This window comes from Sphingomonas sp. (genome assembly GCF_017744835.1).
GTDB lineage: Bacteria > Pseudomonadota > Alphaproteobacteria > Sphingomonadales > Sphingomonadaceae > Sphingomonas.
This window is the reverse complement of record NZ_JAGIAM010000001.1, coordinates 788,170-843,563: the sequence shown is the minus strand read 5'-3', so window position 1 is coordinate 843,563 and position 55,394 is coordinate 788,170. Positions and strand designations below refer to the sequence as shown.

The 55,394-nt window shown below is 69.4% G+C and carries 56 protein-coding genes and 1 pseudogene (2 of these 57 only partly in view); 30 read left to right on the top strand and 27 right to left on the bottom strand.

Annotation, left to right across the window (positions count from 1 at the left end; genetic code table 11):
* Together J7500_RS03935 and J7500_RS03930 are read left to right on the top strand one after the other, a co-directional pair.
* Positions 1–319: the 3' portion of an ATP-binding protein gene (locus J7500_RS03935; protein WP_367112968.1), read on the top strand. 1,193 nt of this gene lie to the left of the window's left edge; the window shows 319 of its 1,512 coding nt (coding positions 1,194–1,512); its start codon lies off the left edge, out of view; its stop codon occupies positions 317–319.
* 175 nt (positions 320–494) lie between these two features.
* Positions 495–1,523, top strand: coding sequence for a glycosyltransferase family 2 protein (locus J7500_RS03930; RefSeq protein ID WP_294060139.1), 1,029 nt, complete (start codon positions 495–497; stop codon positions 1,521–1,523).
* A gap of 181 nt (positions 1,524–1,704) precedes the next feature.
* On the opposite strand, the gene J7500_RS03925 is transcribed toward J7500_RS03930, so the two are convergent.
* Positions 1,705–3,003, bottom strand: coding sequence for a NupC/NupG family nucleoside CNT transporter (locus tag J7500_RS03925; protein ID WP_294060138.1), 1,299 nt, complete (start codon positions 3,001–3,003; stop codon positions 1,705–1,707).
* A gap of 155 nt (positions 3,004–3,158) precedes the next feature.
* On the opposite strand from J7500_RS03925, the gene J7500_RS03920 reads away from it, so the two are divergent.
* Genes J7500_RS03920 through J7500_RS03895 form a run of 6 tightly spaced genes read left to right on the top strand, consistent with a single transcriptional unit; the run spans position 3,159 to position 6,987 of the window.
* Complete coding sequence (locus tag J7500_RS03920) at positions 3,159–3,836, top strand: queuosine precursor transporter (protein WP_294060137.1); 678 nt, start codon at positions 3,159–3,161, stop codon at positions 3,834–3,836.
* Between the two features lie 55 nt (positions 3,837–3,891).
* Positions 3,892–4,791, top strand: coding sequence for an acetylglutamate kinase (gene argB, locus J7500_RS03915; RefSeq protein ID WP_294060136.1), 900 nt, complete (start codon positions 3,892–3,894; stop codon positions 4,789–4,791).
* 46 nt (positions 4,792–4,837) lie between these two features.
* On the top strand, positions 4,838–5,140 hold the full coding sequence (locus J7500_RS03910; protein ID WP_294060135.1) for a YggT family protein: 303 nt from the start codon (positions 4,838–4,840) through the stop codon (positions 5,138–5,140).
* 23 nt (positions 5,141–5,163) lie between these two features.
* Positions 5,164–5,451, top strand: a complete 288-nt coding sequence (locus tag J7500_RS03905) for a DUF167 domain-containing protein (protein ID WP_294060134.1) — start codon at positions 5,164–5,166, stop codon at positions 5,449–5,451.
* Positions 5,448–6,323: a bifunctional methylenetetrahydrofolate dehydrogenase/methenyltetrahydrofolate cyclohydrolase FolD gene (folD, locus tag J7500_RS03900; protein WP_294060133.1), complete on the top strand. Its 876-nt coding sequence runs from the start codon at positions 5,448–5,450 to the stop codon at positions 6,321–6,323. The genes J7500_RS03905 and folD overlap by 4 nt, the downstream gene beginning before the upstream one ends.
* A gap of 22 nt (positions 6,324–6,345) precedes the next feature.
* Positions 6,346–6,987 carry a MarC family protein gene (locus J7500_RS03895; protein ID WP_294060131.1) on the top strand — a complete coding sequence of 214 codons (642 nt, stop codon included), beginning with the start codon at positions 6,346–6,348 and terminating at the stop codon, positions 6,985–6,987.
* Here the strand turns inward: J7500_RS03895 and J7500_RS03890 are convergent.
* Entirely contained in the window at positions 6,944–8,743 is a 1,800-nt protein-coding gene (locus J7500_RS03890; RefSeq protein WP_294060681.1) for an AcrB/AcrD/AcrF family protein, read from the bottom strand. The two genes, J7500_RS03895 and J7500_RS03890, sit on opposite strands and share 44 nt — an antisense overlap.
* 172 nt (positions 8,744–8,915) lie before the next feature.
* Between J7500_RS03890 and J7500_RS03885 the strand changes: the two genes are divergently transcribed.
* Together J7500_RS03885 and J7500_RS03880 are read left to right on the top strand one after the other, a co-directional pair.
* Positions 8,916–9,287: a GtrA family protein gene (locus J7500_RS03885; protein WP_294060130.1), complete on the top strand. Its 372-nt coding sequence runs from the start codon at positions 8,916–8,918 to the stop codon at positions 9,285–9,287.
* Between the two features lies 1 nt (position 9,288).
* Positions 9,289–10,020 (top strand): class I SAM-dependent methyltransferase, encoded by a 732-nt coding sequence (locus J7500_RS03880; RefSeq protein WP_294060128.1) that lies wholly within the window; start codon positions 9,289–9,291, stop codon positions 10,018–10,020.
* On the opposite strand, the gene J7500_RS03875 is transcribed toward J7500_RS03880, so the two are convergent.
* Positions 10,021–10,890 (bottom strand): 3-hydroxyacyl-CoA dehydrogenase NAD-binding domain-containing protein, encoded by an 870-nt coding sequence (locus tag J7500_RS03875; protein WP_294060127.1) that lies wholly within the window; start codon positions 10,888–10,890, stop codon positions 10,021–10,023.
* 63 nt (positions 10,891–10,953) lie between these two features.
* Here J7500_RS03875 and J7500_RS03870 point away from each other — a divergent pair, with 63 nt between their 5' ends.
* A complete protein-coding gene (locus J7500_RS03870; protein ID WP_294060126.1) occupies positions 10,954–11,958 on the top strand; it encodes a DUF1176 domain-containing protein in 1,005 nt (334 codons plus the stop codon).
* Between the two features lie 135 nt (positions 11,959–12,093).
* Here J7500_RS03870 and egtD read toward each other — a convergent pair whose 3' ends face one another.
* The 5 genes from egtD to J7500_RS03845 are packed head-to-tail and all read right to left on the bottom strand — an operon-like array spanning position 12,094 to position 16,159.
* A complete protein-coding gene (gene egtD / locus J7500_RS03865) occupies positions 12,094–13,071 on the bottom strand; it encodes an L-histidine N(alpha)-methyltransferase (RefSeq protein WP_294060125.1) in 978 nt (325 codons plus the stop codon).
* Complete coding sequence (gene egtB / locus J7500_RS03860; RefSeq protein WP_294060124.1) at positions 13,071–14,330, bottom strand: ergothioneine biosynthesis protein EgtB; 1,260 nt, start codon at positions 14,328–14,330, stop codon at positions 13,071–13,073. The genes egtD and egtB overlap by 1 nt, the downstream gene beginning before the upstream one ends.
* 49 nt (positions 14,331–14,379) lie before the next feature.
* Positions 14,380–14,928 (bottom strand): cob(I)yrinic acid a,c-diamide adenosyltransferase, encoded by a 549-nt coding sequence (locus J7500_RS03855; protein WP_294060122.1) that lies wholly within the window; start codon positions 14,926–14,928, stop codon positions 14,380–14,382.
* 25 nt (positions 14,929–14,953) lie between these two features.
* A complete protein-coding gene (locus tag J7500_RS03850; RefSeq protein ID WP_294060121.1) occupies positions 14,954–15,184 on the bottom strand; it encodes a twin transmembrane helix small protein in 231 nt (76 codons plus the stop codon).
* 9 nt (positions 15,185–15,193) lie between these two features.
* Complete coding sequence (locus tag J7500_RS03845) at positions 15,194–16,159, bottom strand: glutamyl-Q tRNA(Asp) synthetase (RefSeq protein ID WP_294060120.1); 966 nt, start codon at positions 16,157–16,159, stop codon at positions 15,194–15,196.
* Positions 16,160–16,259: 100 nt separating this feature from the next.
* Here J7500_RS03845 and J7500_RS03840 point away from each other — a divergent pair, with 100 nt between their 5' ends.
* The 4 genes from J7500_RS03840 to J7500_RS03825 all read left to right on the top strand — a co-directional run bounded on the left by J7500_RS03840 (position 16,260) and on the right by J7500_RS03825 (position 21,293).
* On the top strand, positions 16,260–16,826 hold the full coding sequence (locus J7500_RS03840) for an HNH endonuclease (RefSeq protein WP_294060119.1): 567 nt from the start codon (positions 16,260–16,262) through the stop codon (positions 16,824–16,826).
* A gap of 187 nt (positions 16,827–17,013) precedes the next feature.
* Positions 17,014–19,251 carry a transglycosylase domain-containing protein gene (locus tag J7500_RS03835; RefSeq protein ID WP_294060118.1) on the top strand — a complete coding sequence of 746 codons (2,238 nt, stop codon included), beginning with the start codon at positions 17,014–17,016 and terminating at the stop codon, positions 19,249–19,251.
* Positions 19,252–19,335: 84 nt separating this feature from the next.
* The gene (locus J7500_RS03830; protein WP_294060117.1) at positions 19,336–20,337 is read left to right on the top strand and encodes a low specificity L-threonine aldolase; all 1,002 of its coding nucleotides are present in this window, start codon (positions 19,336–19,338) and stop codon (positions 20,335–20,337) included.
* 5 nt (positions 20,338–20,342) lie between these two features.
* On the top strand, positions 20,343–21,293 hold the full coding sequence (locus J7500_RS03825; RefSeq protein WP_294060680.1) for an EamA family transporter: 951 nt from the start codon (positions 20,343–20,345) through the stop codon (positions 21,291–21,293).
* Here the strand turns inward: J7500_RS03825 and J7500_RS03820 are convergent.
* From J7500_RS03820 to J7500_RS03805, 4 genes are read right to left on the bottom strand one after another with little or no spacing between them, the layout of a single operon-like run.
* A complete protein-coding gene (locus J7500_RS03820; protein WP_294060116.1) occupies positions 21,203–22,024 on the bottom strand; it encodes an NAD(P)-dependent oxidoreductase in 822 nt (273 codons plus the stop codon). The genes J7500_RS03825 and J7500_RS03820 overlap by 91 nt on opposite strands.
* Before the next feature lie 6 nt (positions 22,025–22,030).
* Positions 22,031–23,728 carry a M20/M25/M40 family metallo-hydrolase gene (locus J7500_RS03815; RefSeq protein ID WP_294060115.1) on the bottom strand — a complete coding sequence of 566 codons (1,698 nt, stop codon included), beginning with the start codon at positions 23,726–23,728 and terminating at the stop codon, positions 22,031–22,033.
* Positions 23,729–23,775: 47 nt separating this feature from the next.
* Positions 23,776–25,347 (bottom strand): M20/M25/M40 family metallo-hydrolase, encoded by a 1,572-nt coding sequence (locus J7500_RS03810; protein WP_294060114.1) that lies wholly within the window; start codon positions 25,345–25,347, stop codon positions 23,776–23,778.
* Positions 25,347–27,038: a M28 family metallopeptidase gene (locus J7500_RS03805; protein WP_294060113.1), complete on the bottom strand. Its 1,692-nt coding sequence runs from the start codon at positions 27,036–27,038 to the stop codon at positions 25,347–25,349. The genes J7500_RS03810 and J7500_RS03805 overlap by 1 nt, the downstream gene beginning before the upstream one ends.
* A 126-nt stretch (positions 27,039–27,164) precedes the next feature.
* Between J7500_RS03805 and pepN the strand changes: the two genes are divergently transcribed.
* On the top strand, positions 27,165–29,753 hold the full coding sequence (gene pepN / locus J7500_RS03800) for an aminopeptidase N (protein ID WP_294060678.1): 2,589 nt from the start codon (positions 27,165–27,167) through the stop codon (positions 29,751–29,753).
* An 83-nt stretch (positions 29,754–29,836) separates the two neighbouring features.
* Positions 29,837–30,319 carry a methylated-DNA--[protein]-cysteine S-methyltransferase gene (locus tag J7500_RS03795; protein WP_294060112.1) on the top strand — a complete coding sequence of 161 codons (483 nt, stop codon included), beginning with the start codon at positions 29,837–29,839 and terminating at the stop codon, positions 30,317–30,319.
* Between the two features lie 6 nt (positions 30,320–30,325).
* On the opposite strand, the gene J7500_RS03790 is transcribed toward J7500_RS03795, so the two are convergent.
* Positions 30,326–31,945 (bottom strand): alkaline phosphatase D family protein, encoded by a 1,620-nt coding sequence (locus J7500_RS03790; RefSeq protein WP_294060111.1) that lies wholly within the window; start codon positions 31,943–31,945, stop codon positions 30,326–30,328.
* A 136-nt stretch (positions 31,946–32,081) separates the two neighbouring features.
* Between J7500_RS03790 and J7500_RS03785 the strand changes: the two genes are divergently transcribed.
* Positions 32,082–33,620 carry a phospholipid carrier-dependent glycosyltransferase gene (locus J7500_RS03785; RefSeq protein ID WP_294060110.1) on the top strand — a complete coding sequence of 513 codons (1,539 nt, stop codon included), beginning with the start codon at positions 32,082–32,084 and terminating at the stop codon, positions 33,618–33,620.
* Here J7500_RS03785 and J7500_RS03780 read toward each other — a convergent pair.
* The 3 genes from J7500_RS03780 to J7500_RS03770 are packed head-to-tail and all read right to left on the bottom strand — an operon-like array spanning position 33,578 to position 36,220.
* Positions 33,578–34,756 (bottom strand): glycosyltransferase, encoded by a 1,179-nt coding sequence (locus tag J7500_RS03780; protein ID WP_294060109.1) that lies wholly within the window; start codon positions 34,754–34,756, stop codon positions 33,578–33,580. The genes J7500_RS03785 and J7500_RS03780 overlap by 43 nt on opposite strands.
* Positions 34,757–34,766: 10 nt before the next feature.
* On the bottom strand, positions 34,767–35,297 hold the full coding sequence (locus tag J7500_RS03775; RefSeq protein ID WP_294060108.1) for a DUF2141 domain-containing protein: 531 nt from the start codon (positions 35,295–35,297) through the stop codon (positions 34,767–34,769).
* The gene (locus J7500_RS03770; RefSeq protein ID WP_294060107.1) at positions 35,294–36,220 is read right to left on the bottom strand and encodes a hypothetical protein; all 927 of its coding nucleotides are present in this window, start codon (positions 36,218–36,220) and stop codon (positions 35,294–35,296) included. Before J7500_RS03770 ends, J7500_RS03775 begins: the two co-directional genes overlap by 4 nt.
* Before the next feature lie 185 nt (positions 36,221–36,405).
* Here J7500_RS03770 and J7500_RS03765 point away from each other — a divergent pair, with 185 nt between their 5' ends.
* A complete protein-coding gene (locus J7500_RS03765) occupies positions 36,406–37,500 on the top strand; it encodes a glycosyltransferase (protein ID WP_294060106.1) in 1,095 nt (364 codons plus the stop codon).
* Here J7500_RS03765 and J7500_RS03760 read toward each other — a convergent pair.
* Genes J7500_RS03760 through pyrE form a run of 8 tightly spaced genes read right to left on the bottom strand, consistent with a single transcriptional unit; the run spans position 37,485 to position 44,205 of the window.
* Positions 37,485–39,515: a TonB-dependent siderophore receptor gene (locus tag J7500_RS03760; protein WP_294060105.1), complete on the bottom strand. Its 2,031-nt coding sequence runs from the start codon at positions 39,513–39,515 to the stop codon at positions 37,485–37,487. The two genes, J7500_RS03765 and J7500_RS03760, sit on opposite strands and share 16 nt — an antisense overlap.
* A complete protein-coding gene (gene maiA / locus J7500_RS03755) occupies positions 39,512–40,132 on the bottom strand; it encodes a maleylacetoacetate isomerase (RefSeq protein ID WP_294060104.1) in 621 nt (206 codons plus the stop codon). Before maiA ends, J7500_RS03760 begins: the two co-directional genes overlap by 4 nt.
* Before the next feature lie 17 nt (positions 40,133–40,149).
* The gene (locus tag J7500_RS03750) at positions 40,150–41,328 is read right to left on the bottom strand and encodes an AI-2E family transporter (RefSeq protein ID WP_294060102.1); all 1,179 of its coding nucleotides are present in this window, start codon (positions 41,326–41,328) and stop codon (positions 40,150–40,152) included.
* Entirely contained in the window at positions 41,325–42,200 is an 876-nt protein-coding gene (gene lepB, locus J7500_RS03745; protein ID WP_294060101.1) for a signal peptidase I, read from the bottom strand. The genes J7500_RS03750 and lepB overlap by 4 nt, the downstream gene beginning before the upstream one ends.
* Positions 42,200–42,628, bottom strand: a complete 429-nt coding sequence (gene acpS / locus J7500_RS03740; RefSeq protein ID WP_294060100.1) for a holo-ACP synthase — start codon at positions 42,626–42,628, stop codon at positions 42,200–42,202. Before acpS ends, lepB begins: the two co-directional genes overlap by 1 nt.
* Positions 42,625–42,897, bottom strand: a complete 273-nt coding sequence (locus J7500_RS03735; protein ID WP_294060098.1) for a hypothetical protein — start codon at positions 42,895–42,897, stop codon at positions 42,625–42,627. The genes acpS and J7500_RS03735 overlap by 4 nt, the downstream gene beginning before the upstream one ends.
* Positions 42,894–43,622 (bottom strand): pyridoxine 5'-phosphate synthase, encoded by a 729-nt coding sequence (locus tag J7500_RS03730; RefSeq protein WP_294060096.1) that lies wholly within the window; start codon positions 43,620–43,622, stop codon positions 42,894–42,896. Before J7500_RS03730 ends, J7500_RS03735 begins: the two co-directional genes overlap by 4 nt.
* A gap of 1 nt (position 43,623) precedes the next feature.
* Positions 43,624–44,205 carry an orotate phosphoribosyltransferase gene (gene pyrE, locus J7500_RS03725; protein ID WP_294060094.1) on the bottom strand — a complete coding sequence of 194 codons (582 nt, stop codon included), beginning with the start codon at positions 44,203–44,205 and terminating at the stop codon, positions 43,624–43,626.
* Between the two features lie 179 nt (positions 44,206–44,384).
* Between pyrE and coxB the strand changes: the two genes are divergently transcribed.
* The 10 genes from coxB (at position 44,385) to J7500_RS03675 (ending at position 53,719) form a co-directional block, all read left to right on the top strand.
* Positions 44,385–45,512 (top strand): cytochrome c oxidase subunit II, encoded by a 1,128-nt coding sequence (gene coxB / locus J7500_RS03720; RefSeq protein WP_294060677.1) that lies wholly within the window; start codon positions 44,385–44,387, stop codon positions 45,510–45,512.
* A gap of 1 nt (position 45,513) precedes the next feature.
* The gene (ctaD, locus tag J7500_RS03715) at positions 45,514–47,193 is read left to right on the top strand and encodes a cytochrome c oxidase subunit I (RefSeq protein ID WP_294060093.1); all 1,680 of its coding nucleotides are present in this window, start codon (positions 45,514–45,516) and stop codon (positions 47,191–47,193) included.
* A gap of 127 nt (positions 47,194–47,320) precedes the next feature.
* The gene (locus J7500_RS03710; protein WP_294060092.1) at positions 47,321–48,223 is read left to right on the top strand and encodes a heme o synthase; all 903 of its coding nucleotides are present in this window, start codon (positions 47,321–47,323) and stop codon (positions 48,221–48,223) included.
* Positions 48,220–48,414 carry a hypothetical protein gene (locus J7500_RS03705; protein WP_294060706.1) on the top strand — a complete coding sequence of 65 codons (195 nt, stop codon included), beginning with the start codon at positions 48,220–48,222 and terminating at the stop codon, positions 48,412–48,414. The genes J7500_RS03710 and J7500_RS03705 overlap by 4 nt, the downstream gene beginning before the upstream one ends.
* The gene (locus tag J7500_RS03700) at positions 48,411–48,944 is read left to right on the top strand and encodes a cytochrome c oxidase assembly protein (protein ID WP_294060091.1); all 534 of its coding nucleotides are present in this window, start codon (positions 48,411–48,413) and stop codon (positions 48,942–48,944) included. The genes J7500_RS03705 and J7500_RS03700 overlap by 4 nt, the downstream gene beginning before the upstream one ends.
* Positions 48,945–49,021: 77 nt before the next feature.
* Positions 49,022–49,915 (top strand): cytochrome c oxidase subunit 3, encoded by an 894-nt coding sequence (locus J7500_RS03695; RefSeq protein WP_294060090.1) that lies wholly within the window; start codon positions 49,022–49,024, stop codon positions 49,913–49,915.
* A gap of 1 nt (position 49,916) precedes the next feature.
* Positions 49,917–50,321, top strand: coding sequence for a DUF983 domain-containing protein (locus J7500_RS03690; protein WP_294060089.1), 405 nt, complete (start codon positions 49,917–49,919; stop codon positions 50,319–50,321).
* On the top strand, positions 50,321–50,941 hold the full coding sequence (locus tag J7500_RS03685; protein WP_294060088.1) for an SURF1 family cytochrome oxidase biogenesis protein: 621 nt from the start codon (positions 50,321–50,323) through the stop codon (positions 50,939–50,941). Before J7500_RS03690 ends, J7500_RS03685 begins: the two co-directional genes overlap by 1 nt.
* Positions 50,942–50,989: 48 nt before the next feature.
* Entirely contained in the window at positions 50,990–52,381 is a 1,392-nt protein-coding gene (gene thrC / locus J7500_RS03680; RefSeq protein WP_294060086.1) for a threonine synthase, read from the top strand.
* A 468-nt stretch (positions 52,382–52,849) separates the two neighbouring features.
* On the top strand, positions 52,850–53,719 hold the full coding sequence (locus J7500_RS03675; protein WP_294060084.1) for a class I SAM-dependent methyltransferase: 870 nt from the start codon (positions 52,850–52,852) through the stop codon (positions 53,717–53,719).
* Between the two features lie 28 nt (positions 53,720–53,747).
* On the opposite strand, the gene J7500_RS03670 is transcribed toward J7500_RS03675, so the two are convergent.
* The 3 genes from J7500_RS03670 to J7500_RS03660 are packed head-to-tail and all read right to left on the bottom strand — an operon-like array spanning position 53,748 to position 55,359.
* Positions 53,748–54,392, bottom strand: coding sequence for a heme exporter protein CcmB (locus J7500_RS03670; protein ID WP_294060083.1), 645 nt, complete (start codon positions 54,390–54,392; stop codon positions 53,748–53,750).
* A complete protein-coding gene (gene ccmA / locus J7500_RS03665; protein WP_294060082.1) occupies positions 54,389–54,958 on the bottom strand; it encodes a heme ABC exporter ATP-binding protein CcmA in 570 nt (189 codons plus the stop codon). Before ccmA ends, J7500_RS03670 begins: the two co-directional genes overlap by 4 nt.
* Positions 54,955–55,359, bottom strand: coding sequence for a metallopeptidase family protein (locus tag J7500_RS03660; protein ID WP_294060081.1), 405 nt, complete (start codon positions 55,357–55,359; stop codon positions 54,955–54,957). The genes ccmA and J7500_RS03660 overlap by 4 nt, the downstream gene beginning before the upstream one ends.
* Positions 55,360–55,388: 29 nt before the next feature.
* Between J7500_RS03660 and J7500_RS03655 the strand changes: the two are divergent.
* Positions 55,389–55,394: pseudogene (locus J7500_RS03655) on the top strand (4a-hydroxytetrahydrobiopterin dehydratase); its annotated part runs 288 nt beyond the window's last position; the annotation flags it as partial.

Below are 55,394 nucleotides of genomic sequence, written 5' to 3'. Positions count from 1 at the left end.
GCTTTCGGCGGCACGGGCGGGCATCCACGGCGACCCCGATGCGGAATGGGCACAGGCGCTGGAGGCCGCGCGCGCGCTGCCCGATGACATGCTGGGGCCGTTCCTGCTGATCGCCCGCGCCGCGCGCGAAGGCGAGCCCTGCCCGAGCGACGCCGAGATCGCCGCGACCTATGGCACCAGCTCGCTCGGCCGCGTGCGCCGGCTGCTCAGCTATATCGAGAGCCGCGAGCTGTTCGTGACGCGGGTCGACCTGGCCGGCAAGCGCTCGATCACCATCCCGCGGCTGGGGTGGACGACGCAGCCCTCGGACGCGGGCTGACCTCCGCATAACCATATCGTCATCCCCGCGAAGGCGGGGAGCCAGAGCCACAGCGGACATCGCTCGTGATTCCTGGGTCCCCGCCTTCGCGGGGATGACGAAAGAGTGGGAGCCGGAGGAGAGGGAGGCAACCCGCCTCGACGCCGAACACGGACGGCGCTAGACACCCCGCCCTATGAAGCGGCCCAAGCTATCGATCGTCGTCCCCTGCTACAACGAGGAGGGGTGCCTGGAGATGCTCCACGCGCGCGTCTCGGCGGCGGCCAAGGCGGCGGTGGGCGAGGATTATGAGATCGTCCTGATCAACGACGGCTCGCGCGACGCGAGCTGGAGGGTGATGCAGCGCCTGTCCGAGGGCGACCCGCGCCTCGTCGCGATCAACCTCTCGCGCAACCACGGGCACCAGCTCGCGCTGACGGCGGGGCTGGACCTGTGCGCGGGCGAGGAGATCCTGATCATCGACGCGGACCTGCAGGACCCGCCCGAGCTGCTGAGCGACATGCGCGCGGCGATGCGCAGCCAGGGCGCCGACGTGGTCTATGCGGTGCGCCGCAAGCGCGAGGGCGAGACGATCTTCAAGAAGATCACCGCCGTGATCTTCTATCGCATGCTCGACCGGATCACCGACACGCCGATCCCGCTCGACACCGGCGATTTCCGGCTGATGACCCGGCGCGCGCTCGACGCCTTCCTGTCGCTCCCCGAACAGGCGCGCTTCATTCGCGGGATGGTCGCCTGGGTGGGGTTCAAGCAGGTGCCCTTCCCCTATGACCGGCACGAACGCCACGCGGGAGAGACCAAATATCCGCTCGGCAAGATGATCCGCTTCGCGCTCGACGCGATCACGGGCTTCTCGACCGCGCCGCTGCGCTTCGCCAGCCATGTTGGGCTGCTGCTGACCGCCGCCTCGGCGCTGCTCGTGCTTTATATCGTCGGCGGCTGGCTGATCGGCCGCGCGATCCCCGGTTGGACCTCGCTGATGCTGGTGGTGGTGGTGCTGGGCGCGGTGCAGATGTTCGTGCTCGGCATGATCGGCGAATATCTCGGCCGGCTCTATGTCGAGTCCAAGCGCCGCCCGCTCTATCTGGTCGCCGACGTCGCGGGCCCGGTGAAGGGCCACGCCTCGCTCGGCTATCGCTCCGAGGATTCGGGCGAAGTCAGCGTCTCGCCGCAGACCTTCCGGCACGAGGTGGCGGAGGGGTGAGCTTCTCACCTCTATTCCCCTCCCTGCCTGCAGGGAGGGGCTAGGGCGGGTTCAGCGCCGGGCGAGGCTCGATGCCTCGCGGGGCGCTTTCATCGGGTCGCTTCGAGTCTTCCTGAGCGCGCGGACGCGCGCACCCACCCCCGACCCCTCCCTTTCAGGGAGGGGAGTTTTGGTGGCGAGACTACGGCAGCAGCAGCCCCGCCAGCGCCGCGCTCATCAGGTTGGCGAGGCTGCCGGCGATCAGCGCGCGGATGCCGAGCCTGGCGATCATCGGGCGCTGGTTGGGGGCCAGGCTTCCGGTCGCCGCCATCTGGATCGCGATCGAGCTGAAATTGGCGAAGCCGCACAGCGCGAAGGTGACGATCGCGACGGTGCGCGGACCGAGGTCGGTCAGCTTGCCGAGCTCGATGAAGGCGACGAATTCGTTGAGCACCATCTTGGTGCCGAACAGGCCGCCCGCCTCGATCGCTTCGTGCCAGGGAATGCCGAGCAGATACATGACCGGCGCGAAGAGCGTGCCGATGATCTTCTGGAAGCTCAGGTCGGCGAACCAGGCCGCCCAGGCGGCATGGCCGCTGAGGCCGTAGATCCAGTTGCCGACGCCGCCGAGCAGCCCATTGGCGAGCGCGACGAGCGCGACGAAGGCGAGCACCATCGCGCCGACCGCGACCGCGATCTTGACGCCGGTCGAGGCACCGGTGGCCGCGGCCATGATCAGATTGGCGGCGCGCTCTTCCTCCAGATCATGCTCGGCGACCTTGATCGCTTCCTCCTCGGCATCGTCGCCGAGCGGCAGGTCGCCGTTTGCCGGCGCGATCTCGTCGGGCATGATGATCTTGGCCATCAGCAGCCCGCCGGGGGCGGCCATGAACGAGGCGGCGAGGAGATAGGGGAGCGAGGCCGGGCCGAGCAGGCTGGCATAGGCGGCGAGGATCGTGCCCGCGACGCCGGCCATGCCCACGCTCATCACCGCGAAGAGCTGCGAGGGCGTGAGCCGCGCCAGATAGGGGCGGATCACCAGCGGCGATTCGCTCTGGCCGACGAAGATGTTGGCCGCCGCGCACAGCGATTCGACCTTGGTGGTGCCCACCACCTTCTCGATGCCGCCGCCGATCCAGCGGATGACGAACTGCATCACGCCGAGATGGTAGAGGATCGACACCAGCGCGGCGAAGAAGATGATCACCGGCAGCGCCGCGATCGCGAAGCTCTGGCCGCCGAGCTCTGGCGTGGCGAGGGGGCCGAACAGGAAGCTGGTGCCGGCGCCGGCATAGCCGAGCAGCGCCGAGACGCCGTTGGAGAGCGCGTGCAGCGCCGCGCGGCCCCAGTCCGTGCGCAGCACCAGGAACGCGATGCCCGCCTGGAGCGCGAAGGCGGCACCGACGACGCGCAGCCGGATCGCGCGCTTGTTGTTCGACAGAACGAAGGCGATGCCGAGAATCGCCAAAATACCCAGAATGCCGATCGGGAAGTGAGTCATCCGCTTTTCAGTCGCGCCCCAAAGCCGGACTCTCTTCCGGCGAAAGGCGGGACCATACACGCTGCTTGGAATCGCGCCAGCGCAGGATTCGTGCGTAGGCGCGGGCCCCCTGTCTCCCCTTGTCTCTGCGGCGGCTTTGCCGCTAGCGTCCGCCGATGGAAACCCGTCCCCAGATCACGCGATCGCTCTTCTTCCTCTCGATCTTCTACGGCGGCATGGTCTGCATCGCAGGCGTGCTCGGCAACAAGCAGGTGTCGCTCGGCCCGGTGTCGGAGATCGGAAACTGGCTGGGCGTGGGGCCGCTGGCTGTCGAGGCGGGCATCTTTGCCTTCCTGCTGCTGGTCTCGGTGTCGAGCGCCGTCGCCGAGCTCCACGGGCGCGGGATCGCGAGCAAGCTGGTGGTGTTCGGCTTCGTGCCGCTGATCACGTCGGTGCTGCTCTCGTTGCTCGTGCTGGGGCTTCCCTCGTCGCCGAGCATGGACCCCGAGCGGCGCGAGGCCTTTGCGCTGATGATGTCGGGCACGCCGCGAATCTGGCTGGGCGGGATCGTGGCCTATGGCATCTCGCAGCTGCTCAACGTCACCATCTTCAGCGCGCTGCGCCAGGGCGGCGGGCGGCTGCTGTGGCTGCGCGCGGCGGTCGCCAGCGTGCTGAGCCAGGTGGCGGACACGCTGATCTTCGTGACCATCGCCTTCTACGGCGTCTTCCCGATCGGCGAGCTGCTCGTCGGCCAGATGCTCACTAAGGTGGTGCTCTCGATCGTGCTGGTGCCGCCGATGATCTATCTGTTCGTCGCGCTGGGCCGCGCGCTCGACCGGCGGCCGGCGCTCTGAGCGCTCTCGAAGCGCATACTCGCGCTGGCTGCGACTTTGCCCTAAAGGCGCGCGCATGACCGACCACGCACCCGATCCGGCGATGCTCGCCAAGGCCGAAACGCTCGTCGAGGCGCTGCCCTATCTGCAACGCTATGCCGGGGCGACCTTCGTCGTGAAATATGGCGGGCACGCGATGGGCGACCCCGAGCTCGCGCGCGATTTCGCCGAGGACGTGGTGCTGCTCCAGGCAGTCGGCATCAATCCGATCGTCGTCCATGGCGGCGGCCCGCAGATCGGCGCGATGCTCAAGCGGCTGGGCGTCGAATCGCAGTTCGTCGGCGGGCTTCGCGTGACCGACGCCGAGACCGCGCGGATCGCCGAGATGGTCCTGGCCGGCTCGATCAACAAGGAGATCGTCGGCTGGATCGGCCAGGCCGGCGGCAAGGCCGTGGGCATCTCGGGCAAGGATTCGGGGCTGGTCACTGCCGAGAAGGTGCAGGGGCGCGATCCCGACCCGCTGCAGGGGATCGAGCGCCACGTCGACCTGGGCTTCGTCGGCGAGCCGGTGGCGGTCGATCCCGTGTTGCTGCGCTCGCTCGCGGCGCAGGGCTTCATCCCCGTGGTCGCGCCGATCGCGATGGGCGCCGACGGGCATACCTACAACATCAACGCCGATACCATGGCGGGGGCGATCGCGGGGGCGATGGGCGCCAAGCGCTTCTTCCTGCTCACCGACGTCGCCGGCGTGCTCGACAAGTCGGGCGACCTGATGACCGACCTCGACCCTGCGCGGATCGCCGCGCTCAAGGCCGACGGCACCATTTCGGGGGGCATGATCCCCAAGGTCGAGACTTGCGTCTCGGCGGTGCAGGCGGGCGTCGACGCGGCGGTGATCCTCGACGGGCGCGTCCCGCACGCGATGCTGCTCGAGATCTTCACGCGGCGCGGCGCAGGCACGCTGGTCCACGCCTGACACGCACGCTATCTAGGCGAGAACATCCTTCTTCGGAGAACCGGGTTTGATCCTGATCCTCGACATCCTCCAGGTCCTGCTGAACGTCATCTGGTGGATCATCATCGTCCAGGCGATCATGTCCTGGCTGATCGCGTTCAACGTGATCAACACCTACAACGAGTTCGTCGGCTCGGTCTGGCGCGCGCTCAAGGTGATCACCGACCCGCTCTATCGGCCGATCCGGCGCATCCTGCCCGACTTCGGCGGGCTCGACCTGTCGCCGATGGTGGTGCTGGTGATCCTGCTGGTTATCCAGCAGGCAGTGATGCCGGCGCTCTACCGCACGGCGATGGGCCTGCCGGTCTGAGCCGGGCCGGCACCGCCTGGACGGTGCGCGACGACGGGCTGGAGATCGCCGTCCGCGTGACGCCGCGGGCCTCGCGCGACGCGCTGCTCGCCGGAACCGCGGAGCATTTCGCCGCCCGGCTCGCCGCGCCGCCGGTGGAGGGTGCGGCCAATGAAGCACTGGTCGCGCTGGTCGCGAAGAGCTTCGGCGTGGGCAAGCGCGCGGTGGCCTTCGTCTCGGGCGAGACGTCGCGGCTGAAGCGGCTGCGGATCACCGGCGAAACGACGAAGCTGGCAGAGATCGCCGCCAGCCTTTATGGGGACTGGCCATGAGCGCGGCACTGATCGACGGCAAGGCATTTGCGGTGGGACTGAGGGCCCGAGTGGCGGAGGGCGTCGCTGCCTTCCGCGCAGCGGCGGGGCGTGCGCCCGGCCTGGCGGTGGTGCTGGTGGGCGAGGACCCGGCCTCCGCGGTCTATGTCCGCTCGAAGGGCAAGCAGACCCGCGAGGCGGGGATGGAAAGCTTCGAGCACAAGCTTCCCGCCGACACCGACCAGGCGGCCTTGATCGCGCTGGTCGACCGATTGAATGCCGATCCGACGGTCGACGGCATCCTCGTCCAACTCCCGCTGCCCGGGCATCTGGATGCCGAGGAAGTGCTGCTGCGGATCGATCCCGACAAGGACGTCGACGGCTTCCATCCGGTCAACGCGGGCCGGCTGGCGACGGGGCTTCCGGGGTTCGTGCCGTGCACGCCGCTCGGCTGCGTCATGCTGCTCGAGGACCGGCTGGGCGATCTCTCGGGGCTCGATGCGGTGGTGATCGGCCGATCGAACATCGTCGGCAAGCCGATGGCCGCGCTGCTGACCGCGCGGAACTGCACCGTCACGATCGCACATTCGCGCACGCGCAACCTGCCGCACTATCTGCTCCACGCCGATATCGTCGTGGCGGCGGTGGGGCGGCCCGGGTTCGTCAAGGGCGAGTGGCTCAAACCCGGCGCGACCGTGATCGACGTGGGCATCAACCGGACCGAGGCGGGTCTGGTCGGCGACGTGGACTTCGACAGCGCGGCCTCGGTCGCGGGTGCGGTCACCCCGGTCCCGGGCGGCGTCGGGCCGATGACCATCGCCTGCCTGCTGCGCAACACGCTGGTCGCCGCGCACCGCCGCGAGAATATCGCGCTCGACGAGGACGCGCTTTGATGGCGCGGGGCGGCGCGCGCCGATGATCGAGCTCTTCATCTCCGCCTTCGCCACCTTCTTCGTGGTGATCGACCCGCCCGGCTGCGCGCCGATCTTCGCCGGGCTGACCAGCGGCACCAGCGCGACGCATCGCCGCGCGATGGCGGTGCGCGCCGTGACGGTCGCCGCGCTGATCCTGCTCGGCTTCGCGCTATTCGGCGAAGTGCTGCTGCGCGCGCTGGGGATCAGCCTCAACGCCTTTCGCATCGCCGGCGGCATCATGCTGTTCCTGATCGCGCTCGAAATGGTGTTCGAGCGCCGCACCGAGCGGCGCGAGGATCGTGCGGAGAAGCTGAAGTCGGGCGAGCCCGTCGACATCTCGATCTTCCCGATGGCGATGCCGATGATCGCGGGCCCGGGCTCGATCGCGTCGGTGATGCTGCTGATGTCGCAGAGCGACGGCGCGGAACGCTCCCTGGTGGTGCTCGCCGCGATGCTCGCGATCCTGGCGCTGACGCTGGTGGCGCTGCTCGCCGCCGGACCGCTGATGCGGCTGGTCGGCGCCAAGATCGAGGCGGTGGTCTCGCGCCTGCTCGGCGTGCTGCTCGGCGCGCTGGCGGTCCAGTTCGTGATCGACGGCGTCAGGGCTTCGCTGGTCGCGGGGCGGGCGCTGGCCGGGCAGTGACCGACGCGTCGGGCAGGTCGTAGCGGATCCGCCACAGCCGGAACGGCGAATTCCGCGGCAGGGCGACCGGCTCGAGCCAGTTGGGCACCTGGCCGCGGTGCAGCTGCGCATAGAAGCCGTCGGGGCTGCGCGCGCGATAGACGGTGGTCTCGGCCATGTTCGGGCAGATCAGCAGGTGCGTGGCGTGGTGGCGCGCCGCGATCGCTCGGAAGCCGCTCGGCTGGCCGGTGAAGGCATGGTGCACCGCCAGGATCGCGTCGCCGTTGCGGTGATAGGGGCCCGCGACGGCATCGTGGTGCGTGATCGTGATCAGCCGCGGACCCATGTCGACATGGGTGAAGACGATCGTGCGCGGCACGATATTGAGCGGGAGCAGCGTGCTCATCCGCGCGCAGGCGGCGTTGGCTTGGGCGACGCGGTTGGCCCCGCCGCCACCGCCGCTGCCGCGTTTGTCGCCCGGCAGATAGGGGAGCAGCAGCCCGGCGAAGAGCCCTGAGAGGACAAGGAAGGCGGCGACCGACCCGACCACGCGCAGCAGCATCGACGAGCGCGACAGGAACCAGGGCACCACCAGCCAGATCAGCGCGACCGAGCCGGGCACGCTCAGCATCTGTGCGGCGGGGCCTGCGCGGATCTGCCAGAGCAGCATCGCGCCCGCAAAGGCCGTGAACAGCGCGATTGCCGCCCAGGCGCTCGCTGCGGCGCTGCGGCGCGCGCGCCAAGCGGCGACGCATGCGCCGATCAGCCCGATCGCGGGCAGCGCCGCGATCGGAAAACCGGTCTTGAACGGATGGCGATAGATCGGCCGTGCCTCGCGGACATTGTTGAGCCAGGTGCGCGCGAGCTCGTCCGAGACCTGCTCGGGCCGGCCGAGGCATTGTGGGAAGAAGGCGACGAAACCTGCGACGATCACGCCGCCCGCGGCGGCTGCGAGCGCCAGCCGCACCCAGCGCTGCCGAGGACTGGCGAGCGACAGCGCGAACAGCAGCGCGCCGGCGGCGACCATCACCGAGAGCCACACCGGGGTGAGCGCGTCGCAGCGCATCGCCTGGTTGGCTTCGGAGGCGAAGAGCGCGAAGCCGAGCGCCGAGCCGCCGCCGAGAGCCAAGCCGTACGCCTGCATCCGCCGCGCGTCGCCTGCCTCCCACACCCAGCGCAGCGCGATGATCGCACCGGCCATCGCGCAATAAGGCAGCATCTCGAGCCCGATCGTCAGCGAGAGCGCGCTCGAAAGCCCGACGGTGGCGCCGCCGCGGGCGCGGCGGGGATCGGCGAGGCCGGCTACCGTCATCGCAAGGCAGGCGAGCTGCCAGCCGTGATGATCGATCCGCATCGGCACGAACATGCCGAGCGTCGAGGTGCAGCCGAGCAGGCCGAGCACTGCGAGCGGCCAGGCGTGCGGCGCCACCAGCCGGCGGACGGTGAGCACCAGCCCGGTCATCGCGACAGAGAGCGGAAGCAAGGGCGCGATGCCACACGCCCATTTTTCCGCCTCGGCCTGGCCGAGGAACGGCTTGAGCAGCAGGATCAGCCCGGCGATCGGCAAGTCGACGAAGCGCGACCAATGGATGTCGAAGCCGCCCATCGCGGGATCGAGCCGGTACTGACGCAGATCGTACCAGCCCTGGCCGGCGAGCAGCGCGCGGACCTGCATCAGCCGCATATTGTCGTCGGTGTCGCCGAGGACGAGCCAATAGATGTTGCCGTGGCGCTGGACGAGGAACCAGGCGACGATCGCCGCCCAGCAGACGAGCATCCACGTCAGCCAGTGCCTGTCGAGCTCGCGGTCCGGCCGCCAATTGCGGATCGTCTGAAGATTCAAAATCGCTTCCCTCGCTTCGATCCCGGCATTAGGGCGGCGGCTTGCGCGAGGGCAAGGGATCGTGGCGGCGTTACTTAATCGTGTCGAAGGCCTGAAGGAAAGCGGCGTGCTGGGTCAGCTCGTCCGCTTCGCCATCGTCGGCGGGCTTTCCACTCTGGTCTATGCCGCGGTCTATTGGCCGCTCGCGACCTATGCGATCCCGCCGGTACTCGCCTCGGTCGCCGGCTTCCTGGTCGCCGTCGTGTTCGGCTATGTCTTCCACAGTCGCTGGAGCTTTCGCGGGCACGAGGCCGAAGGCGGGGTGGGCACCCAGTCCAAGTTCGTCGCGGTCCAGTCGGTGGGCATGGCGATGAACGCCGGCTTCACCTGGATCTGCACCGGCCCGCTCCACCAGCCGACCTGGGTGCCGCTGATCCCCGTGGTGCTGGTGACGCCGCTCGTGACCTTCGCTCTCAACCGTTATCTGGTATTCAAATAAGATGGACCGCATCGTCTACGAGCGCATGGCGGCGCACGACACCACGCACTGGTGGTACCGCGCGCGGCGCGAGATCCTCTCGGACTATCTGATGCGCTTCGGCGCGCTGCCGGCGCATGCGCGCATCCTCGAGATCGGCTGCGGCACGGGACACAACCTCCCGATGCTCGCGCAGTTCGGGCAGGTCGACGCGATCGAGATCGACGAGACCGCCGGGGCCAAGGCCAGCGAGCGGCTGGGCAAGCCGGTGGGCACGTCGCCGCTGCCCGAGCTGACCGGAGTCGAGCCCGGGAGCTATGACCTGGTCGCTGTGCTCGACGTGGTCGAGCATGTCGAGGACGATGTCGCGGCGCTCCAGGCGATCGCCCGTGCCCTCAAGCCCGGCGGCAAGATCCTGATCACCGTGCCCGCGCACCAATGGATGTGGAGCGCGCACGACGTGGTGAACCACCACAAGCGCCGCTATTCCAAGGCAACGCTCACTGCAGCGCTGCGCAAGGCCGGGCTGGGGTGGAAAAAGCTCGGCTATTTCAATTCGCTGCTCTTTCCGGTGGCGGTGGCGGCGCGCTTCGCCGGCAAGCTGATGGGCAAGGACGACAGCGACGATTCGCCCCCCGCCAAGCCGCTCAACGCCGCGTTCGAGGCGATCTTCGGGATCGAGCGGCACCTGGTCGGCCGCATGCCGATGCCGCCGGGGCTCTCGCTGATCGTGCTCGCCGAGCCCAAGGGCTGATCAGCGCGTGGGGACCGGCTCGGCGCCCGAATAATCGTAGAAGCCGCGCCGGGTCTTGCGGCCGTACCAGCCGGCCTCGACGTACTTCACCAGCAGCGGCGCCGGGCGGAACTTGGGGTCGCCGGTGCCTTCGAACAGCACGCGGGTGATCTCGAGGCAGGTGTCGAGCCCGATGAAGTCGGCCAGCGTGAACGGCCCCATCGGATGGTTGAGCCCGAGCTGGCACGCGGCGTCGATGTCGGGGATGGTGGCCACGCCTTCGCCGAGCGCGAAGCATGCTTCGTTGAGCATCGGCATCAGCACGCGATTGACGATGAAGCCCGGCGCGTCGTTGGCATGGACGATGCGTTTGCCCAACGACTGGCCGAAGGCCTCGACCGCGGCGACGGTCGCGTCCGAGGTGGCGAGGCCGCGGATCAGCTCGATCAGCCCCATCACCGGGACCGGGTTGAAGAAATGCACGCCCATGAAACGCGCGGGATCGGGCGAGGACTGGGCGAGGCGCGTGATCGGGATCGACGAAGTGTTGCTCGCCAGGATCGCTTGCGCGCCAAGCACCTTGCCGACGGCCTCGAAGATGCTGCGCTTGATTGCCTCGCGCTCGGTCGCGGCCTCGATCACCAGCTCGCACGCGCCCATCGCCGAGACGTCGGCGACCGGCTCGATATTGGCGAGCGCGGACTCGGCGTCGGCGGCGGCGATCTTCTCCTTTTCGACCAGCCGGGCGAGTTGCTTCGCGATTCCGGCCTTGCCTGCTTCGGCGCGTGCCTGGTCGACGTCGGCGAGCAGAACGCGATAGCCCGCCTGCGCCGAGACCTGCGCGATTCCCGCACCCATCTGCCCCGCACCGATCACGCCAACCGTCTTCATTCCGTCTCTCCCGATGTCGGAGCTGTCCTATCGTTTCGTCCGGCGATCGGATAGCCTCGCGTCATGCTGATGCTCGCACTCCTTGCCGCGGCCCAGGCCGCCGCCACCCCTTCCGAGGTCAAGACGTTCGGCGACTGGGCCGTCGCCTGCGACAATCTGCGCTTCTGCGAAGCGGCGTCGCTCTCGGCGAGCGACGAGATCGAGAACCCGCCGCAGATCGCGATCACGCGCGAGGCGGGACCCGGCGGCGCGCTGGAGATCGAAGTGACGCCGGACGCCGAATATCGCGGCAGCTATCGGCTGGAGATCGACGGCAAGTCGGTGTCGTCGGGCACGCTGGGCGGCCCCAGCGTCATCGTGCGCGACGCCGCGGCATTGCAACTGGCGGAGGCGATGCTCAAGGGGCAGGCGATGACGATGCGCGCCGGCGACGGCAAGCCGCTCAGCCAGGCCTCGCTCAAGGGCATCTCCGCGACGCTGCGCTATTTCGACGCCGAGCAGGGGCGTGCGGGCACGGTCACCGCGCTCGTCGCCAAGGGGCCGAGGCCGGCGGTCTCCGTCCCCGCCGCGCCGCCGGCGCCGAGGATCGCCGCGATCCGGCCTTCGGGCACGGCTGCATCGGTCAGCAAGGCGATGCGCGCGGCGATGGAAAAGGCGTCGGACTGCGACGGGCTGTACGAAGGCACCGGCGTGCCCGCACCCGATGTCGAGACCTATGCGCTCGGCGGCGGCAAGACGCTGGCGCTGATCCCGTGCGGGGCGGGCGCGTATAATTATTCGACCGTGCCGTTCATCCTCTCGGGCGGGCGCTTTGCGCTGGCGAAGTTCGACATGCGGCCGGGGATGAGCCCCGACGGGCCGCCGATGCTCGTCAATGTCGACTGGGATCCTAAGCTCGGGCTGCTCGCGAGCTTCGCCAAGGGGCGCGGCATCGGCGATTGCGGATCGTCCGAGCAATATGTGTGGGACGGAACGATGTTCCGGCTGGTCGAGGCGCGCGCGATGGGCGAGTGCCGCGGATCGATCAACTGGCTGCGCGTGTGGCGGGCGGAGGCGGACTCCCGATAGCCTTGAGTCTGTTTCAGCGAAGCTGAAACGATTGCGGCACCGGCTCCCCCAACCCGGCCACCCATATGATACTGCCGTTGGGTGGCCGGGTGGGGGAGCGGGCCGGCGCCGATTCAGCGAAGCTGAAAAACAACCCTAGGGCGCCGAGCGGATCGGCTGGGCCTCGCACAGCACCAGCGCGAACCACCCCTGCGGGTCGGTCCATTCGGCGGTCGGCGTCCAGCCGCCCGCGCGCAGCAGCATGCGGCCGCCGTTGGGGCCGTATTTGTGGCTGTTCTCGGTGTGGATCGTCTCGCCTGTGGCGATGGCGAAGGGACGGCCTTCGACTTCGAACTGCACGTCGCGGGTCGCCTCGAGGTGCATCTCGATCCGCGCGGCATCGGCGTTCCAGATCGCGCGGTGGCGAAAGGCGTCGAGCGGGATGGTGCCGCGGAGCTCGCGGTTGATGCGCGCGAGCAGGTTGAGGTTGAAGGCGGCAGTGACGCCCTGGGCGTCGTCATAGGCGGGGATCAGCACCTCCGGCCCCTTCACCCGGTCCATCCCGATCAGCAGCCGCGCGCCTTCGCCGAGCCAGGCGCGCATCGCGCGAAGCAGGTCGACGGCGTGCCAGGCGTTCATGTTGCCGATCGTCGAGCCCGGGAAGAAGCCGAGCTTGGGCATTTCGGAGACCTCGGCGAGAAGCGGCACGGGGCGGAGGAAGTCGCCCTCGACCGGCAGGATCGGCAAGTCCGGAAAGCGCTCGCCGAGCGCGCGGGCCGAAGCGCGGAGGAAATCGCCAGAAATGTCGATCGGCACATAGGCGGCCGGAGCGATGCTGCGCAGCAGGAGCGGGGTCTTGGTCGAGGAGCCCGATCCGAATTCGATCACCGCGGCGCCGGGGGGCACCGAAGCGGCCAGCTCGCGCGCGATCTGGAGAAGCAGCGCCGTCTCGGTGCGCGTGGGATAATATTCGGGGAGCTGCGTGATCCCCTCGAACAGCTCGGAGCCGCGGCGGTCGTAGAACCAGCGCGCGGGGATGGCGCGCGGGCGCGCGGCGAGCCCGCCCAGCACATCGGCGCGGAAATGGGGGTCGGCAAGGCCGGACTGGCCGTCCTCGGCTTCCTGCTTGAGCATCACAGATCCTTCGCCAGGCGTACGCCGGTGAACTGCCAGCGCTGGTGGGGATAGAAGAAGTTGCGGTAGGTGGCGCGGGCATGGCCGCGCGGAGTGGCGCAGCTGCCGCCGCGCAGCACGAACTGGCCGCTCATGAACTTGCCGTTGTACTCGCCGACCGCGCCCTCGGCGGTGCGGAAGCCCGGATAGGGGCGATAGGCGCTGCCGGTCCATTCCCAGACGTCGCCGAAAAAGGCAGGACCGCCCGAGGAGGGGCGCGGCTCGACCGGGCCGGCGCGATCGAGCTGGTTGCCCGCGAGCGGATCGTGTCCTGCGGCCGCCGATTCCCATTCGAATTCGGTAGGCAGCCGCGCGCCGGCCCAGCTCGCATAGGCGTCGGCCTCGTAGAAGCTGACATGCGTTACCGGCGCGGCGGGATCGATCGCGCGACGGCCGTCGAGCCCGAAGCGCGTCCAGACGCCGCCCTGCTGCTCCCAATAGAGCGGCGCCTCGATCCGGTTCGCCTGCACCCAGGCCCAGCCGTCCGCCAGCCACAGGCGCGGGTCGCGATAGCCGCCGTCGGCGATGAACGCCGCCCATTCGCCATTGGTCACGGTGCGGTCGGCGAGCGCATGCGGATGGAGCAGCACCGCGTGGCGCGGCCCCTCGCAGTCGAAGGCGAAGCCTGCGTCGCCATGCCCGATCTCGATGCTGCCCGTGGCGCCCTCGATCCAGCCGATCGGGCCGGGCATCGCCACCGGCACCTTGGGCGCGGCGGGCCAGAGCGCGGGCTCGAGCGGATTGGCCGAGAAATGGTGGAGGATGTCGGTGAGGAGCAGCTCCTGATGCTGCTGCTCGTGGTTGCAGCCGAGCTCGACCAGGGCGAGCGCCGCCCCGGGGAGGACGGGCAGGGCGTCGATCAGCGCTTCGGTCACGTGCGCGCGGTACGCCAGCACTTCGGCGAGGCTTGGGCGCGAGAGCATGCCGCGGCGCGTGCGGGCGTGGCGCTGCCCCTCGGCCTCGTAATAGCTGTTGAACAGATAGGGCCAGCGATCGTCATGGAGCCGGTAGCCGGGAAGATGGTCGCGCAGCACGAAGGTCTCGAAGAACCAGCTCGTGTGCGCGAGGTGCCATTTGGCGGGCGAGGCGTCGTCCATCGACTGGATCGTCGCATCGGCGTCGGAGAGCGGCGCGGCGAGCGCCTCGCTCAGCGCGCGGACGGCGGCGAACCGTGCCGCGAGCGCGCTGCAAGACGAAGGGATGCCCGTTTCCGTTCGCATTTTGTTCTCCTAGCCGCGCATCCCCTGCGCGTCAAGCGGAGCAATCAGGTCAGCGCGATGCCCCTGGCACCCACAGCACTTCGCCGGAGCCGTTCTGGTTTACCACGCGCGCGGCGACAAAGAGAAGGTCGGACAAGCGGTTGAGATAGGCAAGCGGCTGCGCGCCGGCCCGTGCCGCCACCGCGGCGCGCTCGGCACGGCGCACGACAGCGCGCGCGAGGTGGAGTGCGGCGGCGGCTGCGCTGCCTGCCGGCAGGATGAAGCTGGTGAGCGGCGCGAGCCCGGCGTTGAGCGCGTCGATCTGGACCTCGAGCCACTCGACCTGCGCGGGGACGATGCGCAGCGCGCCCTCGATCGTCGCGGGCGTGGCGAGGTCGGCGCCGAGATCGAACAGGTCGTTCTGGATGCGCGACAGGATCGGCTCGAGCGCGCTGTCGGGCCCCAGCGCCGCGCGTGCCGCGCCGATCGCGCTGTTGGCCTCGTCGACATCGCCGACGGCGGCCATCAGCACATCGGCCTTGGATACGCGCGAGCCATCGACCAGCCCGGTGGTGCCGGCGTCACCGGTGCGCGTGTAGATCTTGTTGAGCTTCACCATGGCGGGCGCGCCGACGGGATCGCCCTCAGCTGCCGGCCGAGGCGAAGAGCAGGATCACCGCGATCAGCCCGATCGCGACGGCCTGGAGCAGGATGCGCTGCTGCATCAGCTTGTTCGAGCGGATCGCCCGGTCGCTGGGGCCTTCGCCCTCCAGGTCGGCCTGGGTGGTCTGGGCCATGTTGACCAGTCCCTTGATGAGGACGACGACCACCGCGAGGATGACGGCGACGAGCAGCAGGACGAGAAAGAGGTTCATGGGCGGCGTTTACGCCTTTGCCGAGGCGAAGCCAACCGGGAGCTGGCCGGCGCGCAGGCGATCGGCGAGCGCGCGGCCGTCCTCGCCGGCGAGCCGCAGCGCCTCGAGCGTCGGCGCGCCGTGGCGCTTGGCGAGCCGCTGGTCGTCCGGGCCCATGAGCAGCGCGTGGTGGCGGTAGCAGGGGGTCGACAGGCCGAGCAGCGCCTGGAGCAGGCGGTGGACGTGCGTCGCGGCGAACAGGTCCATGCCGCGCACGACATGGGTGATGCCCTGCGCCGCGTCGTCGACGGTCACGGCGAGGTGATAGGACGCGGGGGCGTCCTTGCGGGCGAGGATCACGTCACCGTGCGACAGCGGGTCGGCGCGGACCCAGCCGGCGAAGTCGTCGTGCCAGAACAATCCCTCTCCCCGCCGGGGAGAGGGAGGGAGCCGCGAAGCGGCGGAAGGGAGAGGGGCACTTGGCTCGGCACTGCCCCTCTCCCTTCCCACGCCTTCGGCGCGGGCCCCTGCCCTCTCCCCGGCGGGGAGAGGGAGTGAAGCTAGCGCTTTCGCCACGTCGAGCCGCCAGCTGTGCGGGCGCGAAAGATCGGGGGCTTCGAGCCCGCGGCACGTCCCCGGATAGAGCGCGCCCGCGGGCCCGTGCGGGGCGCTGAGGCTCGCGGCGATGTCCGCGCGGGTGCAGAAACAGGGGTAGATCAGCCCCATGTCGCGCAGCCGGTCGAGCGCGGCCTCGTAGAGGCCCAGCCGCTGCGACTGGAACACGACCTCGCCGTCCCAGCGGAGCCCCAGCCATTCGAGGTCGCGCAGGATCGCCTCGACATGCTCGGCCCGGCTGCGCGTGCCGTCGATATCCTCGATGCGGAGCAGGAAGCGCCCGCCGCGCGTTCGGGCATAGTCGTGCGCCTGGATCGCGGACCAGGCATGGCCGAGGTGAAGCCGGCCGGTGGGGCTGGGCGCGAATCGGGTGCTCACCATCGCAAAACCGGCCCTTGACCACGAGTCGCGGCCTGTGCTGTCATGCCCGTGTCACGCTGATCGGCGAGAGGCGGGGCAACACAAAAGGGCGAGGGAGCGTATGTATCATCCCGATCTGATCCGACATCCGGACAGTTGCCCAGCGCTTGTCCTGAACGCCGATTATACTCCACTCAGCTATTATCCCTTGAGCGTGTGGCCGTGGCAGACGGCGATCAAGGCGCTCTTCCTCGATCGTGTCGACGTGGTCTCCTATTACGAGCGCGAAGTGCGAAGTCCCACCGCGAGGCTGAAGCTTCCTTCGGTCATCGCGCTCAAGCAATATGTAAGACCCTCCGCCTTTCCTGCCTTCACGCGCTTCAACCTGTTCCTCCGCGACAAATTCTCCTGCCAATATTGCGGGACCCAGCGCGACCTCACCTTCGACCATGTCATTCCCCGCGCCCAGGGCGGGCGCACCACCTGGGAAAATGTCGCCACTGCCTGTGCGCCGTGCAACCTGAGAAAGGGCGGGCGCACGCCCCGGGAAGCGGGAATGCCGCTCCACATCCAGCCGATCCGGCCGACGAGCTGGCAGCTCCAGGAGCACGGCCGCAGCTTCCCCCCGCACTATCTCCACGAGACCTGGCGCGACTGGCTCTATTGGGACATCGAGCTCGAAGCTTGAGCCGTGTTATTGCGCTAACACAGCAGCTAGGGTAAAGCCCGGAGCCGTGGGAGCCTTTCGATCGAGGGCAAGGCTTCCTATCTGCCGGGGCCGAGCGCTGCTGCCCCGGGGACAGGGGGCGGCCATTGTTCCGGTGCCCGGGGGCGCGCTTCCCCTCGGCACCTCAACGAGTTAGAGATTGCCGCCAATGTCCCGCGAACCCAGCGACGTTCGCTTTCCCCTCCGGCGACAGGCCGGCTTCGAGCCCGAACCGGCAACGGCTTCGGCCGCCGAGGCGCGCGTGACGCCGCTTTGGCGCAGCGGCGAGGCCCCGCTCGAGCTGACCGGCGGCGTGGCGCCCGAGCGCGAGAAGGGCGGCTGGTTCCGCAAGCGCCAGGCTGCGCCTCCGCCGCCGCCTCCCGAGGAGCCGGGCCTGGGCGTGGCGGGCGAGGGCGAGCCTGCCGACCTGCCCCAGTCTCCGCGCCGGAACTATTGGCGCTGGGTGACGCGCGCGATCGGCGCGCTGATCGTGCTGTTCGTGCTCGCGGTCGGCTGGCTGGCGTTCACGGCGCCGCTCTCCAAGTCGCTCCAGCCGCCGGCGCCGCCGTCGATCACGCTGCTGGCATCGGACGGCACGCCGATCGCCCGGCGCGGCGCGGTGATCGCGGGGCCGGTCGACGCCGCCAAGCTGCCCAAGCACGTGCGCAACGCCTTCATCGCGATCGAGGACCGGCGCTTCTACGACCATTTCGGCGTCGATCCGCGCGGCATCCTGCGCGCAGTGATCCACAACGTCACGTCGAGCGGGGGCTCGCAGGGCGGGAGCACGATCACCCAGCAGCTCGCCAAGAACGCCTTCCTGACGCAGGACCGCACGATCACGCGCAAGATGCGCGAAGTGCTGATCGCCTTCTGGCTCGAGGCGTGGCTGTCCAAGGAGGACATCCTCTCGCGCTATCTGTCGAACGTCTATTTCGGCGACAATGTCTATGGCCTGCGCGCCGCCGCGCGGCACTATTTCAGCACCGATCCCGAGGATCTGAGCGTGAGCCAGGCGACCCTGCTCGCCGGGCTGGTCCAGGCGCCGAGCCGGCTCGCGCCGACGGGCAACCTCAAGGGCGCGCGCGAGCGGCAGAAGCTCGTCGTCGGCGCGATGGAGGACGCCGGGCTGCTCACCCACGCCGAGGCGCGGCGCGTGCGGCCTGCGGTGCTGCGAGTCAGCAAGACCAAGGAACTGCCCAACGGCACCTATTTCGCCGACTGGGTGCTGCCCCAGGCGCGCGACCGCGCCGGCGGCGTCTCGACCGAACAGACGGTGCGCACCACGCTGGAGACCAAGATCCAGCGCGCTGCCGATCGCGCGGTCGCGGCGGCCGGGCTGCGCCAGTCGCAGGTCGCGCTGGTCGCGATGCGGCCCGACGGGCGCGTCGTGGCGATGGTGGGGGGCAAGAGCTATCGCGACAGCCCGTTCAACCGCGCCACCCAGGCGCGTCGCCAGCCGGGATCGACCTTCAAGCTGTTCGTCTATCTGGCGGCGCTGCGATCGGGGATGACGCCCGACACGATCGTCGACGATTCGCCGGTGACGATCGGCGACTGGACGCCGCAGAACAGCGACGGCCGCTATGCGGGCAAGATCACGCTGCGCCAGGCCTTCGCCAAGTCGAGCAACGTGGTGGCGGCGCGGCTGACCGCGCAGATCGGCGTCGGCCGGGTGATCCGCGCGGCGCGCGACCTGGGCATCTCGACTCCGATCAGCAACGAGGCGTCGATCGGCCTGGGCACGTCGGGCGTGTCGCTGCTTGAGCTGACGGCCGCCTATGCCTCGGTCGCCAACGGCAGCTATCCGGTGCGCCCGCGCGGGCTCAACGAGGAAGAGGCCGCCGACGACTGGCTGGCGCTGCGGCTGGGCGGCGCGACGCGCTATGGCGCGGGCGAGCTCGACGATCTGCGCTCGATGCTCTCGACGGTGATCGAGGCGGGCACCGGACACGGCGCGCGGCTGCCGATCCCCGCCTTCGGCAAGACCGGTACCACGCAGGACAGCCGCGACGCGCTGTTCATCGGCTATGCCGGCGACCTGGTCGCGGGCGTGTGGCTGGGCAATGACGACAATTCGCCCAACCCGGGGCTGGCCGGGAGCGGCCTGCCGGCGCGGATCTGGCGCGACTTCATGGTCCGCGCGCTCGACATCAGCCTGCCGCCGCCCCCTCCCGTCGCCGAGCCCGACGACAATGCGATGACGCTCGACGAAGTGCTCAACGGCGTCGAGGATTTCGTCGGCGGCAGCGGGATCGACACCGAAGTGATCCGCCCGCGCGAAGTGATCCCCGAGGACGAGCAGGGCCCCCCGGCCGATGACGAGGACGACGAGCAGGCGCTGCCGCCTCCCGGCCGCGGCTATGACGCGCCGCGCAGGGGCGGCGGACCGGGGGCCTGGCGATAAGGCGACCATCCTCCCCGCCGAGGGGAGGATGCGAGGCGCGCGGCTCGGTTGACCTCGGCGCGCGCGGGACGCAATGCGTCGGGCATGCGCTTCTTCTCGGACAATGCCGCTCCTGTCTGCCCCGAAGTGATCCAGGCGATGCTCGAGGCCAACCGGCTCGACACCGCCTATGACGGCGACCAATGGTCGAAGCGGCTCGACGGCGCCTTTTCGGACCTGTTCGGGACCGCGGTCCGCGCGATCTGGGTGCCTTCGGGGACTTCGGCCAATGCGCTGGCGCTGGCAGCGCTGTGCCCGCCCTGGGGCGGCGTGGTGTGCCACCGCGACGCGCACATCCAGAACGACGAGTGCGGCGCGCCCGAATTCTACACGCACGGCGCCAAGCTGATGATCGCCGAGGGCGAAGGGGCGAAGATGACCCCCGAGAGCGTCGCCCAGGTGCTCGACCTGATCGCCAACGACGTCCACCGCGTCCAGCCGCACGCGATCTCGATCACCAACGCGACCGAATATGGGCTGGTCTATGCGCCCGGCGAAGTGGCGGCGATCGGGGAGATCGCGCGTGCCCGCGGGCTGGGCTTCCACATGGACGGGGCGCGTTTCGCCAATGCCGTGGCGCATCTCGGCTGCGCGCCCGCGGAGGTGACATGGCGCGCGGGCGTCGACGTGCTGAGCTTCGGCTTCGTCAAGAACGGCGGGATGAGCGCCGAGGCGCTGGTGTTCTTCAAACCCGAGCTGGCCGAGGACACGCTGCGGCGGCGCAAGCGCGCGGGGCTGCTGCTGTCCAAGGGCCGCTATCTCGCCGCGCAGATTCTCGCGATGCTCGAAGGCGATCTGTGGCTCGCCAATGCGCGCGCGGCCAACGCCGGGGCGCTGCTGCTCGGCCAGGCGGCGGGCGAGCGGCTGGTGCATCCGGTCGAGGCGAACGAAGTCTTCCTGCGCGTGATGCCGGAGGAAGCCGCAGGGCTGCGCGCGCTGGGCTTCGACTTCTACGACTGGGCGCCGGGCGAAGTGCGGCTGGTGACGTCATGGGACCAGACCGAGGACGCGATCCGGCCGCTGGCGGAGGCGATCGCGCGGCTGTGAGGCGGATCACCACCATAGCCCCGCCGAAGGACCCCGCGCCGATCGAGCGGACGCCGCCGCGCTCGGCCCGGCTGGAAGTGCTGGTCCCATTCCTGCTGGTCACCTTGATCTGGGGCTCGACCTGGCTTGTCATCAAGGACCAGCTCGCGGTGGTGCCGCCGAGCTGGTCGGTGACTTATCGCTTCACGCTCGCGGGGCTGGTGATGCTCGGCTGGGCGGTGGTGCGACGCGATTCGCTGCGGCTCGACCTGCGCGGCTGGCTGTTCGCCGCCGGGCTGGGGATCGCGCAATTCACCTTCAACTTCAATTTCGTCTATCGCGCCGAGCAGCACATCACCTCGGGCGTGGTGGCGATCGTCTATGCGCTGCTGCTCGTGCCCAACGCCGTGCTCGCGCGCGTCTTCCTCGGCCAGCGGATGGGGCGCCAGCTGCTGATCGGTTCGGCGGTGGCGATGGCGGGGGTGGCGCTGCTCTTCGTCCATGAGGCGCGGCTGAGCCCGGTGGGCCCCGAGCAGGCGCTGGTGGGCATCGGCATCGCGCTGGCAGGCGTGCTCTCGGCCTCGATCGCCAACGTGATGCAGGCGACCGACACCGCCAGGGCCTATCCGATGGCGAGCGCGCTCGGCTGGGCGATGCTGATCGGCGCGGCGGCCGACGCGACCTTTGCCTCGGCTACCGTGGGGCCGCCGGTGTTCGAGATGCGCTGGGGCTATCTGGCCGGGGTGCTGTACCTGGGGGTGCTCGGCTCTGCGCTGACCTTCACCATCTATTTCCGGCTGATCCGCGCGATCGGGCCGGCCAAGGCGGCCTATACCAGCGTGCTGATCCCGGTGATCGCGATGCTGCTCTCGACCCTGTTCGAGGGCTATCGCTGGTCGGCGCTGGCGGCGGGCGGCGCGGTGCTGGTGCTGGTGGGGCTGGTGATTGCGCTCAAGGCGCGCAGGCCCAACCGGTAGTCGGCGTAGCGCGGGCGCCAGCCGAGCACCCGTTTCGCTTTGCCGTTCGCGACGCGGCGGTTCTCCGAATAAAAGGCGCGCGCCTGCGGACTGAGCCCGGCGGCGTCGAGCGGCACCAGCGGCGGCACCGGCAGGCCAAGCAGCGTGCAGGCATAGGCGACCACGTCGCTCTGCGGGGCGGGACAGTCGTCGGCGAGGTTGTACGCACCCGGCGGCGCGTCGAGCCCGGCGACCACGCCCCCGACGATGTCGTCGACATGGATGCGGCTGAACACCTGGCCGGGCACGTCGATTCGCTGCGCCTGGCCGGCGCGCACGCGATCGAGCGGCGAGCGGGCGGGGCCGTAGATGCCCGGCAGGCGGAAGACGCGGGCGCCCATCTCCAGCCAGGCGGCGTCGGCCTCGGCGCGCGCGCTGCGGCGGCCGGTGCCGGTGGGCGCGCTTTCGTCGACCCAGGCGCCGCCGGTGTCGCCATAGACGCCGGTGGAGGAGAGATAGGCGAGCGCGGCGCCGCTGGCGGCGATCGCCTCGCCATAGGTCGCCAGCACGGGGTCGTCCTCGCCGGGAGGCACGGACGACAGGATGTGCGTGGCGTGCGCGACTTCGAAGGCCACGCGGTCATGGTCGAGGAAGCTGTCGCGCGTCGTCCCGACTATGCGCCAGCCCTGGGCGGATAGCCGCTCTGCGATGCGCGACGCGGTGTAGCCCAGGCCGAAGACGAAGAGGCGCATATGCCGCTACTCCGCGCCATAGCCCTTGAACTGGACCCCGAAGAAATCGCCCTTGTTCCAGCGCGGGCGCTCGGGCGCGTCGGCGATCGAGCGCGCGCCGGCAGTGATCACGCGCAGATAGCGTGCGGCCGAATCCCAGTGGAAGGGTAGTGAGATGTCGTCCGAGGGCTTGTGGTAATGGTTGTCGAGGAACAGCCGCTGCGCGGCCAGCCCTTCGCCGCCGGGGCCGGTGTCGACCGACACCGCCGGGATGCCCGACTGGACGAAGCTGTAATGATCCGATCGGACGAAGAACATCTCCTCGGGCTCGGGGTCGGGGACGGTCTTCAGTCCCTCGGTCGCCGCTGCGGCGGTGAGCGCGGGCCCCAGGCTCGACCGCTCGCCGCCCAGGATCACCAGATCCTCGAGCTTGTAGGTGAGGATCGGCATGTCGAGGTTGATGTTCGCGGCCAGCGAGCCCTGCGGCACGGTCGGATGATGCGCGAAATAGTCCGAGCCGATCAGGCCCTTTTCCTCGGCGGTGAGTGCGACGAACAGGATCGAGCGGCGCGGGCGCTTGCCCGATGCCTGGAGCGCGCGCGCCGCCTCGAGCACCATCGCGACGCCCACGGCATTGTCCATCGCGCCATTGTAGATCGAATCGCCATGCACCGACTGGCCGACGCCGACATGGTCGAGGTGTGCCGAGAGCACGACATACTGGCTCGCGAGCGCGGGATCGGAGCCGGGGAGCAGCCCGACGACATTGCGCGACTGGCGCACGCTGACGTTGGTCCGGCTCGACACCGCGAGCGTGCCCGGCAGCGCGCCATGCGGCATCGGCGTGCCGTGGCGCTCGGCGGCGAGCACGTCGCGCCAGCGGATCGCGGAGCCTGCGAAGAGCTTCTCCGCGCCCGTCTGGCCCAGATAGCCGACCACGGGCGCGCCCGGCGCGATCATGTTCGGGCGCCCGTCGGGTCCGGCCCAGCCCCAGCGCGGATAGTTCCAGAAGGGCACGATCGATTCGAACGGCATTTCGGCCCGCCGCTCGGCCGATTCGAGCACGATCACGGCCTTGGCGCCGCGCGCCTCGGCGAAGCGTGCCTTCTGGTCGTCGTCGGCGAGATGCGCAGCGACGTCGCCGGTGATGTCGGCCGGCAGCCCGCCGAGGATCGCGACGATCTTGCCCTTCACGTCGAGCCCGCGATAATCGTCGATCTGCTCGGCGGGATAGACCAGCCCATAGCCGGCGAAGACGATCCCGCCCTGCGCCGCGAACGCAGGCGTGGCGGGGATTGCGCCGTTGATGAAGTCGATGCCGAACTGGAGCGGGATCGCACTGCCGCCGCGCGTCAGCGTCCAGCGCGGCTTGTCCGCAGGCTGGTAGCGCGTGAGCCGCACCGGCTGGAACCAGCTGCCGTTTTCGCCTGCGGGACGAAGCCCGGCGGCGAGCATCTTCGCGGCGACATATTCGGCGGCGCGGTCATGGTCCGGCGTCCCCGCCTCGCGCCCGCGCAGCGCGTCGGAGGCGAGGAACTGGACATGCGCCTTGATCGCCGCCTGGTCGGCCGGGAGCGCCGTCTGTGCCTGTGCCGGAAGGGCGCAGGCGAGCAGCGCCAGAACTAGAATTCCCTTCCCTGAAAGGATGGGTCCAGTGTCGATCGGGGCTCGATGCCCCGTCCGGCACTTCAACGGCGAACGAACGAGCGCGGCTGCACCGCGCACCCACCCCCAACCCCTCCCTTTCAGGGAGGGGAGAAGAGCGGAGAGCCTCACTTGGCCATCGGTCCCTTGTAGAGCGTGCCGAAGAAGTCGCCCTTGTTCCACACCGGGCGCTGGTCGGCGTCGGCGATGGCGCGGGCGATCGCATAGTTGAGGCTGACGAAGCGCAGCCCCTGCTTCCAGTCGATCAGCCCGACTTCGTCCGAAGGCTGGTGGTAATGCTTCTCGACGAACTCCTTCGAGGCCGCGGCGCCGGGGCCGCCCGGGCCGAGGTCGAGCGACACGGCGGGGATGCCCGCCTTGACGAAGCTGTAGTGATCCGAGCGGACGAAATAGGCCTGCTCGGGATCGGGATCGGGGACCAGCTTGACCCCTTCGGCCGCCGCGGCCTGCTCGACGAGCTTGCCCACCGAGCTGCGGTCCGCGCCATAGGCGACGAGATCGACGAAGTCGTAGGTCAGGATCGGCATGTCGAGGTTGACGTCGGCGACGATCGACCCCTTGGGCACGGTGGGATTGGCCGCGAAATATTCGGAGCCGACCAGCCCCTGCTCCTCTGCCGTCACGGCGACGAACAGCATCGAGCGGTGCGGGCGCTTGCCCGACGCCTGGAAGCGGCGCGCGACCTCGAGCATCGCCGCGGTGCCGACGGCATTGTCCATCGCGCCGTTGTAGATCGTGTCGCCGGTCGCATCGGCCTTGCCGACGCCGACATGGTCGAGGTGCGCCGAGAGGACGACATATTCGTCCTTCTTGTCGGTACCTTCGAGCACGCCCGCGACATTGTTCGCAGTGAGCGTGCGCACCGCAGTGGTCGTGGCGCCCGTCGCGGTGACGCCGAGGGCACCACGCGGCAGCGGCTTGCTCGCCTTGTCCGCGGCGAGCACCGCGTCCCATCCGATCTTCGAGCCGGCGAACAGCTTCGCCGCGCCGTCAAAGCCCAGGTAAGCGAAGGGCGGCGCAGCGCCGGTGCCGGGCGCGCCCTGCCAGGTCATCGCCTCGTCCTCGGCATAGGCGACGCTCTCGGCGAAGGGGAAGATCGCGTGACGGGCATTGCCTTCGAGCAGCAGCACGCCGGCCGCGCCATGCGCGGCGGCGGTGCGCGCCTGCTCCTCGGGCTGGCCGAGATGCGCACGCACGTCGCTGGGGAGCGAATGCGGCGAATCGCGCAGCACCGCGACGATCGCGCCGCGGACGTCGAGACCCTTGTACTCGGCCTCGCTGCCATAGCCGGCGAAGACGACCGGGCCCGAGACCGCGACCTTGGGCGCCGCCGGAGTCGCGCGGGCGAGATAGTCCTTGCCCCATTCGAGCGGGAGGCGGGTGGCGCCGCGGGTGAGCACTAGGCTGCCGTGATCGGCGGCCTTGTAGGCGACGAGCGGCACCGGCTGGAGCCAGCCGCCGTTCGCACCCGCGGGCTTGAGGCCCGCGGCGAGCATCTGCGCGGCGACATATTGTTCTGCCACCGCCAGCTCGGGCGAGCCGGTGTCGCGGCCCTTCATCGCGTCGGACGCGAGGAACTGGACATGCGCCTTGAGCGCGGCGGCGTCGGGGGCGAGCTCCTGGGCGGCGGCGGGGGCCGCGGCGAGGAGCGGGAGCGCGAGGAGGAGGAGGTGGCGCATCACTTTTCCATCGGTCCGCCGAAGGTGGTGCCGAAGAAGTCGCCCTTCTTCCACATCGGCTTCTGGTCGGCGTCGGCGATCTGGCGCGCGATGCGATAGTTCACGTCGACGAAGCGCACGCCCGATTCCCAGTCGATCGGTGGCGTCTGGACCACCTGGTCCGAGGGCTTGTGGTAATTGCCCGAGAGGAAGGCGTCGGTCGCCGCCTTGCCCGGACCCTTCTCGCCCGGCCACAGGAAGACCGAGGGGATGCCCTGCTGGACGAAGCGATAATGGTCCGAACGGACGAAGAAGGCTTCGTCGGGGCGCGGATCAGCCCCCACGCCGACGCCGATCTCGGCCGCGGCCTTCTGCACCATCTCGCCCAGCGTCGAGTGCGCCGCGCCGAACGGCGTCACGTCTTCGAACTTGTAGGTGATGATCGGCATGTCGAGGTTCACGTCGGCGACCATGTTGCCCTTGGGCACCGTGGGGTTGTGCGCGAAATAGTCCGAGCCGACGAGGCCCTTCTCCTCGGCGGTGACCGCGAGGAACAGTATCGAGCGGCGCGGCGCCTTGCCGGACGCCTTGAAGCGGCGCGCTTCCTCGATCAGCGAGGCGATGCCCACGGCATTGTCCATCGCGCCGTTGTAGATGGTGTCGCCCTTCGCATCGGGCTTGCCGACGCCGACGTGGTCTAGGTGCGCCGAGAGGACCACGACTTCCTGGCCGGCCCTGGGATCGCTGCCCGGCAGGATGCCGGCGACGTTGTAGCTGGTGATCGGCGTGGTCTCGGTCTTGAGCGCGACGCTGAGCGTCGCCGGAAGCTGGACGGGCTTGAACACCGCCGCATCGTCCTGCGCGAGCTTGGCGACGTCGGCCCAGGGGGTCTTGGCGCCGGCGAACAGCTTGGCGGCGCCGGCCTGGCTCAGCATGCCGAGCCCGGGAGCGGTGGGCGTCGGGATATAGCCGGTGCCATCGGCATGCGCCCAGGTGACGCGCGGGCGGTCATAGCTGCCCGCGATCATCGCGAAGGGATAGCTGCCGCGGCCGGCGCGGGGCGATTCGAGCGTGATATAGCCGACCGCGCCCTTCTTCATCGCGATCTCGGCCTTGGTCGCCGGGCTCGAGAAGTGCGCGCGCTCCTCGCTGGGGAAGGCGCTCGGCGCGCCGCCGAAGAAGGCGACGATCTTGCCCTTCACATCGGCGCCCTTGTAGTCGTCGCGGCCCAGCCCGACGATGCCATAGCCGACGAAGACCACCGGCGCGCTGACGCTGTAGTCGGTCTTGGCCGGGTTGGCGGCGGGGACGAAATCCTGGCCGAAGACCAGCGCCTCGGGCGCGCCCCCCTTGCGACTGAGCGCGAAGCTGCCCTTGTCCGCGGGCTTGTAGCTGAGCAGCGGCACCTTCTGCAGATACGAGCCTTCGTCGCCGGCGGGGCGCAGCCCGGCCTCGTAGAACTGCGACGCGACATATTGCGCGGCGATGTCATACTCGGGGCTGCCCGCGTCGCGCCCGCGCATCTGGTCCGAGGCGAGGAACATCACATGGCTCTTGAACGCCGCCTGGTCGGCGGGAAGCTCGGCGTTGATCGCGGCATTGGCCTGGGCGGCGCTGAGGGCGGGAGCGGGGGCCGGCGCAGGCGCTTCCTGGGCGATCGCGGCTGTGGTGGAGAGCAGGGCCAGGACGAACGGCGCAGTCGATCGAAACATCAAGAGAAACCCTCTGAATCCGGGGAAATGCCGCATCGGTAGCATTTTGCGACTGGCAGGCAATGCCGTAATCCCACGCGAGAAACTGATGGCGAGGCGCGGCCGCTGTCCTATATCGCTGTCATGATGGCAGACGCTCAGATCGCAAACCAGCTTCCCCACGTCACGCGCCGCGAGGACTATCGCGCTCCCGACTGGCGCGTTCCCGAGATCGCGCTCGACTTCCACCTCGATCCCGCCGCGACGCGCGTGCGCGCCACGCTCAAGGTCGAGCGGAACGGAGAGAACCAGGCGCCGCTGCGGCTGCTGGGCGACGGGCTGACCGCGGTGGCGGTGCGCGTCGACGGCCAGGATGCGGCCGGCTGGTCGATGGACGGATCCGATCTGGTGATCCCGCTGGGTGGCGACGCCCATCTGGTCGAGACCGAAGTGGTGATCGCGCCCGAGCGCAACACCCAGCTGATGGGCCTCTATGCCTCGGGCGGCATCCTGTGCACCCAGTGCGAGGCCGAGGGCTTCCGCCGCATCACCTTCTTCCCCGACCGGCCCGACGTGCTCAGCACCTATCGCGTGCGGATGACCGCCGACAAGGCGCGCTTCCCGGTGCTGCTCGCCAATGGCGATCCCGTCGCGCAGGGCGAGCTCGAGGGCGGCAAGCACTGGGCCGAATGGCACGATCCTTTCCCCAAGCCGAGCTACCTCTTCGCGCTGGTCGCCGGCGACCTGGTCGCCAACCGCGGGACCTTCACCACCCAGTCGGGCCGCGAAGTGCAGCTCGGCATCTGGGTGCGTTCGCCCGACCTGCCCAAGACCGACCATGCGCTCCACGCGCTCAAGCTGGCGATGGCGTGGGACGAGAAGGTCTATGGCCGCGAATATGACCTCGACGTCTTCAACATCGTCGCGGTCGACGATTTCAATTTCGGCGCGATGGAGAACAAGGGGCTGAACATCTTCAACAGCCGCTACATCCTCGCCGACCCGGATACCGCGACCGATTACGACTATGACGCGATCGCCGCGGTGGTCGCGCACGAATATTTCCACAACTGGTCGGGCAACCGCGTCACCTGCCGCGACTGGTTCCAGCTGAGCCTCAAGGAAGGCTTCACGGTCTTTCGCGACCAGAGCTTCTCGGCCGATCAGGGCTCGGCCGCGGTCAAGCGGATCGAGGACGTGCGCGGGCTTCGCGCCAGTCAGTTCCCCGAGGACGCCGGCCCGCTCGCCCACCCGGTGCGCCCCGACGAATATATCGAGATCAGCAACTTCTACACGGCGACCATCTACAACAAGGGCGCCGAGCTGATCCGGATGATGCACACCATCCTGGGCCCGGAGAAGTTCCGCGCCGCGACCGATCTCTATTTCGCGCGCTTCGACGGCACGGCCGCCACCTGCGAGGATTTCGTGCGCTGCATGGAGGAAGCGGGCGGAGTGGACCTCAGCCAGTTCCGCCGCTGGTACGGCCAGGCGGGCACGCCGCGCGTCTCGGCCACGCTCACGCGTGACGGCGGCAAGGCGCGGCTCAAGCTCGAGCAGGCGGTGCCGCCGACGCCGGGCCAGCCCGACAAGGCGCCGATGGTGCTGCCGCTGCGGGTCAAGCTGTTCGGCAATTTCACCGGCCGTTCGATGTGTGACGAGCAGCTGGTGCTGCTCAAGGATCCGTCGACCGAGATCGTCTTCGAGAACCTCACCGAGCAGCCGGTGCTCTCGATCAACCGCGGCTTCTCCGCCCCGGTGATCGTCGAGACCAACCGCACGCCGGCCGACCTCGCCTTCCTCTCGGCGCACGACGACGATCCGTTCGCGCGCTACGAGGCGATGCAGCAGCTGATGCTCGACACGCTCGTCGGTGCGGTACGCAACGGCAGCGCCGACCATGGCCCGGTGATCGAGGCGGTGCGCAATACGCTGAGCGACACCAGCCTCGACCGCGCCTTCGTCGCCGAGGCAGTGCTGCTGCCTTCGGACAGCTTCATCGGCGACCAGATGGCGGTGGTCGATCCCGAGGCGATCTTCCGCGCCCGCGAGGCGCTCAGGGCCGAGCTCGGCACCGCGCTCGAGCGCGAGTGGCGTGCTGCCTATGAGACGGCGCGGGCCAACCGCTTCGAATATTCGCCCGCGGCCAAGGGCGCGCGGCGGCTCAAGAACGTCGCGCTCGGCTATATCGCGGCGACCGGCGCGGCGGATGCGGCCGAGCTGGCGTTCGGCCAGTTCGAAGGCGCCGACAACATGACCGACCGCCAGGGCGCGCTCACCACGCTCGCCAATGGCGCCTCGACGCTGCGCGAGCGCGCGCTGAAGGGCTTCTACGATCGCTATGCCGGCAACGCGCTGGTGCTCGACAAATGGTTCCAGACCCAGGCGCTGTCGACGCGCGACGACACCGCCGAGAGCGTCGAGCGGCTGGCGGCGCATCCCGACTTCACGCTCGCCAACCCGAATCGGGCGCGTGCGCTGATCGGCGCGTTCAGCGTCAACCAGCGCGCGTTCCACTCGGGCGAGGGGCGTGGCTATCGCTTCGTCGCGGACCAGCTGATCGCACTCGACAAGCTCAACCCGCAGACCGCGGCGAAGCTGATCCCGCCGCTCGGCCGCTGGAAGCGCTTCGACGAAGGCCGCGCCGCCAGGATGCGCGCCGAGCTCGAGCGCATCGTCGCGACGCCGGGGCTGAGCAAGGACATGTTCGAGCAGGCCAGCAAGTCGCTCGACTGATCGCGCTTTGAACGGAAGCACCGGGAAGCGGCCGCGGACGTGGCGGGCCATAGCGTCATGGACACCTTGAAGAGGAGCGGACCATGACGCTTTCGACCACGACCGTCGCTTCCCCCGTCGGTGAACTCAAGCTGGTGGCGAGCGACGCCGGGCTTGTCGCGATCCTGTGGGAGAACGACGATCCCGCGCGCGTTCGGCTCGGCGCCGCGACCGAGAATGCGGCGCATCCGGTCCTCGCCAGCGCCGCGGCGCAGCTGGCGGAATATTTCGCGGGCAAGCGTACGCGGTTCGACGTGCCGCTCGATTTCCGCGGCACCGATTTCCAGAAGCGCGTCTGGGCCGAGCTGCTCGCGATCCCCTTCGGTGAGACGCGCTCCTACGGCGCGATCGCCACGAAGCTCGGGCGCCCCGGTGCTTCGCGTGCGGTGGGCGCGGCGAACGGGCGCAACCCGATCTCGATCATCGCGCCGTGCCACCGGGTGGTGGGATCGACCGGCAAGCTCACCGGCTTCGCGGGCGGGCTCGAGGCCAAGGCCTATCTGCTGGGGCTGGAAGCCGCCGCCTAGCGACGCTCAGGCCATCAGGTTCCGTCCGCGCGCAACCGTTGCGCTGTGTCCGACGGTGGCGCGAGTTGAGCGTTCGACGATCGTGTCGAGGAACACCCAGTCGTTGGTCGCGCGGTCGGGCGTGAGGGTCAGCGCCATATAGCCGCGGCGGCTGGTGTCGCACCATTTGAGCTCGCGGCTGGCGCCGACCATCGCCGCGGCGACACGTTTGGGATCGATCGCGAGCGAATTCTCATAGCCGGGCGAAGTCACGCTGTGCCCGGCGAATTCGACGCCCGCCGGCTTGCCATCCTGCGCCAGGTCGAATGCCCAGGCATTGTGGCTGTCGCCGGCGATCACGAGCAGATTGGCGCCCGCTGCCTGTGCCGATTTGAGGAAACGCGCGCGCGCCGCCGGATAGCCGCCCCAATTGTCCATTTCGTTGGGGAGCCCCGCCTTGGCCGCCGCCACTGCCGCGGCGACATAGGCGCGGGTCTTGGCCGAAGCGTCGGGCGCCAGCCAGCCGAGCGCGTCGGCGGGGGTGCGCATCTCGCCCATGATCGTGCCGAAGCCGACCAGCTGCCAGCGCTGCCCGGCGCGCACCGAGCGCGCGAGCCCCTGCGCCAGCCAGGCCTCCTGCGCGCTGCCCAGCATCGTCGCCGCCGGATCCTGCCACGGCCCGTCGCGGAAGGCCTTGAGCGCGGCGGCCGGGTCGGCTTGCTGGAACAGCGGGGCGATGTCGGGCGCCTGGGTGCGGCCCAGCAGCCGGCTCTCGGTGCGGAAGAAAGTGGCGAGCGTGCCCAGCTCATAGCTCGCCCAGGGATCGTCGGAGACGGGCATCCATTCGCGGAACACCTGGATCGCCGCAGCGCGCCGCGCATTCCAGTCGCCTTCGTCCGGCTGGTGGTTCTCGGCGCCGCCTTCCCAGCTGTTGTTGGCCGATTCATGATCGTCCCACTGGATGAGCATCGGCTTGGCCGCATGGAGCGCCTGGAGGTCGGGGTCGCTGCGATAGCTGGCGTAGCGCAGGCGATAGTCGGCGAGCTGGATCATCTCGCCTTCGGGCTCGGGCCAGCGGCCGCCGACCGCGCCGGCCGCCGGGGCATAGCCGCCCTTCTTATATTCGTAGAGATAGTCGCCGAGGTGGATCCACAGGTCGATGTCGTCGCGCTGCGCCGCATGGGCATAGGCGTTGAAATAGCCGAAGGGCAGGTTGGAGCAGGAGAAGATCGCGATGCCGACGCGGCGCGCGTCGTCCCGCGGCAGCGTCCGGGTGCGACCCACCGGGGAGAAGGTGCCGTCCGGGCCGACGAATCGATAGAAGTAGCGCGTGCCGGGCTCGAGGCCGGTGACGGTGATCTTGGCGGTATGGTCGCGCCACGGGCCGGTGATCGTCTCGCCGCCGGTCACCACGCGGGCGAAGTCCTGCGTCTCCGAAAGCTCGACGCGCAGCCGTGCCGCGCCGCCGTCGGCGGGCACGTAGCGCGTCCAGAGCAGCATCGATTGCTGCTGGGGCTCGCCGCTCGCGACCGAATGGGTGAAGCCGCGCGCCAGGCCCTGCGCGAGCGCGAAGCCGGGAATCGCGAGCGCGCCCAGCCCCAGCGTGCCGGTGAGCAGCAGCGAGCGGCGGTCGGTCGTAAGCGTCATTGGGGGCCCCTTTTATGATCTGGTGCGCGCTTCCTGCCGCCGCTGCATGGAATTACTGTGACAGTCGCCCCGGATCGGGCATAGGAACGGCGACGACTGGACTGGGACCGCCAATCGCCTTGACCTTGCCTACGCCATGACAGCCACGACTCCGCCCCGCGCCGCTGCGCTCGGCCATGGCGCGGCCTTTGCCGCGCTCTTCCTGCTGCTCGCGCTGCTCGCGATGACTCGGCCGATCGACCATGACGAGAGCCAATATGTCGCCGCTGCGGTGCTCACCGGCCAGGGGCTGCTGCCCTATCGCGACTATGCCTATCTCCAGACGCCGCTCCAGCCTCTGGCGTTCGGCTGGATGGCCAAGGCGCTGGGGCTCTATGCCTATCCCGGGCTGCGGCTGGTCAATGCGATGCTCGGCGCGCTGGCGGTGTTCTTCGTCTACCGCGCCGCCCGCGCCGGCGGCGTGTCGCTGCGCGCCGCGCTGATCGCTGCCGGGCTGTTCGCGACGACCGATATCCTGCTGTTCGGCACCGGCATCGCGCGCAACGATGCGCTGCCGGTGGCGATGCTCGCGGGTGCGCTGTGGCTGATCGTCGCCGGAGAAGGGCGCCCACGCACCCCGGCCGCAGCCTTTGCCGCAGGGCTGCTGCTCGCCGCGGCGGCGGCGACCAAGGCGAGCTATGCGCTTCCCGCCGCGGCCTATGGCGCCTGGACCTTGCTCGACCGCCAGCACCGCCCGCTCTGGGTCGCGGCCGGCGCGGCCGTGCCCTGCGCGCTGGTGCTGTGGCTCGCGAGCCTCGCGCCCGAGGCCTTCTGGTTCGGTGCCTTCACGTTCCCGGCCGATGCGCCGCAGCAATATTATTCCACCGGCGGGCGCGCCTATAAGCTCACGCTTGCCTTTCGCCTGCTGGACCTTGCCAAGTTCCTCGCGCTCGGCGCGGCGTTGCCGGCGCTGGTGCTGGTCGCGACGCGCGTCTTCCGCCAGCATGGCGAGCGCGAGCGGATCGACTGGATGCTCGACCTGCTGATCGCGGCGGGGCTGCTCTCGGCAGTGCTTCCCGAGCCGACCTGGCGCCAATATCTGCTGCCGATGCTGCCGCCGCTGTTCGTGCGGCTGGCGCGCGCCTGCCGCGGCCAGGTGCTCCCGCAATGGCAGCGCACGGTCTTCGCCGTGTTCGCGCTCGCCGGGCTGGCGCCGACGATGATCGCCTTCGGCCGCGCGGCGATCGAGGGCAATCCGATGGTGCGCGTCGTCGACGAAGGCCAGGCGATCGACCGCGCGCTCGACGCGGCAGGCGTGCAGGGTCCGGTCGCCTCGATCGCGCCGCAGCTCCTGCCCGCCGCCGGACGCCTCCCCGACAAGCGCTTCGCCGCCGGCCCCTTCTATTTCCGCAGCCGCGCGCTGATCTCTCCGGCCGAGGAACAGCGCTTCCATCTCATGTCCGCCGATCGCCTGCGCGCGGGCGACTTGCCCCAGGCAGTGCTGATCGGCGGCGAGGCGGCATGGTCCGGGGGCGAGGCGAAGCTCGACCAAGCGATCGAGCGGATCGCGGCGCTGCGCAAGGCGCGGCGCGTCATGGTCGATGGCGGGCGGCTGCGGTTGCTGCTGCTCGGGCCGGGCCCGACCGCCGGGCTTCAGGCGGCGGTGCGGCCGCGGTTGGCGAGCAGGTCCGAATAATAGGCCATCAGCTCGGCGGCGTGGTCCTCGTCGCTGCGAACCTGGCTCGCGGCATGGCGCGCGGCGGCGCGCAGGATCGCCGGCTCGCGCGCGAACATGCGGCGGATCGCCTCGGCCGCCGACAGCGCGTCGCGGGCGCGATAGGTCTCGGCGAAGAGCGGGTCGGCGATCTCGGCGAAGCCACCCTCGTCGGGGCCGATCAGCGGCAGGCCCGACGCGAGTGCCTCGGACGCGACCAGCCCGAACGGCTCGGCGTCCGATCCGTGGATCAGCGCGTCGCAGCTCGCCATGATCCGCGACAGCCGGACGCGGTCATAGACCGGGCGGAAGATGCGGATGTGCGGACTGCCGGCGATGCGATCCTCGAGGTGGCGCCGCTCGGGGCCGTCGCCGATCAGGATCAGCCCCACCGGAATGTCGGTCGCGGCGGCCTCGACGGCGTCGATCACCAGCGGCCAGCGCTTCTCCTTGTGGTGGCGCCCCAGCCCGAGCACCAGATGCGCCTCGGGCGGCAGGCCGCATTGCTCGAGCAGCGCGACGCGCAGCTTCTCGTCGCGCAGATCGGGTGAGAACCAGCGCCGCTCGATCCCCAGCGGCATCGATGCATGCACCGTCATGCCGCGGCGGCGGAATCGCTTCGCCAGTGCCGGGCCGTTGGTGACGAACGCGTCATAGTGCTGGAGGAAGCGGTTCATGTAGCGCGTGTACCAGTCGAACGCCCGCTCGACCTGGATCGGGGTCGCCACGCTGTCGAGCCAGCGCTGGGGATAGGCGCCGATATTGTCGCCGTGCGCGAAGAAGACCTTGAGCGCGTCGCCCTTCCACGCCGCCACCGTCCAGCACGGGCGCCAAGGCGAGCTGGTCTCGACGACATCGGGTTTCAGCCGATCTAGCAGCTCCCAGATCGGCTCGTCCTTGACGAAGATTCCGTAGTTCCGGTCGAGGATCAGCGGCGGCGCCTTCATCCAGTAGATGCGTCCGCCGCCGGGCCGGTCCTCGACCGAATCCTCGAGCGCGGGCGCGACGACGATCAGCTCATGGCCCATGTCGGCCATGATGCCCATCTTGCGGTCGAGATAGGTGCGCACGCCCCCGCCGGTCGGCGAGTAGAATTCGTTGACGTCGACCACGCGCATGGGCGTTTCCTCAGTCGATCGGGCCGAAGCCGCCGAGCCCGCGAAGATATTGGGCGCGCACCGTGATGCCCCCGCCCGCGGGCGAGACGTTGAGCAGCGCCTGGTGCAGCTTGGGCCGGCTGCGGCCGAGCCGCTGGTTGCTGGGGAAGCCGGCGCCGTCCTGCCAGAAGTTGAACTTGTTCTTGCCGTCGCGGTCGTGCGTGAAGAGCAGCGCCCATTGGCCGGCGCTCGGCGCACGGATGCAGACGGTCACCGGGCCCGAGGCTGGCATCGATGCCCAGACGCGGCGGAAAGGCTTGCCTTCGCGGCGGAGATCGCGGTCGTCCTTGAGGAAATCCTCCTCGGTCGCCGGATAGAGCTCGACCTTGAGCCGGCCGGTGCGGTCCTTCAGCCCTTCGACATGGACGAGGATGCGCGGGCCGCCGGGGAGCGCGCACGAGCCGTCGGTCGGGTCAGCCGCCGCCGCGGGCGGGGCAGCGACGAACGCCAGCGTTCCCGCGGCGAGGGCCAGCGTGGCCGAAGCGGCGAGCGTGCGGATCATTGCGTCTTCCTCGTGAGCAGCGAATGGATGCTGAAGGCGGCGATCAGCGCAACATGGACGACCAGGCTGAGCGCGGCAATCAACGCCATCAGGTTCGAAAGCGACTCGCCCTGGCCGATCAGCATGATCGCGAAGGTGGCGAAGACCAGCTCCTTGTTGGGGACGAGCGGCAGGCGCCAGGCGAGCAGCCGCGCGGCGGCGAGGAACAGCCAGACGACCAGCGCGACCTGCGGCATGGCGGCGTGCCAGGCGAGCGCGATGAAGAACGAACCCGAAAGGAGGCGCAGGCAATGGATGCCGAAGATCCACCAGAGCGTCGGGCGCGGGAGCGAGAACACGCGGCGCGAGAAGATCAGGAAGGGCAGCGACGTGGCGATGATCAGCCCCAGCGAGCCGAGTACCAGCTTCTGCTGGACCGCGGTCAGCAGGTTGATGCCGAAGGGCAGCGCGAGCGTGATGCCGAGGAAGGTGATTCCGTTGCCGGCGATCGCCGACAGGATCATCACGTCCTTCACTGCGCCGAAGGGCGCCGCGACCATCTGGGTGCGCTGGCGCGCCCAGGCGTAGAAATAGGCCTCGCCCGAATAGCCGAGCAGCACTTCGTTCGAGATGCGCTTCTTGTGGAGCGCGGCCATGCCGGAGAGCGGGATGCGCCACAGCCGCCGGAAGATGACGTAATCGAAGGTCGGCGGACCGAGATAATAGAGTGCGAAGGCAAGATAGAAGAGCGGGTTGGTCGGCACCGAGCGCGACAGCGCGCCCAGCCCGGAGCCGAACAGCTCGCGCGCCAGCGCACCGATCATCAGCAGCGTCAGCGCGCCGCCGAGCAGCGTCGGCCAGCGCCGCTTGATCTTCTCGACGGGCTCGAGCCCGGCGAGGTCGGGGGCGCTGGGCAAGGGGGCTTCGACAGCGCTTGCGTTCACCGAAGCCTCCACAGCTGGTTCGTTCACTTGCTTCTTTCCGCTGCCGACTGGGCGCAATTCTTTACGTTTCCGCTCTTGCCCCCCTCCCCCAAGGCGTCGGCACGCGCGGCAAGGGGCCGATGACAGCAGAATGCGGTTTATTGCGGGGGCGATTTGGGCTTTAGCGTGGCAATCCGCAAGGTTTCATGTTGCAACACAGCATTTCCTCCTCTGCACAGCACATCCTTACCTATGCGCAGACGCTGCGTGGCGGGGGTGTCGAGCGCGCACTGCTGCGCATGGCCGGCGGCTGGCTGCGCGCTGGCCGGCGCGTGACGTTGGTGCTGGGCTCGGCCGAGGGCCCGCTCGCCGCCGAGCTGCCGCAGGGGATCGAGCGAATCGACCTGCACGACTCCGGCTATCGCGCGCTGACGGCGCTGCCCGGCCATGTTCGCGCGCTTGCACCCGATCTGATCTTCTGTCCGGGCAACCATTACAGCGGGATCGCCGCATGGACGCGGCTGCGGCTGGGGCGCGATTGCCCGCCACTGGTCGCCAAGGTCTCCAATGCGTTGGTCCGCGCCGAGCTGGGACCGGTCGCCGCCTGGGGCTATCGCCGCTGGCTGCGCATGCACCCGGCCTTCGTCGACGCGCTGGTGGCGATGACTCCGGCGATGGCGGCCGAAGCAGTGGCGGAGACGGGGATGCCCGCCGAGCGCGTGCACGTGATCGCCAATCCGCCGGCCGAACCGCGCCCCGATGCCGCGGCGGTGCCGCTGCCCGCGGGGCGCTACATCATCGGCGTCGGCCGGCTCGAGCCGCAGAAGCGCTGGGATCGCGCGATCGCCGCGCTGCCGCGGCTCGCCGATCGCGGGATCAAGCTGCTCATCCTCGGCGAAGGCAGCCAGCGTGCTGCGCTGGAGGCGCAGGTTCGCGCGCTCGGGCTCGAAGGGCGCGTGCTGATGCCCGGCCACGCCGGCGATCCGCTGCCGGCGATCGCAGGCGCTGCGGTGGCGCTGCTCACTTCGGACTATGAGGGCGTGCCCGGTGTCCTGCGCGAGGCGCTGTCGGTGGGAACGCCGGTGGTCTCGACCGAATCGAGCGTCGCGGTGCGCGAGATCGTCGCCGCGCCGGAGCATGGCAGCGTGGTCGCGCGCGACGATGCCGCCGGGCTGGTCGCGGGGCTCGACTATTGGCTGGCGCCGGGGCGCGCGCGGCCCGAGCCGGTGCTGTCAGCGGGCGATCCGATCGCCGACTATCTCGCGCTGTTCGACGGTCTCGTGGCTCAGCGCAGCCGGTAGCGCATTCCCAGCCACAGCGTGCGCGGGCTGGCGCGCTCGACCACGCCGGGTCCGCTGATCCCCGCCTCGACGCGCGCATCGGCGAGGTTCTCCGCGCGTGCCTCGACCGTCAGGCTGCGAGCCAGCGGTAGCGCCGCGGCGGCGTCGAGCGTGAAGGCCTCGGCCAGGCTGCGGCTGTTCTGGTCGTCCTCAAATTGCGGCCCGGTGTAGCGCCCCGTGAGCGAGAGTCCCGCCTCGCCGCGGCGCCACGCGGCGGTGGCCGATGCCTGGTGGCGCGCGGTCTGCGCGGGACGGAGCGTGTCGAGCGCGGCGGCGGCGTCCGCGGCGCGGACGCGCGCGTCAGTATAGGCATAGGAAGCCGCGAGGCTCAGCGGCCCGTGCTTCCAGCTGAGGTCGAGCTCGGCGCCCTTGGCGGCGATCCGATCGATATTCTGGCGCTGGCGGCTGACGCTGGTCGGCGTGCTGCTCAGCGTCACATTGGCGATCGCGTCGTCGAGCCGGTTCCAGAACAACGTCGCGCGCGCACTGAGCGCGGGGGAGGGCTGGAGGTCGAGCCCCAGCTCGGCGCCGGTCAGCCGCTCCGGCGAAAGGCCGGCGTTGGCGGCGGTCGAGTCGTTGCCGACGCGGAAGGGCCGGTAGAGTTCGTTGAGCGTCGGCAGCCGCCAGCCGCGATAGGCTGCAGCGCGCAAGGTCACGCCCTCGGCAGCGCGCAGCGCGGCGCCGGCGCGGCCCGTCGCCTCCCAGCCTTGGCGGTCGGGATAGGCCTGGCTGCCGGCGAGCGGCGCGCCGGTGCTGATCGCGCGCTGGTCGAGGAAGCCCTGCGCGATGCTCCAATGATCGAGCCGCCCGCCGAGGCTCAGCGTCAACCCGCCCGTCTCGTAGCTCGCATCGGCGAAGCCCCCGAGCGTGAGGTTGCGCCCGCCCGCGCGACGCAGATTGGCGGGCGTGCCGTTCGAAAAGCCGTAGCGCTCCTGCGTGCGCCCCTCGACGTGGCGCGCGTCGGCGCCCAGCCGCAGCGTCACGCCTCCGCCGACCGGCGGCTGGACTTCGACGCGCGCGCCGAGGCCGGTTGCCGGCACGTTGAACTGGTCGAGCGTCGGCGTCGCTCGGGTGCGCGCATCGTCGACGCTCGCGAAGCCGCTGGCGAAGGCGCGCGTCTGGACATAGCCGAGCGCCGACCAGCGCCATGCGCCGCGACCGACAAGACGCAGGCTCGCATCGGCGCCGTCGCTGCGGATCGAGGTGAAGTCGATGCCCCGGTCGCGGCGGTCGCGGAAACCGGAAAGGTTCGCCTGCAGCTCGGTGCCGCCGCCCAGCTCGATTACGCTGCGCAGCGCGAGGCTCGCCTGGTCATAGGGCGCCGGGCGGTCGGCGGCGCCGCGGTCCTCGGCGGCGACAGGCACGAAGCCGTCGCCGCGGGCATATTGGCCGGCGAAGGTGAAAACGCCGCTGCCGAGGCGCGCGCCGCCGACCGCCGAGGCGTCGAGCGAATCGCGGCTGCCATAGGCCGCGCGCAGCCCGAGCGTGCCCAACGCCTCGGGCGTCCCGCTCTCCAGCTCGATCGTTCCGGCGAGCGCCCCCGGTCCGGCATAGCCGCTTCCGCCGCCCCGCGTGATCCGTGCCGCAGCGAGCCGGTCGGGGAGATAGGCGGGGAAGGCCACCCAGCCCCCGAACGGATCGGCCTGGGGCACGCCGTCGAGCAGCAGCAGCGCGCGGCTCGACGCATTGCCGCCGAGGCCGCGCAGCGTGATTCCCTGCGAGGTCGGATGCGCCGAGCGCGAGTCGGAGCGGCGGAACTGCGCGAGCCCCGCGGCGTCGCGCAGCGAATCCTCCAGACGGCCGCTGGCCGTTTCTGCGAGCCGCGCGCGGTCGATCGTGACCACATCATAGGCGGCATCGCCCGGCGGCGCGTCGAGCCCGCGGCCGGTGACGACGATCACTTCTTCCTGGGACTGTGCCAGCGCCGTCGTCGGGGCAGCGAGCAACAGGCCCGCAGCAAGCGCGGTACGGTTCACTTGGGCGCCACGCGGTCCGGATGCGCCGCCGCGAATGGCTCCAGCGCCTGCGCGGCGGCATCGGCGCTGACCAGCTTGGGGAAGGCGTCGAGCGGCATGGCGAAGCGGCGCGCGTTGAACATCTGCGGCACCAGGAACACGTCGGCGATATTGGGCGCCGCACCGCCGAGGAAGGGGCCGTCGCCTGCCATCGTCTCGAGCGCCGTGAAGCCTTCCGAAATCCAGTGGCGCGTCCATTCGTCGCGCGCGGCATCGTCGATTCCCATCGCCTTGAGCCGGCGCATCACGCGCAGATTGTTGAGTGGGTGGATGTCCGCGCCGACCACCATCGCCTGGGCTAGCGCGGCGGCGCGCGTGTCGGGATCGGCGGGGATCAGCCGTGGTTCGGGGTAGCGCGCGTCGAGCCAGTCGATGATCGCCAGGCTCTGCGTCAGCACCTTGCCCTCGACTTCGAGCGCGGGGACGAGGCCCTGCGGGTTGAGCGCCAGATGCTCGGGCGCGCGCTGCTGGTTTTCGAGCAGCATCACCTGCCGGCGCTCGTACGCCAGCCCCTTGAGGTTGAGCGCGATCCGCACCCGATAGCCGGCGGACGAGCGGAAATAATCGTGGAGCAGCATCGAGACCCCTCGGTGGATTAAAGCTGCGTCGGTGCCGGCGGTTCCATTGGCGTGGGGGCAGGGGGCGGCGCGTGCGCATGGCTGTGCCCGAATCGCCAGCCGAAGCGGCGATGCCTGTCGGTACCAGCTCCGGCGCGCGCGGCGCGCTCGGCCTCGCTTTCGAGCGCGACCTTGATCATCGCCACCATCGGATCGGCGAGCGCGAGCCCCATCACGCCGAACAGCGTGCTCGACAGGATCTGCGCCGAGAGCGTGAGCGCCGGCGGCAGGTCCACCGTATGCTTGGCGACGAGCGGGATCAGCACATAGCCGTCGAAGGTCTGCACGCCGAAATAGACGATGATCGCCCAGAAGCCTTCGTTCACGCCGGCGCTGAAGCCGACCGACACCATCAGCACGCCGCTCAGGAAGGCGCCGATGTTGGGCACGAAGGCCAGGATGCCGGTGATAATGCCGAGCAGCAGCGCCATCGGCACGCCGACGATCGAGAGCAGGATCCAGGTGAGCACGCCCTCGAACGCCATGCCGAGCAGGCGGCCGGCGAGCAGCACGCGCAGCGTGCGCGCCATGCGGCCGATCGTGACCGAGAACTGGTCGCGCGTCTCGACCGGCACCATCCACTGCAGCCCGCGCTCGTAGATCCGCGGCTCGATCGCCACGAACAGGCCGATCGACACGATCATCAACAGGCTCGCGCCCGCGCCGAGCACCGATCCCACTGCCGAGGTGAGCCGCCCGATCGATCCCAGCGCCTGCTGCGCCATTCCGGTCAGGTCGGCTCGGCCGGGCATCAGCCCCAGGCTCGAGATCCAGTTCACCACCCGGTTGCCCTGCACTTCCAGCGTGGTGCGAAGCTGCTCGGCCTGCTGGGCGATCTGCATGCCGGTGAGATAGAAGACGCTGCCCACGAAGGTGACGACGAACACCACCACGAGCAGCAGCCGAAGCCCGCGCGGGATCGGCAGCACGCGGCCGAGCAGGCGCACGCCGCCGTCCAGCATCGACGCGAAGACGAGCCCGCCGAAGATGATCAGCAGCGGCTGGATCAGCAGCACGACCAGCGCCACGAAGATCGCGAGCCCGAACCACACCGCCGCGCGCTTGAGCTCGGCGCGGACCATCGGATCGCGGAGTTCGTTGGGGCCCGGCTGGCGGACGACCTTGATGCCTTCTGCCTCCGGCGAATCGGCGCTCATCGGGCGTCCTGCCGCGGATGGAGCGTGGTGCCGGCGCGGCCCGGGCGGAACGAGCGCGCCCAGGTCAGCGGGTTCCAGGTCGCGCTGCCGTCGAGCGAGAAGGTGATGAACTCGGCGCGGCCGCCCAGATTCTCCCAGGGCACCGGCCCGCCCAGGCCGTTGCTCCCGGCCACCGGGTAACGGCTGTCGGCGCTGTTGTCGCGATTGTCGCCCATCAGGAACACCCGCCCTTCAGGGATGCGGATCTCCGGATAATCGTCACCGGGGCTCCATCCGATGTCGATCGTGTCGTAGGAGCGGCCATCGGGCAGCGTCTCGCGGAAGATCGGCAGGCGGCAATAGCGACGGCCGTCGGGGGCCTGATAGAGCCGCCCGGGATATTGCATCGGGTCGCAACGGGTATTGGCGTCGACCGGGATCAGCCGCTCGCCGGCGGCGCGCCGCGGCACTGCGGTGCCGTTCAGATATACGATGCCGTCGCGTACCGCGATCCGATCGCCCGGCAGCGCGATCACGCGCTTGATGTAATCGGTGCGCGATCCCGGCGGCGTGACGATCACCACGTCGCCGCGTCGCGGCATGCGTCCGAACAGCCGGCCCGGGATGAAGGGCAGGACATGGAAGGTCGGCGTGACGAACGAAAAGCCATAGGGATATTTGGTCACGACCAGCCGATCGCCGACCAGCAGCCCCGGCAACATCGATTCGGACGGGATGTAGAAGGGCTTGGCGACGAAGCTGTGGAAACCGAGCACCGCGAGCACGAGCCACAATATCCCGCGAAGCTCCGCCCACCAGTCGGTACGCTCCGCGCTCGTCTGCTCGTCCGCCAAATTCCCGTGCCTCAACGCCAGATCGTCCGCGGTCGCCATCAATCTTCCTTCCCGACCGCCCCAGCTTCGATTCTCACTGCCTCGATCATCACCATGGCGAAGGCCCAGGGATGATCGTCGGTCAGCGTCAGGTGCACCCTGGCGACGTGACCGGCCGGAGTGATGGCGTCAAGCCGCGCCTTGGCGCCGCCGGTCAGCGCCAGCGTGGGCGCGCCCGAGGGTGCGTTGACGACACCGATGTCCTTCAGGAACACGCCCTGCTTGAACCCGGTTCCGACCGCCTTGGAAAAAGCCTCCTTGGCGGCGAAGCGCTTGGCGAGCGTCGCGGCGTAATTGTGCGGCCGGCGCCTGGCCTTGGCGATCTCGATCTCGGTGAAGGCGCGCGCCTCGAAACGGGCGCCGAAGCGGTCGATCGAATTCTGGATCCGCTCGATGTTGCATAGGTCGGAGCCGAGGCCGAGGATCATGACGCGAAGCCCAGCGCATATACAAGCAGCGCAGTCAACGCGATCGGCGGGATCGCGACTAGGACCAGCGCGAGAATCGGCATGCTGTCCCGGATCGCTTTCGCACTGCTCAACCAGAGCGCAAGCAGCAAGGGGCTTGCGATTGCGGACCATCGCCAGGGATTCGGCTCCGGGGCGGCGAGACCGAACAAGCCGGTAAAGGTCAAAATCACGCAGAATAGCGCTACCGGAAAATTGAATGCGAGCAGAACCGTGCGCGCGGCGCTCACCGCGCCTCGTCCATCAGCGCGCGCATGCGGCGGACCACCGGCGCGAGGCCGTCGAAGATCGCCTCGCCGATCAGGAAATGGCCGATGTTGAGTTCCATGATCTGCGGGATCGCGGCGATGGGCACGACATTGTCGAAGGTCAGCCCGTGCCCGGCATGCGGCTCGAGCCCCGCCTTGGCCGCAAGCGCGGCGGCGTCGGCGATGCGCTTCAATTCCTCGGCCCGCGCCGCTTCCTCGAGCTCGCAATAGCGGCCGGTATGGAGTTCGATCACCGGCGCCTTCAGCCGCAGCGCGGCGTCGATCTGGCGCTCGTCGGGCTCGATGAACAGCGACACGCGGCAGCCCGCCTCGCTGAGCTTCGCGACCATCGGCGCGAGGTGGTTGTGCTGACCCGCCGCGTCGAGCCCGCCCTCGGTGGTGCGCTCCTCGCGCTTCTCGGGGACGATGCACACGGCGTGCGGGCGGTGGCGCAGCGCGATCGCCAGCATCTCCTCGGTCGCCGCCATCTCGAGGTTGAGCGGCACGGGCAACTCGGCCGAGAGGCGCGCGATGTCGTCGTCGGTGATGTGGCGCCGGTCCTCGCGCAGGTGCGCGGTGATGCCGTCGGCGCCGGCCTCGGCCGCGAGCAGCGCGGCGCGCACCGGATCGGGATAGCCGGACCCACGCGCATTCCGCACGGTCGCGACATGGTCGATGTTGACCCCCAGGCGCAGCTTGCCGGTCACCTCACGCAATCGCCCGGCTGCCCGGCTTGACTGCCGGAATCGCGGCCAGCTCGGGCGGGAGCTGGTCGGCGGGATAGGCGGGCACGTCGAGCTTGAGCAGCGAGATCAGCGGCACCCCGACGTCGGCCTTGCCGTTCGAGCGGTCGACGATGCACGCCGCGCCGACCAGCTCGCCCGGGTGCTGGCGGATTGCGGCGATGCACTCGCGCGACGAAAGCCCGGTGGTGACGATGTCCTCGACCATCACCACGCGTGCGCCGGCAGGGATTTCGAAGCCGCGGCGGAGCTGGAACTCGCCGTCCTCGCGCTCGACGAACACGGCCTTGCAGCCGAGCGCGCGCGCCGTCTCGTAACCCGGGATGATTCCGCCGATCGCGGGCGAGACGACCATGTCGACGGGGCCGAACGTCTCGCGGATCAGCGCGCCCAGCGCGCCGCACACGCGCCCGGTGCGCGCGGGGTCCTCGAAGATCCGCATCTTCTGGAGGAACACCGGCGAGCGCAGCCCCGACGACAGGATGAAATGGCCCTCCAGCAGCGCACCCGCATCGCGGAACTCGTCCAGAATCTCGTCGCCGGTCAACGCTGCACTCCCTGTGATATAAGGCGAGGCGCACTCTTAGGCGCGGGGCCTATCCGCCGCAACCGCGCTCAAAAATGGGTTGAGAATGGCCTTGAGCTGCGTATAGGCCCTCGATTGGGTACTTCCTTATCTCACGCCTACGGCGCCTTTCGCGAACAGGGTGATTACACACGATGCGCATGCTTGGGTTGACTTCGATTGTCCTGGCAGCGGGGCTGGCGCTGGCGGCGCCGGGCCACGCCCAGAATGCGGCGGAGCCCGCAGCCGCTCCGGCCGCTGCCGCGCCTGCCGCCGCGGCTCCGGCCCCGGCTGCCACGCCGGCCGCAGCCACGCCGGCCATCGCCGACCCGACGCTCGACGCATCGGGCAAGCCGTTCAGCAAGGCGGTGCCGGGCATGGGCGAGCCGATCCCGGGCGCGTTCACGCTCCAGGACCAGGTGACCTCCACCGGCCGCGAGGCGCACTGGTTCCACAACACCGTGCTGCTGCCGCTGATCACGATCATCTCGTTGTTCGTGCTCCTGCTGCTGATCTGGGTGATCATCCGCTATCGCCGCTCGGCCAATCCGGAGCCGTCGCGCACCAGCCACAACACCTTCATCGAGATCGTCTGGACGCTCGTGCCGGTGCTGATCCTGATCGCGATCGCAGTCCCCTCGATCCGCCTGCTCGCCGCCCAGTTCAAGCCCGCGCCCAAGGGTGCCGTCACGCTCAAGGCGATCGGCAACCAGTGGTTTTGGACCTATGAATATCCCGATCACGGCGTGAACCTGACCTCGAACCTGCTCAAGGAGCAGAGCGAAGTCCCCGCCGGCCAGCGCTACCGCACCGATGCCGACGGTCCGCGCCTGCTCGCGGTCGATCAGCGCGTCGTGCTCCCGGTCGGCGTTCCGATCCGCCTCCAGACCACGGCGCAGGACGTGATCCACAGCTGGGCGATCCCCGCCTTCTGGATCAAGCTCGACGCCGTGCCCGGCAAGATCAACGAGACCAGCTTCACGATCGAGAAGCCGGGCCTCTATTTCGGCCAGTGCTCCGAGCTCTGCGGTGCTCGCCACGGCTTCATGCCGATCGCGGTCGAGGCCGTGAGCCCCGAGGTCTTCGCGCGCTGGGTCGCGTCGAAGGGCGGCAAGATGCCGGGCACTCCGGCCGAGCCGGCCACTTCCTCGGCCAACGACAGTGCCGACGACACCGCCAATGCGGCGTCGGACGCCGGAGCGCCGACCGTCAATGCAACCGCCGCGCCTGCGGTGACCAACAAGCCTGCCACGCAGAACCCCGCGGGCCTCGGACAAGCGGACCAATAAGATGACCGACACCGCCGTTCCCTACGCCGCGCATGACGCCCATGCGCACGATCATCACGACGCCGATCACAAGCCGGGCTTCTTCGCCCGCTGGTTCATGTCGACGAACCACAAGGACATCGGCACGCTCTATCTGATCTTCGCGATCGTGGCCGGCATCATCGGCGGCGCGATCTCGGGTCTGATGCGCTGGGAGCTCGCCGAACCGGGCATCCAGCACCTCCAGTGGATGGCATCGCTGTTTCACGGCGGCGAGCAGACCTTCGACGAAGCGCTGCACTTCTGGAACGTGCTGATCACCGCGCACGGCCTGATCATGGTGTTCTTCATGGTCATGCCGGCGATGATCGGCGGCTTCGGCAACTGGTTCGTGCCGATCATGATCGGGGCGCCGGACATGGCGTTCCCGCGCATGAACAACATCTCGTTCTGGCTGCTGATCCCGGCCTTCACGCTGCTGCTCGCCTCGCCCTTCGTCGGCGTCGGCGCGGGCACGGGCTGGACCGTCTACGCGCCGCTCTCGACCTATGGCGAGCCGGGGCCGTCGGTGGACATGGCGATCCTGTCGCTCCACCTCGCGGGCGCCAGCTCGATCCTGGGCGCGATCAACTTCATCACCACCATCTTCAACATGCGCGCGCCGGGCATGACCCTGCACAAGATGCCGCTGTTCGTCTGGTCGGTGCTGATCACTGCCTTCCTGCTGTTGCTCGCGCTTCCGGTGCTGGCGGCTGCGATCACCATGCTGCTCACCGACCGCAACTTCGGCACCGCCTTCTATGACGCGGCCGGCGGCGGCGACCCGGTGCTCTACCAGCACCTCTTCTGGTTCTTCGGTCACCCCGAAGTGTACATCATGATCCTGCCGGGCTTCGGCATCGTCAGCCAGATCGTCGCCACCTTCAGCCGCAAGCCGGTGTTCGGCTATCTCGGCATGGCCTATGCCATGGTCGCGATCGGCTTCGTCGGCTTCGTGGTCTGGGCGCACCACATGTTCACCACCGGCCTGTCGGTGACCGTGAAGATGTACTTCACCGCGGCGACGATGGTGATCGCGGTGCCCACCGGCGTGAAGATCTTCTCGTGGATCGCCACCATGTGGGGCGGCTCGATCAGCTTCCGCACGCCGATGGTGTGGGCACTGGGCTTCATCTTCATGTTCACGGTCGGCGGCGTCACCGGCGTCGTGCTCGCCAACGGCGGCGTCGACGACTATATGCACGACACCTATTACGTCGTGGCGCACTTCCACTACGTGCTCTCGCTGGGTGCCGTGTTCGGCCTGTTCGCCGGCTTCTACTACTGGTTCCCGAAGATGTCGGGCCGGATGTACAGCGAGCTGCTCGGCCAGCTGCACTTCTGGGTGTTCTTCATCGGCGTGAACGTGCTGTTCTTCCCGATGCACTTCCTGGGCCTGCAGGGCATGCCGCGTCGCTATCCGGACTATCCGGACGCCTATGCCCATTGGAACCATATCGCGAGCCTCGGCTATGTGATCATGGCGGTCGGCATGCTGTTCTTCTTCGTGAACATCATCTGGTCGCTCGTCGCGGGGCGCAAGGCGGAAGCCAACCCGTGGGGCGAAGGCGCGACGACGCTCGAGTGGACGCTGTCGAGCCCGCCGCCGTTCCACCAGTTCGAGACGCTGCCCGTCATCGACGGCGGCGACCACCACCACTAAGACCCGGCCGAAAGGCTGGAAACCAGGCGCCCCGGGGGAAACTCCGGGGCGTCTTGCTTGGGAGCGGCCTCCGGCAGGATGCGGGCTTTTCCCAAGCCGCACAGAGGCCTATAGCGCAGCCCGAGTCATGACCAGCCTAGCCGCCACCCCCACCCTTCCCGCCGACTGGCGCGATTTCGTCGCGCTCACCAAGCCGCGCGTGATGACGCTCGTCGTCTTCACGGCGCTGTGCGGGATGCTCGCGGCGCCGGTGCCGATCCATCCCGTGCTCGGCTTCACCGCGATCCTGTGCACCACGCTCGGCGCGGGCGCGGCGGGGGCGCTCAACCAATGGTACGAGGCCGATCTCGACGCCAAGATGAAGCGGACGCAGCGCCGGCCGCTGCCAGCGGGGCGGATGGACCGCCAGTCGGCGCTGCACTTCGGCGTCGGCCTCGCGGGCTTCAGCCTCGGCCTCATGTATTTCGCGATCAACCTGGCCGCGACGCTGATCCTCGCCGCCTCGATCCTTTTCTACGTCTTCGTCTACACGGTCTGGCTCAAGCGCCGCACGCCGCAGAACATCGTGATCGGCGGCGCCGCCGGGGCCTTCCCGCCGATGATCGGCTGGGCGGCGGCCACCGGCGACTTGTCGACGCTGCCGGTGCTGCTGTTCCTGCTGATCTTCCTGTGGACGCCGCCGCACTTCTGGGCGCTCGCGCTGTTCGTGAAGACCGATTACGCCAATGCCGGCGTGCCGATGCTGCCCGTGGTGGCGGGCGAGCGGGTGACGCGGCATCAGATCGGGCTCTACACCATCCCGATGGCGGCCGCGGCGATCGCGCCCTGGCCGCTGGGGCTGACGGGGCCGATCTACGGTCTCTCGGCGATCGTGCTCAACGCGTTCTTCGTGCTGCTCGCCGCCAAGGTGGCGTTCCGCCGCTCGGTCGAGGGCGACCGGATGACGCCCGAGAAGCAGCTGTTCAAATATTCGATCTTCTATCTATTCCTGATCTTCGGCGCGCTGGTCGCCGACCGGTGGTTTGCATGAACAAGCGTGACGACGATCTGATGCGCGGCCGCAACGACGCGATGCCTGCCCCGAGCGCGGCCGACACGACCGAGGTCGTCCGCCGCCGCCAGCGCGAGCGCGCCAGGCTGATGGCGATCCTGCTGGGCGTGTTCGTCGTGCTCGTCTTCGCGATCTCGATCGTGAAGATGCAGATCGGGCACGCCGGATGACTCGCAACCTGCGCACCGCGCTGCTCGCCGCGCTCGGCGTCTGCACGATGACGGGCGTGGGCTTCGCGAGCGTGCCGCTCTACCGCATCTTCTGCGAGGCGACCGGCCTCGACGGCACCACCCAGCGCGGGGTGCGCGCGCCGGGTAGCACCGGGCACAAGATCACCATCGCGTTCGACAGCAACGTCAGCCCAAAGCTGGCGTGGAAGTTCGCGCCCGAGCGGCGCGCCGACGTGGTCGACATCGGCGGGCGCGACATGGCGTTCTTCACGGCGACCAATCTTTCGAAGGAGCCGCTCACCGGCACCGCGAGCTTCAACGTCACGCCCTCGGTGGCGGGCAAATATTTCACCAAGATCCAGTGCTTCTGCTTCACCCAGCAGACGCTGAAGCCGGGCGAGACGGTGCGCATGCCGGTGCTCTTCTACGTCGATCCGGCGATCCTGAACGATCCGGATGCCAAGGACGTGGAGGAGATCACGCTTTCCTACACCTTCTATCCGGCAGAGGGCGGGAACCCCACCAGCTAGCCAGCTTCAATCCCCCCGTTGCGGGATGCGGATTCGAGCCCTAAAGCAGCGCCAAACCAAGGAACAGGGACGAGCCGATGGCCGGAGCCAAGAACCACCCCTATCATATTCTCCCGCCGAGCATCTGGCCGTTTTTCGGCTCGATGGCGGCGCTGGTGCTCGCATCGGGCGGCATCATGTGGCTGCACCCGGACGTTTTCGGTTCGGTCGGCAAGCTGGTGTTCTTCGCCGGCCTGGCGGGCGTGATCGCCACCTTCTTCGGTTGGTGGTCGAACGTGATCGCCGAGGCGCACGCCGGCGACCACACCCCCGTCGTGCAGCTCCACCTGCGCTACGGCATGATCCTGTTCATCGCCTCCGAAGTGATGTTCTTCGTCGGCTGGTTCTGGGCCTGGTTCGATTTCGCGCTCTTCCCCTCGACCGTCGAGGCGGTCGGCGGCCAGTGGCCGCCCAAGGGCATGGAAGTGATCAACGCCTGGGAGTTCCCGCTCCTCAACACGCTGATCCTGCTCTGCTCGGGCTGCACGGTCACCTGGGCGCACCATGGCCTGCTCCACAACGAGCGCGGCGGTGAGCTGAAGGGCCTGTGGGGCCTGCTCGGCGTCGGCCAGAACGACAGCGTCAAGAAGGGCCTGTGGCTGACGATCATCCTCGGCCTGCTCTTCACCACGATCCAGGCCTATGAGTACATGCACGCGCCGTTCCCGTTCAAGGCGGCGAGCGAGGGCGGTTCGAGCTATGGCGGCGCCTTCTTCATGGCGACCGGCTTCCACGGCTTCCACGTCATCGTCGGCACGATCTTCCTGATCGTGAACCTGGTGCGCGTCTACAAGGGCCATTTCACGCCGCGCCAGCACTTCGGTTTCGAAGCAGCCGCCTGGTACTGGCACTTCGTCGACGTGGTGTGGCTGTTCCTCTTCGCCTCGATCTATGTCTGGGGCAGCTGGGGCGCGCCGGTCCACGCCGGCTGACGTGGCTGGACAATCGAGTGATCCGGACGGGGGAGGCAGCACCACGCTGCCTCCCCCGATCCTTTCGGGGCTCCAGGGCTGCTGCCCGCGCTGCGGCGCGCGCACGCTGTTCCGCAGCGCCATAGCCTTCGCCGATCGCTGCACGCGCTGCGGGCTCGATTACCGCGCCTTCAATGTCGGCGACGGTCCCGTCGTCTTCCTGACGCTGGGCATCGGCACGCTGGTCACCGTGCTGGCGCTCTGGGTGGAATTCACCTTCGAGCCGGGGTTGCTGGTCCATGCGCTTCTGTGGATCCCGCTCACGCTCGCCCTGACGGTGCTCGCGCTACGCATCGCCAAGGGCTGGCTGCTCGCGCTCGAATATCGCAACCGCGCCGGCGAGGGCCGGGTTCGCGAGGACCGCTGATGCCGCGCCTGCCGATCGTCCCCACGCTGATCGTGACGCTCGCCGTCGCCGCCATGATCGGGCTCGGCTTCTGGCAGCTGCTCGACCGGCGGCCCAAGAAGCTGGCGCAGCTCGAGCAGCTCGCCGCCAATCCCTCCAAGCCCGAGATCGCGTTCCCGGGCGGGAGCGACGCCAGCCTGCTCTTCCGCCGCGCGCATGGGCTCTGCCTCGAGCCGGTCGCGATCCGGCTTGCCGGTGCCGGCGGCGCGGGCTATCGCGCGATCGCCGAATGCCGCACCGGTGCCGAAGGACCCGGCATGCTCGTCCAGCTCGGCACCACGCGCGATCCCAATGCCAGGCCGCAGTGGCGGGGCGGGGAAGTGCGCGGCTTCATTAGCCACGCGCCCGACAGCCGCTCGATGCTCGCTTCGCTGTTCGACCACACGCCGCAACGGCTGATGCTGGTCTCCGACACGCCGCCGGCGGGCCTGGAGCCCAACGGCAAGCCGGATCTCTCCGCGATCCCGAACAACCATCTCGCCTATGCCGTGCAATGGTTCTTCTTCGCGATCGTCGCGGTGGTGATCTATGTGCTGGCGCTCCGGCGCCGCGGCCGCACGGCTCCCGGTTCGCAGGCGTAAAGATCGGTTTGCTTGCCCGTGCCCGCCGCCCCCGCTAACGCGGCGCCCATGCACTACCAGAGCACCCGAGGCGCCGCGCCGCTGCTCGGCTTCCGTGACGTCACGCTCGCCGGGCTTGCGAGCGACGGCGGGCTGTACGTCCCCCAGAGCTGGCCGAGCTTCAGCCGCGAGCAGATCGCCGCGCTCGCGGGCCTCTCCTATGTCGAGACGGCGGTGCGCGTGATGCTGCCGTTCGTCGGCGAGGACCTGAGCGAGGACGAGCTGCGCGAGCTGTGCACGCGCGCCTATGGCCGCTTCGCGCACGCCGCGGTGACGCCGCTCGTCCAGCTCGACCAGCAGCAATGGCTGCTCGAGCTGTTCCACGGCCCCACGCTCGCCTTCAAGGACGTGGCGCTCCAGCTCCTCGGGCTGCTCTTCGAGAGGTTCCTGCGCGGCGGCAACCAGCATCTGACCATCGTCGGCGCGACCTCGGGCGATACCGGCAGCGCCGCGATCGACGCCGTCGCCGGCCGCATCGGCGTGGACATCTTCATGCTCCACCCCAAGGGCCGCGTCTCGGAGGTCCAGCGCCGCCAGATGACGACGGTGCTCGCGCCCAACGTCCACAACATCGCGATCGAGGGCAGCTTCGACGACGCCCAGGCGCTGGTGAAGGCGATGTTCAACGATCGCGACTTCGCGGGCCGCTTCCAGGTGACTGCGGTCAACTCGATCAACTGGGCCCGGTTGATGGCGCAGGTGGTCTATTATTTCTACGCCGCGGTCCGCCTCGGCGCGCCCGATCGCCCGGTCGCCTTTTCGGTGCCGACCGGCAATTTCGGCGACGTGTTCGCGGGCTATGTCGCGGCGAAGATGGGGCTGCCGGTGGCGAAGCTGGTCGTCGCGACCAACGTCAACGACATCCTTCACCGCGCGCTTTCCACCGGCGACTATTCGGCCGGGACGGTGACGCCCACCGACGCGCCGTCGATGGACATCCAGGTGAGCTCGAACTTCGAGCGGCTGTTGTTCGATCTCGCCGGTGCCAGCGTCGCCGACCAGATGCGCGGGTTCGAAGCGAACCGCGCGATGCAGCTCAGCAACGCCCAGCGACAGGGCGCCGCCGCGCTCTTCGCCAGCGACCGCATCGACGCCGCCGAGATGAACGGGGCGATGCGCTGGGCGCATGCCGAGGCGGGTCAGGTGCTCGATCCGCACAGCGCGATCGGCCTCGCCGCCGCGCGCCGCGCCGGGGCTCCGGCCGAAGTGCCCGTGGTGACGCTCGCCACCGCGCATGCCGCCAAGTTCGCCGACGCCGTCGAGCGTGCGACCGGCGTTCGGCCCTCGGTCCCGTCGCGCGTCGGCGACCTCTACCAGCGCCAGGAGCGCTACGACGTGCTGCCTGCGACCTTCGAGGCCATCACCAGCTACATCGCCGAGCGCGCGACGCCGAAGGCCTAAGTTGTATCGACATTCAGCCTAACGCGCTCCCCTCCCTGAAAGGAGGGGAGAGGAGTGTCGAGACAACCCAGGCGCCCGGCGCACGATATTGCCGCTTGCAAAATTGGATTTGGCCTGAAACAAAACAGGAACGTTCTTTCTCAATCTGAATAATCGGCGTCTCGTGCGCACACGCACATGCACGCGCACATGCACACGCACGCGCGCAGGCACGTACGCACGCGCATGCGCCCGCGTTGGGGTGTCCACTTTGTCCACTTCCGCCGTGTCCACTTCCGCCATCGCCCCGCCGGATCGGCCGACGGTGAGGCCCGCTCGAACCGTCGCGATAGTGTGACCTTGGTGTGACCTTTGGTCGCGCAGGATGCGCGGGGCGGCGCGATAGCGTCTCAGCCCGATCGGAGGGTTTCCCGGCTCAGCCCGGTGCTCGTGCTTTCGCAGGAGCGCGCGGCTGGATAAGGGAGGCCCATGGACCTCATCACTCTCACCGGCGAGCCCTGGGCCGACTATGGGCTCGTCGACTCCGGCCATGGCCGCAAGCTCGAGCGCTACGGCGCCTATCGCTTCATCCGGCCCGAGCCCCAGGCGATGTGGGCGCCCGCTTCGGACGAATGGGACGCGCACGGCGAATTCCTCCCCGGATCGGACGAGGAAGGCGGCGGCCGCTGGACCTTCGCCAAGCCGGTGCCGCGCGAAGGCTGGCCGCTGGCGTGGAACGAGGCGCGCTTCACCGCGCAGAACACCCCCTTCCGCCATCTCGGCTTCTTCCCCGACATGGCGCCGGTATGGAGCTGGATGCGCGACCAGATCGACGGGATGGACGCGCCCGAATGCATGAACCTGTTTGGCTACACCGGCGTCGGCAGCCTCGCGCTTGCCGCCAAGGGCGCGCGGGTGACCCATGTCGACGCCTCGAAGAAGTCGGTGGCCGAGGGCAAGGCCAACGCCGCACTGTCGGGGATGGAGGATCTGCCGATCCGCTGGATGATCGACGACGCCGCCAAGTTCACCGCGCGCGAGGTCCGGCGCGGCCGGCGCTACGACGGGATCATCCTCGATCCGCCCAAATGGGGCAGGGGGCCCAATGGCGAGGTGTGGAAGCTGGAAGAGGGCCTGCCCGCGCTCATCGCCGACACGCGCAAGCTGCTCGACGACAAGTCGCGCTTCCTGTTCCTGACGGTCTATGCCGTGCGCATGTCCGCGCTGGCGATCGGCGAGCTGGTCCGCCAGCAATTCGCCGACCTGGGCGGCAAGGTCGAATGCGGCGAGCTTTCGGTACGGGAGGAGGCGCGGGGGCTGCTGCTTCCGACCGCGATCTTCGCGCGCTGGAGCCGCTAAACGCCCCTCCCGCAAACGGAAGGGGGAATCAGCTCCGCCCCATCCGCATCGCGGCGCCCGCGACCATGGGGCAACCGGCGACCAGCAACAGGCTCACCGCCGCCAGCAGCTTGAGCGCGCCGGGCTGCCCCGCGGTCGAGCCCGCGCCGAAGATCAGCAGCGGCACGGCGAAGGGCAGCATCACCAGTCCGGCGAGCGCGCCCGCGCCGCGCAGCCCCGCCACCAGCGCCGCGGTCGCCACGCCCAGCGCCGCCAGCCCCGGCGTGCCGATCGCGAGACCGAGCAAGATCGTCGCCAGCGCCTCTCCCGGCAGCTGGAGAAGCGCCGCGGCGACCAGCGTCGCGAGCAGCAGCGCGGGCGCGAAGCCCAGCCAGTGGCCGGCCATTTTGGCTGCTGCGATGCCGGCGTCCGGCAGCCCGCGCACCGCGAACTGGTCGAGCACGCCGCTCTCGGCATCGGGCGCGATCAGCCGCTCGACGGGCAACAAGGCGGCAAGCAGCGCCGCCGCCCAGATCACGCCGCCGCCGACGCGTGCGAGCAGGCGACTGTCGGGGCCGATCGCAAAGGGAAACAGGATCGCGACGAGCAGGAAGAAGACGATCGGCAGCATCAGCCCGCCGCTGCTCCACGCCCGCCGCAGTTCGCGCCAGACGATCGCGCCGAAGCCGCTCACAGCGCGATCTCCTCGGCGCCCGGCAGCGCAAGCGGCAAGTGGGTCGCGGCGAGCACGATGCCGCCCGCTGCCCGGTGCGCCGCGATTGCCGCCTCGAGCAGCCCCACCGAAGCCACATCGAGCCCATTGGCCGGCTCGTCGAGCAGCCACACCGGCGCTCCGCTCGCGATCACGCGCGCCAGCGCGGCGCGGCGGCGCTGGCCGGTCGAGAGCAGTCGCACCGGAACCTGCGCCAGCCCGTCGAGCGCCACGGCGGCCAATGCGGGCTCCACCGCGTCGCGCGTGCCGTCGAGCCCGGTCCAGAAGCGGAGCGCGGCGCCCAGGCTCAGCTCGGGATCGAGCGCGGAATGCTCGCCCAGCAGCGCGCGTGCGCCCTCGCCCTCGACGCTCCCCGCGATCGGCGCCAGCAGCCCGGCGGCGACGCGGATCAGGCTCGATTTGCCCGCGCCGTTCGGCCCGGTCACCAGCGCGGCCTCGCCGGAGCCTAGCGCGAAGCTCAGCCCCTCGAACAGCAGCCGCTGCCCGCGCTGGCACGCCACCCCGCGAAAGGCGAGGCCGTGGCTCACTCGGCGCCGTCTTCCAGCGCGTGCATGTCGTCGTCCGAAAGCCCGAAATGATGCCCGACCTCATGCACCACGACATGGCTCACCAGCGCGTCGAGGCCCACGCCCGTCGCGACCCATTCGTCAAGGATCGGGCGCCGATAGAGGTGGATGCGATCGGGCAGCGTGCCCGAATCGAACGCCGATTTCTCGCCGATCGGCCGGCCGTGGTAGAGGCCGGTGAGGTCGAACGGGTCCTCGATGCCCAGCGAATCGAGCGTCTCGTCGTCGGCGAATTCCTCGACGATCAGCACGACATCGGCGAGATGGCTTGCGAAGGGTTCGGGGATCCGCGCCAGCGCCGCGCGCGCCAGGCGTTCGATCTCGGTGGCGGAAGGCGCTTGCCCATACATGGAGAGGTCCATAGGCGTTAGCGACGCGTTGCAGCAAGGAGCAGGCC

Bases quoted from the DNA above. Each gene is read 5' to 3' on its own strand.
- J7500_RS03930 (WP_294060139.1), top strand. From the start codon at position 495: ATGAAGCGGCCCAAGCTATCGATCGTCGTCCCCTGCTACAACGAGGAG.
- J7500_RS03925 (WP_294060138.1), bottom strand. From the start codon at position 3,003: ATGACTCACTTCCCGATCGGCATTCTGGGTATTTTGGCGATTCTCGGC.
- J7500_RS03920 (WP_294060137.1), top strand. From the start codon at position 3,159: ATGGAAACCCGTCCCCAGATCACGCGATCGCTCTTCTTCCTCTCGATC.
- argB (WP_294060136.1), top strand. From the start codon at position 3,892: ATGACCGACCACGCACCCGATCCGGCGATGCTCGCCAAGGCCGAAACG.
- folD (WP_294060133.1), top strand. From the start codon at position 5,448: ATGAGCGCGGCACTGATCGACGGCAAGGCATTTGCGGTGGGACTGAGG.
- J7500_RS03895 (WP_294060131.1), top strand. From the start codon at position 6,346: ATGATCGAGCTCTTCATCTCCGCCTTCGCCACCTTCTTCGTGGTGATC.
- J7500_RS03890 (WP_294060681.1), bottom strand. From the start codon at position 8,743: ATGCTCGTCTGCTGGGCGGCGATCGTCGCCTGGTTCCTCGTCCAGCGC.
- J7500_RS03880 (WP_294060128.1), top strand. From the start codon at position 9,289: ATGGACCGCATCGTCTACGAGCGCATGGCGGCGCACGACACCACGCAC.
- J7500_RS03875 (WP_294060127.1), bottom strand. From the start codon at position 10,890: ATGAAGACGGTTGGCGTGATCGGTGCGGGGCAGATGGGTGCGGGAATC.
- J7500_RS03870 (WP_294060126.1), top strand. From the start codon at position 10,954: ATGCTGATGCTCGCACTCCTTGCCGCGGCCCAGGCCGCCGCCACCCCT.
- egtD (WP_294060125.1), bottom strand. From the start codon at position 13,071: ATGCTCAAGCAGGAAGCCGAGGACGGCCAGTCCGGCCTTGCCGACCCC.
- egtB (WP_294060124.1), bottom strand. From the start codon at position 14,330: ATGCGAACGGAAACGGGCATCCCTTCGTCTTGCAGCGCGCTCGCGGCA.
- J7500_RS03855 (WP_294060122.1), bottom strand. From the start codon at position 14,928: ATGGTGAAGCTCAACAAGATCTACACGCGCACCGGTGACGCCGGCACC.
- J7500_RS03850 (WP_294060121.1), bottom strand. From the start codon at position 15,184: ATGAACCTCTTTCTCGTCCTGCTGCTCGTCGCCGTCATCCTCGCGGTG.
- J7500_RS03845 (WP_294060120.1), bottom strand. From the start codon at position 16,159: ATGGTGAGCACCCGATTCGCGCCCAGCCCCACCGGCCGGCTTCACCTC.
- J7500_RS03840 (WP_294060119.1), top strand. From the start codon at position 16,260: ATGTATCATCCCGATCTGATCCGACATCCGGACAGTTGCCCAGCGCTT.
- J7500_RS03835 (WP_294060118.1), top strand. From the start codon at position 17,014: ATGTCCCGCGAACCCAGCGACGTTCGCTTTCCCCTCCGGCGACAGGCC.
- J7500_RS03830 (WP_294060117.1), top strand. From the start codon at position 19,336: ATGCGCTTCTTCTCGGACAATGCCGCTCCTGTCTGCCCCGAAGTGATC.
- J7500_RS03820 (WP_294060116.1), bottom strand. From the start codon at position 22,024: ATGCGCCTCTTCGTCTTCGGCCTGGGCTACACCGCGTCGCGCATCGCA.
- J7500_RS03810 (WP_294060114.1), bottom strand. From the start codon at position 25,347: ATGCGCCACCTCCTCCTCCTCGCGCTCCCGCTCCTCGCCGCGGCCCCC.
- J7500_RS03805 (WP_294060113.1), bottom strand. From the start codon at position 27,038: ATGTTTCGATCGACTGCGCCGTTCGTCCTGGCCCTGCTCTCCACCACA.
- pepN (WP_294060678.1), top strand. From the start codon at position 27,165: ATGGCAGACGCTCAGATCGCAAACCAGCTTCCCCACGTCACGCGCCGC.
- J7500_RS03795 (WP_294060112.1), top strand. From the start codon at position 29,837: ATGACGCTTTCGACCACGACCGTCGCTTCCCCCGTCGGTGAACTCAAG.
- J7500_RS03790 (WP_294060111.1), bottom strand. From the start codon at position 31,945: ATGACGCTTACGACCGACCGCCGCTCGCTGCTGCTCACCGGCACGCTG.
- J7500_RS03785 (WP_294060110.1), top strand. From the start codon at position 32,082: ATGACAGCCACGACTCCGCCCCGCGCCGCTGCGCTCGGCCATGGCGCG.
- J7500_RS03780 (WP_294060109.1), bottom strand. From the start codon at position 34,756: ATGCGCGTGGTCGACGTCAACGAATTCTACTCGCCGACCGGCGGGGGC.
- J7500_RS03775 (WP_294060108.1), bottom strand. From the start codon at position 35,297: ATGATCCGCACGCTCGCCGCTTCGGCCACGCTGGCCCTCGCCGCGGGA.
- J7500_RS03765 (WP_294060106.1), top strand. From the start codon at position 36,406: ATGTTGCAACACAGCATTTCCTCCTCTGCACAGCACATCCTTACCTAT.
- maiA (WP_294060104.1), bottom strand. From the start codon at position 40,132: ATGCTGCTCCACGATTATTTCCGCTCGTCCGCCGGCTATCGGGTGCGG.
- J7500_RS03750 (WP_294060102.1), bottom strand. From the start codon at position 41,328: ATGAGCGCCGATTCGCCGGAGGCAGAAGGCATCAAGGTCGTCCGCCAG.
- lepB (WP_294060101.1), bottom strand. From the start codon at position 42,200: ATGGCGACCGCGGACGATCTGGCGTTGAGGCACGGGAATTTGGCGGAC.
- acpS (WP_294060100.1), bottom strand. From the start codon at position 42,628: ATGATCCTCGGCCTCGGCTCCGACCTATGCAACATCGAGCGGATCCAG.
- coxB (WP_294060677.1), top strand. From the start codon at position 44,385: ATGCTTGGGTTGACTTCGATTGTCCTGGCAGCGGGGCTGGCGCTGGCG.
- ctaD (WP_294060093.1), top strand. From the start codon at position 45,514: ATGACCGACACCGCCGTTCCCTACGCCGCGCATGACGCCCATGCGCAC.
- J7500_RS03710 (WP_294060092.1), top strand. From the start codon at position 47,321: ATGACCAGCCTAGCCGCCACCCCCACCCTTCCCGCCGACTGGCGCGAT.
- J7500_RS03705 (WP_294060706.1), top strand. From the start codon at position 48,220: ATGAACAAGCGTGACGACGATCTGATGCGCGGCCGCAACGACGCGATG.
- J7500_RS03700 (WP_294060091.1), top strand. From the start codon at position 48,411: ATGACTCGCAACCTGCGCACCGCGCTGCTCGCCGCGCTCGGCGTCTGC.
- J7500_RS03695 (WP_294060090.1), top strand. From the start codon at position 49,022: ATGGCCGGAGCCAAGAACCACCCCTATCATATTCTCCCGCCGAGCATC.
- J7500_RS03685 (WP_294060088.1), top strand. From the start codon at position 50,321: ATGCCGCGCCTGCCGATCGTCCCCACGCTGATCGTGACGCTCGCCGTC.
- thrC (WP_294060086.1), top strand. From the start codon at position 50,990: ATGCACTACCAGAGCACCCGAGGCGCCGCGCCGCTGCTCGGCTTCCGT.
- J7500_RS03675 (WP_294060084.1), top strand. From the start codon at position 52,850: ATGGACCTCATCACTCTCACCGGCGAGCCCTGGGCCGACTATGGGCTC.
- J7500_RS03660 (WP_294060081.1), bottom strand. From the start codon at position 55,359: ATGGACCTCTCCATGTATGGGCAAGCGCCTTCCGCCACCGAGATCGAA.